Source organism: Sphingomonas sp. UNC305MFCol5.2, assembly GCF_000712135.1.
Taxonomy (GTDB): Bacteria; Pseudomonadota; Alphaproteobacteria; order Sphingomonadales; family Sphingomonadaceae; genus Sphingomonas.
In genome coordinates this window covers 56021-111537 of the sequence record NZ_JOOE01000003.1, presented here as the reverse complement: position 1 = coordinate 111537, position 55517 = coordinate 56021, and the positions used below count along the sequence as shown (strand labels likewise).

General features: G+C 66.2%; 53 protein-coding genes (2 of these 53 running past the window's edge). 27 read left to right on the top strand and 26 right to left on the bottom strand.

Annotated elements, in window-relative coordinates; translation table 11 throughout:
• The 3 genes in view from sdhA to sdhC are tightly spaced (each overlapping or abutting the next) and all read right to left on the bottom strand, a layout consistent with a single transcriptional unit that may run on beyond the window.
• A protein-coding gene (gene sdhA / locus BR78_RS0112250; protein WP_029936565.1) for a succinate dehydrogenase flavoprotein subunit crosses the window boundary here: on the bottom strand, positions 1-1697 show its 5' portion. The gene continues 106 nt to the left of window position 1, outside the view; only the first 1697 of its 1803 coding nucleotides appear in the window; it begins with the start codon at positions 1695-1697; its stop codon lies off the left edge, out of view.
• Entirely contained in the window at positions 1697-2092 is a 396-nt protein-coding gene (sdhD, locus tag BR78_RS0112245; protein ID WP_029936564.1) for a succinate dehydrogenase, hydrophobic membrane anchor protein, read from the bottom strand. Before sdhD ends, sdhA begins: the two co-directional genes overlap by 1 nt.
• The gene (gene sdhC / locus BR78_RS0112240) at positions 2085-2513 is read right to left on the bottom strand and encodes a succinate dehydrogenase, cytochrome b556 subunit (RefSeq protein WP_029936563.1); all 429 of its coding nucleotides are present in this window, start codon (positions 2511-2513) and stop codon (positions 2085-2087) included. Before sdhC ends, sdhD begins: the two co-directional genes overlap by 8 nt.
• A gap of 197 nt (positions 2514-2710) precedes the next feature.
• Here sdhC and BR78_RS0112235 point away from each other — a divergent pair, with 197 nt between their 5' ends.
• Genes BR78_RS0112235 through BR78_RS0112220 form a run of 4 tightly spaced genes read left to right on the top strand, consistent with a single transcriptional unit; the run spans position 2711 to position 7084 of the window.
• The gene (locus tag BR78_RS0112235) at positions 2711-4036 is read left to right on the top strand and encodes a methyl-accepting chemotaxis protein (protein WP_029936562.1); all 1326 of its coding nucleotides are present in this window, start codon (positions 2711-2713) and stop codon (positions 4034-4036) included.
• Positions 4037-4044: 8 nt separating this feature from the next.
• The gene (locus BR78_RS0112230; RefSeq protein ID WP_029936561.1) at positions 4045-5412 is read left to right on the top strand and encodes a methyl-accepting chemotaxis protein; all 1368 of its coding nucleotides are present in this window, start codon (positions 4045-4047) and stop codon (positions 5410-5412) included.
• A gap of 39 nt (positions 5413-5451) precedes the next feature.
• On the top strand, positions 5452-6150 hold the full coding sequence (locus BR78_RS0112225) for an SDR family NAD(P)-dependent oxidoreductase (protein WP_029936560.1): 699 nt from the start codon (positions 5452-5454) through the stop codon (positions 6148-6150).
• Positions 6140-7084, top strand: coding sequence for a 50S ribosomal protein L11 methyltransferase (locus tag BR78_RS0112220; protein ID WP_029936559.1), 945 nt, complete (start codon positions 6140-6142; stop codon positions 7082-7084). Before BR78_RS0112225 ends, BR78_RS0112220 begins: the two co-directional genes overlap by 11 nt.
• A gap of 42 nt (positions 7085-7126) precedes the next feature.
• Here BR78_RS0112220 and phhA read toward each other — a convergent pair whose 3' ends face one another.
• Positions 7127-7993: a phenylalanine 4-monooxygenase gene (phhA, locus tag BR78_RS0112215; RefSeq protein ID WP_029936558.1), complete on the bottom strand. Its 867-nt coding sequence runs from the start codon at positions 7991-7993 to the stop codon at positions 7127-7129.
• A 70-nt stretch (positions 7994-8063) separates the two neighbouring features.
• Between phhA and BR78_RS0112210 the strand changes: the two genes are divergently transcribed.
• Together BR78_RS0112210 and BR78_RS0112205 are read left to right on the top strand one after the other, a co-directional pair.
• On the top strand, positions 8064-8675 hold the full coding sequence (locus BR78_RS0112210; protein ID WP_029936557.1) for a TIGR02117 family protein: 612 nt from the start codon (positions 8064-8066) through the stop codon (positions 8673-8675).
• On the top strand, positions 8666-9412 hold the full coding sequence (locus tag BR78_RS0112205; RefSeq protein ID WP_081855758.1) for an esterase/lipase family protein: 747 nt from the start codon (positions 8666-8668) through the stop codon (positions 9410-9412). The genes BR78_RS0112210 and BR78_RS0112205 overlap by 10 nt, the downstream gene beginning before the upstream one ends.
• On the opposite strand, the gene BR78_RS0112200 is transcribed toward BR78_RS0112205, so the two are convergent.
• Together BR78_RS0112200 and BR78_RS0112195 are read right to left on the bottom strand one after the other, a co-directional pair.
• Positions 9388-9669, bottom strand: a complete 282-nt coding sequence (locus BR78_RS0112200) for a hypothetical protein (protein ID WP_029936555.1) — start codon at positions 9667-9669, stop codon at positions 9388-9390. The genes BR78_RS0112205 and BR78_RS0112200 overlap by 25 nt on opposite strands.
• Before the next feature lie 5 nt (positions 9670-9674).
• Positions 9675-10685, bottom strand: a complete 1011-nt coding sequence (locus BR78_RS0112195; protein WP_037566671.1) for a glycerophosphodiester phosphodiesterase — start codon at positions 10683-10685, stop codon at positions 9675-9677.
• A 125-nt stretch (positions 10686-10810) separates the two neighbouring features.
• Here BR78_RS0112195 and BR78_RS0112190 point away from each other — a divergent pair, with 125 nt between their 5' ends.
• Together BR78_RS0112190 and BR78_RS0112185 are read left to right on the top strand one after the other, a co-directional pair.
• A complete protein-coding gene (locus BR78_RS0112190) occupies positions 10811-11725 on the top strand; it encodes an XdhC family protein (protein ID WP_029936553.1) in 915 nt (304 codons plus the stop codon).
• The gene (locus BR78_RS0112185) at positions 11712-12305 is read left to right on the top strand and encodes a nucleotidyltransferase family protein (protein ID WP_029936552.1); all 594 of its coding nucleotides are present in this window, start codon (positions 11712-11714) and stop codon (positions 12303-12305) included. Before BR78_RS0112190 ends, BR78_RS0112185 begins: the two co-directional genes overlap by 14 nt.
• Positions 12306-12311: 6 nt before the next feature.
• Here BR78_RS0112185 and BR78_RS0112180 read toward each other — a convergent pair whose 3' ends face one another.
• Genes BR78_RS0112180 through BR78_RS0112165 form a run of 4 tightly spaced genes read right to left on the bottom strand, consistent with a single transcriptional unit; the run spans position 12312 to position 17130 of the window.
• Complete coding sequence (locus BR78_RS0112180; RefSeq protein WP_029936551.1) at positions 12312-13517, bottom strand: ABC transporter permease; 1206 nt, start codon at positions 13515-13517, stop codon at positions 12312-12314.
• Entirely contained in the window at positions 13517-14230 is a 714-nt protein-coding gene (locus tag BR78_RS0112175; RefSeq protein ID WP_037566668.1) for an ABC transporter ATP-binding protein, read from the bottom strand. The genes BR78_RS0112180 and BR78_RS0112175 overlap by 1 nt, the downstream gene beginning before the upstream one ends.
• Positions 14217-15650 (bottom strand): efflux RND transporter periplasmic adaptor subunit, encoded by a 1434-nt coding sequence (locus BR78_RS0112170; RefSeq protein ID WP_029936549.1) that lies wholly within the window; start codon positions 15648-15650, stop codon positions 14217-14219. The genes BR78_RS0112175 and BR78_RS0112170 overlap by 14 nt, the downstream gene beginning before the upstream one ends.
• Positions 15640-17130, bottom strand: coding sequence for an efflux transporter outer membrane subunit (locus BR78_RS0112165; RefSeq protein WP_051683315.1), 1491 nt, complete (start codon positions 17128-17130; stop codon positions 15640-15642). The genes BR78_RS0112170 and BR78_RS0112165 overlap by 11 nt, the downstream gene beginning before the upstream one ends.
• 169 nt (positions 17131-17299) lie before the next feature.
• Here BR78_RS0112165 and acs point away from each other — a divergent pair, with 169 nt between their 5' ends.
• Entirely contained in the window at positions 17300-19243 is a 1944-nt protein-coding gene (gene acs, locus BR78_RS0112160; RefSeq protein WP_029936547.1) for an acetate--CoA ligase, read from the top strand.
• Entirely contained in the window at positions 19240-19752 is a 513-nt protein-coding gene (locus tag BR78_RS0112155) for an O-acetyl-ADP-ribose deacetylase (protein WP_029936546.1), read from the top strand. Before acs ends, BR78_RS0112155 begins: the two co-directional genes overlap by 4 nt.
• 260 nt (positions 19753-20012) lie before the next feature.
• Here BR78_RS0112155 and BR78_RS0112150 read toward each other — a convergent pair whose 3' ends face one another.
• Entirely contained in the window at positions 20013-20414 is a 402-nt protein-coding gene (locus BR78_RS0112150; RefSeq protein WP_029936545.1) for a GFA family protein, read from the bottom strand.
• Position 20415: 1 nt separating this feature from the next.
• Complete coding sequence (locus BR78_RS0112145) at positions 20416-22209, bottom strand: peptide MFS transporter (RefSeq protein ID WP_029936544.1); 1794 nt, start codon at positions 22207-22209, stop codon at positions 20416-20418.
• Positions 22210-22591: 382 nt separating this feature from the next.
• Between BR78_RS0112145 and BR78_RS0112140 the strand changes: the two genes are divergently transcribed.
• Entirely contained in the window at positions 22592-23188 is a 597-nt protein-coding gene (locus BR78_RS0112140; protein ID WP_029936543.1) for a nitroreductase family protein, read from the top strand.
• Positions 23189-23206: 18 nt separating this feature from the next.
• Positions 23207-23563, top strand: a complete 357-nt coding sequence (locus BR78_RS0112135) for a GntR family transcriptional regulator (RefSeq protein WP_029936542.1) — start codon at positions 23207-23209, stop codon at positions 23561-23563.
• Positions 23564-23594: 31 nt separating this feature from the next.
• On the opposite strand, the gene BR78_RS0112130 is transcribed toward BR78_RS0112135, so the two are convergent.
• On the bottom strand, positions 23595-24803 hold the full coding sequence (locus BR78_RS0112130; RefSeq protein WP_029936541.1) for an LL-diaminopimelate aminotransferase: 1209 nt from the start codon (positions 24801-24803) through the stop codon (positions 23595-23597).
• Between the two features lie 131 nt (positions 24804-24934).
• On the opposite strand from BR78_RS0112130, the gene BR78_RS0112125 reads away from it, so the two are divergent.
• The 3 genes from BR78_RS0112125 to clpS all read left to right on the top strand — a co-directional run bounded on the left by BR78_RS0112125 (position 24935) and on the right by clpS (position 28055).
• Positions 24935-26668, top strand: coding sequence for a PHA/PHB synthase family protein (locus BR78_RS0112125; protein WP_029936540.1), 1734 nt, complete (start codon positions 24935-24937; stop codon positions 26666-26668).
• A gap of 116 nt (positions 26669-26784) precedes the next feature.
• Entirely contained in the window at positions 26785-27540 is a 756-nt protein-coding gene (locus BR78_RS0112120) for a phasin family protein (RefSeq protein ID WP_025561252.1), read from the top strand.
• Positions 27541-27719: 179 nt separating this feature from the next.
• Positions 27720-28055: an ATP-dependent Clp protease adapter ClpS gene (clpS, locus tag BR78_RS0112115; RefSeq protein WP_025561253.1), complete on the top strand. Its 336-nt coding sequence runs from the start codon at positions 27720-27722 to the stop codon at positions 28053-28055.
• 49 nt (positions 28056-28104) lie between these two features.
• Here clpS and BR78_RS0112110 read toward each other — a convergent pair whose 3' ends face one another.
• The gene (locus BR78_RS0112110) at positions 28105-28815 is read right to left on the bottom strand and encodes a Crp/Fnr family transcriptional regulator (protein ID WP_029727524.1); all 711 of its coding nucleotides are present in this window, start codon (positions 28813-28815) and stop codon (positions 28105-28107) included.
• A gap of 151 nt (positions 28816-28966) precedes the next feature.
• On the opposite strand from BR78_RS0112110, the gene murA reads away from it, so the two are divergent.
• On the top strand, positions 28967-30250 hold the full coding sequence (gene murA, locus BR78_RS0112105) for a UDP-N-acetylglucosamine 1-carboxyvinyltransferase (protein ID WP_025587757.1): 1284 nt from the start codon (positions 28967-28969) through the stop codon (positions 30248-30250).
• Positions 30251-30455: 205 nt separating this feature from the next.
• Positions 30456-30881: a hypothetical protein gene (locus tag BR78_RS0112100; protein WP_156022309.1), complete on the top strand. Its 426-nt coding sequence runs from the start codon at positions 30456-30458 to the stop codon at positions 30879-30881.
• Positions 30882-30933: 52 nt separating this feature from the next.
• Here BR78_RS0112100 and BR78_RS0112095 read toward each other — a convergent pair whose 3' ends face one another.
• Positions 30934-33258 (bottom strand): GH92 family glycosyl hydrolase, encoded by a 2325-nt coding sequence (locus tag BR78_RS0112095; protein ID WP_029936539.1) that lies wholly within the window; start codon positions 33256-33258, stop codon positions 30934-30936.
• A 167-nt stretch (positions 33259-33425) separates the two neighbouring features.
• Positions 33426-35948 carry a glycoside hydrolase family 9 protein gene (locus BR78_RS0112090; protein WP_025560122.1) on the bottom strand — a complete coding sequence of 841 codons (2523 nt, stop codon included), beginning with the start codon at positions 35946-35948 and terminating at the stop codon, positions 33426-33428.
• 113 nt (positions 35949-36061) lie between these two features.
• On the opposite strand from BR78_RS0112090, the gene BR78_RS0112085 reads away from it, so the two are divergent.
• Entirely contained in the window at positions 36062-37624 is a 1563-nt protein-coding gene (locus BR78_RS0112085) for an MFS transporter (RefSeq protein ID WP_029936538.1), read from the top strand.
• Positions 37625-37665: 41 nt separating this feature from the next.
• Here the strand turns inward: BR78_RS0112085 and BR78_RS0112080 are convergent, their stop codons facing one another.
• On the bottom strand, positions 37666-37866 hold the full coding sequence (locus tag BR78_RS0112080) for a hypothetical protein (protein WP_025560124.1): 201 nt from the start codon (positions 37864-37866) through the stop codon (positions 37666-37668).
• Positions 37867-37918: 52 nt separating this feature from the next.
• On the opposite strand from BR78_RS0112080, the gene BR78_RS0112075 reads away from it, so the two are divergent.
• A complete protein-coding gene (locus BR78_RS0112075) occupies positions 37919-38935 on the top strand; it encodes an SGNH/GDSL hydrolase family protein (RefSeq protein ID WP_025560125.1) in 1017 nt (338 codons plus the stop codon).
• Positions 38936-39089: 154 nt separating this feature from the next.
• On the opposite strand, the gene BR78_RS0112070 is transcribed toward BR78_RS0112075, so the two are convergent.
• Genes BR78_RS0112070 through lgt form a run of 5 tightly spaced genes read right to left on the bottom strand, consistent with a single transcriptional unit; the run spans position 39090 to position 43759 of the window.
• A complete protein-coding gene (locus tag BR78_RS0112070; protein WP_025560126.1) occupies positions 39090-40397 on the bottom strand; it encodes a cystathionine gamma-synthase family protein in 1308 nt (435 codons plus the stop codon).
• 51 nt (positions 40398-40448) lie between these two features.
• A complete protein-coding gene (gene pgeF, locus BR78_RS0112065; RefSeq protein WP_025560127.1) occupies positions 40449-41213 on the bottom strand; it encodes a peptidoglycan editing factor PgeF in 765 nt (254 codons plus the stop codon).
• A 10-nt stretch (positions 41214-41223) separates the two neighbouring features.
• Positions 41224-41754: a GNAT family N-acetyltransferase gene (locus tag BR78_RS0112060; RefSeq protein WP_231478251.1), complete on the bottom strand. Its 531-nt coding sequence runs from the start codon at positions 41752-41754 to the stop codon at positions 41224-41226.
• A complete protein-coding gene (locus BR78_RS0112055; RefSeq protein ID WP_025560129.1) occupies positions 41751-42857 on the bottom strand; it encodes a class I SAM-dependent methyltransferase in 1107 nt (368 codons plus the stop codon). Before BR78_RS0112055 ends, BR78_RS0112060 begins: the two co-directional genes overlap by 4 nt.
• Positions 42858-42874: 17 nt before the next feature.
• The gene (gene lgt, locus BR78_RS0112050) at positions 42875-43759 is read right to left on the bottom strand and encodes a prolipoprotein diacylglyceryl transferase (protein ID WP_025560130.1); all 885 of its coding nucleotides are present in this window, start codon (positions 43757-43759) and stop codon (positions 42875-42877) included.
• A gap of 266 nt (positions 43760-44025) precedes the next feature.
• Between lgt and BR78_RS0112045 the strand changes: the two genes are divergently transcribed.
• From BR78_RS0112045 to BR78_RS0112030, 4 genes are all read left to right on the top strand, one after another.
• The gene (locus tag BR78_RS0112045) at positions 44026-46266 is read left to right on the top strand and encodes a xanthine dehydrogenase family protein molybdopterin-binding subunit (RefSeq protein WP_029725098.1); all 2241 of its coding nucleotides are present in this window, start codon (positions 44026-44028) and stop codon (positions 46264-46266) included.
• On the top strand, positions 46263-47270 hold the full coding sequence (hemH, locus tag BR78_RS0112040) for a ferrochelatase (protein WP_025560133.1): 1008 nt from the start codon (positions 46263-46265) through the stop codon (positions 47268-47270). The genes BR78_RS0112045 and hemH overlap by 4 nt, the downstream gene beginning before the upstream one ends.
• A gap of 33 nt (positions 47271-47303) precedes the next feature.
• Positions 47304-48026 carry an acetoacetyl-CoA reductase gene (gene phbB / locus BR78_RS0112035; RefSeq protein ID WP_025560135.1) on the top strand — a complete coding sequence of 241 codons (723 nt, stop codon included), beginning with the start codon at positions 47304-47306 and terminating at the stop codon, positions 48024-48026.
• 295 nt (positions 48027-48321) lie between these two features.
• Positions 48322-49260, top strand: coding sequence for an esterase-like activity of phytase family protein (locus tag BR78_RS0112030; RefSeq protein WP_231478250.1), 939 nt, complete (start codon positions 48322-48324; stop codon positions 49258-49260).
• 336 nt (positions 49261-49596) lie between these two features.
• Here BR78_RS0112030 and rpmB read toward each other — a convergent pair whose 3' ends face one another.
• On the bottom strand, positions 49597-49899 hold the full coding sequence (gene rpmB, locus BR78_RS0112025; protein WP_025560137.1) for a 50S ribosomal protein L28: 303 nt from the start codon (positions 49897-49899) through the stop codon (positions 49597-49599).
• 163 nt (positions 49900-50062) lie between these two features.
• Here rpmB and BR78_RS0112020 point away from each other — a divergent pair, with 163 nt between their 5' ends.
• The 3 genes from BR78_RS0112020 to BR78_RS0112010 are packed head-to-tail and all read left to right on the top strand — an operon-like array spanning position 50063 to position 51030.
• Positions 50063-50356, top strand: a complete 294-nt coding sequence (locus BR78_RS0112020; protein ID WP_029936537.1) for a hypothetical protein — start codon at positions 50063-50065, stop codon at positions 50354-50356.
• Entirely contained in the window at positions 50356-50538 is a 183-nt protein-coding gene (locus tag BR78_RS0112015; RefSeq protein WP_025560139.1) for a YqaE/Pmp3 family membrane protein, read from the top strand. Before BR78_RS0112020 ends, BR78_RS0112015 begins: the two co-directional genes overlap by 1 nt.
• Before the next feature lie 60 nt (positions 50539-50598).
• Positions 50599-51030: a nucleoside deaminase gene (locus BR78_RS0112010; protein WP_025560140.1), complete on the top strand. Its 432-nt coding sequence runs from the start codon at positions 50599-50601 to the stop codon at positions 51028-51030.
• 105 nt (positions 51031-51135) lie between these two features.
• Here BR78_RS0112010 and BR78_RS0112005 read toward each other — a convergent pair whose 3' ends face one another.
• Positions 51136-51813 (bottom strand): OmpA family protein, encoded by a 678-nt coding sequence (locus tag BR78_RS0112005; protein WP_025560141.1) that lies wholly within the window; start codon positions 51811-51813, stop codon positions 51136-51138.
• 134 nt (positions 51814-51947) lie between these two features.
• Between BR78_RS0112005 and BR78_RS0112000 the strand changes: the two genes are divergently transcribed.
• A complete protein-coding gene (locus tag BR78_RS0112000) occupies positions 51948-53252 on the top strand; it encodes a hemolysin family protein (protein ID WP_029725101.1) in 1305 nt (434 codons plus the stop codon).
• A 13-nt stretch (positions 53253-53265) separates the two neighbouring features.
• Here the strand turns inward: BR78_RS0112000 and BR78_RS0111995 are convergent, their stop codons facing one another.
• Together BR78_RS0111995 and BR78_RS0111990 are read right to left on the bottom strand one after the other, a co-directional pair.
• On the bottom strand, positions 53266-53901 hold the full coding sequence (locus BR78_RS0111995; RefSeq protein ID WP_025560143.1) for a hypothetical protein: 636 nt from the start codon (positions 53899-53901) through the stop codon (positions 53266-53268).
• Between the two features lie 150 nt (positions 53902-54051).
• Positions 54052-55517, bottom strand: partial view of an amino acid permease gene (locus tag BR78_RS0111990; RefSeq protein ID WP_025560145.1) — the 3' portion only. The gene runs 61 nt beyond the window's last position; 1466 of the gene's 1527 nt are visible here — the last part of the coding sequence; its start codon lies beyond the right edge, outside the window; the stop codon is at positions 54052-54054.

Here is a 55517-nt window from a genome sequence, read left to right as displayed (position 1 = left end):
CCTTCGAACGTCGCGACGGTGTGCTTCATCCAGTTCGCGTCGTCGCGGTTGGGGAAGTCCTCGTGCATGTGGGCGCCGCGGCTTTCCTTGCGGTTGGCGGCGCATTGGATCGTCACCACCGCCTGGCCGATCAGATTGTCGAGCTCCAGCGTCTCGACCAGATCGGTGTTCCAGATCAGCGAGCGGTCCGAGATGCCGACGTCCTGGAAGCTCTGATAGACCGCACCCATGTGGGTGATGCCCTCGGCGAGCAACGCGCTGTCGCGGAACACCGCGCAGTGGCGCTGCATCGTCTTCTGCATGTCGGCGCGGACCTGCGCAGTGGGCTGCGCCCCCTTGGCATTGCGGAAATGGTCGAGCCGGGTGAGCGAGAACTCCTCCGAGCCCTTGGGCAGCTCGTCATGCTTCGTGTTGGGCTTGACGATCTCCTTGAGGCGCAGGCCGGTGGCGCGGCCGAACACGACGAGGTCGATCAGCGAGTTCGAGCCGAGGCGGTTGGCGCCGTGGACCGAGACGCAGGCCGCCTCGCCGACTGCGAACAGGCCGGGGACGACGCTGTCCGGGTTGCCGTCCTTATTGTGGACGACCTCGCCGTGATAATTGGTCGGGATGCCGCCCATATTATAGTGGACGGTCGGGACCACCGGCAGCGGCTGGCGAGTCAGGTCGACGCCGGCGAAGATCTTGCCGGTCTCGGTGATGCCCGGAAGCCGCTCGTGCAGGATCTTCGGGTCGATATGGTTGAGGTGAAGGAAGATGTGATCCTTCTCCTTGCCGACGCCGCGGCCCTCGCGGATTTCCATCGCCATCGAGCGGGCGACGACGTCGCGCGAGGCGAGGTCCTTCGCGGAGGGGGCATAGCGCTCCATGAAGCGCTCGCCCTCGGAGTTGGTGAGGTAGCCGCCTTCGCCGCGCGCGCCTTCGGTGATCAGCACGCCGGCGCCGTAGATGCCGGTCGGGTGGAACTGGACGAATTCCATGTCCTGCAGCGCGATGCCGGCGCGGAGCGCCATGCCGTTGCCGTCGCCGGTGCAGGTGTGGGCCGAGGTCGCCGACTGGTAGACGCGACCGCCGCCGCCGGTGGCGAGCACCACGGCGTGGCTGCGGAAGCGGTGGATGCTGCCGTCTTCCATGCACAAAGCGATGACGCCGCGGCAGGCGCCGTTCTCCATGATCAGGTCGAGCGCGAAATATTCGACGTAGAAGTCGGCGTCGTACTTCAGGCTCTGCTGGTAGAGCGCGTGGAGCATGGCGTGGCCGGTGCGGTCGGCCGCGGCGCAGGTGCGCTGGACCGGCGGGCCTTCGCCCATATTCTGCATGTGGCCCCCGAACGGGCGCTGGTAGATCGTGCCATTGTCGTTGCGGCTGAACGGCACGCCGGCATGCTCGAGCTCATAGACCGCGGCGGGCGCCTCGCGGACCATATATTCGATCGCGTCTTGGTCGCCGAGCCAGTCCGAGCCCTTGACGGTGTCGAACATGTGCCATTGCCAGTGATCGGGCGTGTTGTTGCCGAGGCTCGCCGCGATACCGCCCTGTGCGGCCACGGTGTGGCTGCGCGTCGGGAACACCTTGGTGATGCACGCCGTCTTCAGCCCCGCCTCGGCGCAGCCCATCGTCGCGCGCAGGCCCGAACCGCCGGCGCCGACCACGACGGCGTCATAGGTGTGATCGATGATCTTGTAGGCAGCAGGCATCAGAGCGCGGCTCCGGCAGTGGCAGTGAAGGCGACCTTGAGGATCGAGAAGATCGCGAGCGTGGCGGTGGCGATGGTGAAATATTTCAGCAGGACCAGCAGCACGAAGCGGGTGTGATCGTGCTGATAATCCTCGATCACCACGGTGAGGCCGTGATGGAAATGATAGAAGACGCTGACGACGAGCAGGATCAGCGGCACTGCGGCCAGGGGCTGGGCGAGCCAACCGGTGATCGTCGCGTAATCATAAGCCGGCAACAAGGCGAGCGAGATCAGGAACCACAGGACCAGGACCAGATTCGATCCCGCGCTGATCTTGTGATGCCACCACGCGTCGGCGCCCTCATGCGCGGAACCCAGCCCGCGGACGCGGCCGATTTCGGTGCCGTCACCCATTGCTCTTCTCCAGCAGGACCACCCAGAAAATGCCAGTGGCGACGATCGCGAAGGCGAAGGTCGCCAGCGCCGAACGCTTGTTGGCGCCGAGCTCGAAATTCGCGCCGGCATCGAGGAACAGGTGTCGCACGCCCGACGCCATGTGCTGGAAGAAGCTCAGGGTCAGCCCGATGCCGACGACATAGCCAGCCACGTTGAGCTTGCCCGAGCTGACCGTGAACAGGTCGAGGAACGCGGCATAGGCCGCTGCTCCCGAAGCCATTGCACTCAGCCACCAGACGAGCAGGATCGTCCCCACGGTCGCCATGCCGGAGCCGGTGACGCGATGGACGATCGAAACCGCCATGGACGGCCCCCATTTCCAGATCGATAGATGCGGCGAGAGCGGTCGCGCGGGGTTGCGGACGTTGGCCAAGAGCATTCCTTTCGGGTCGACGCCGCTTCCTTAGTACGCAGTGCAACGGATGCAAGCCGGATGCGCGAACCCGAGGCGGGTCCTAACCCCCCTTTAACCAATCTTGCGCCATAGCCGGTGCGAATGGCCGCCAGTTCCTCGCGGCCACGCAAGGGGACCCTGTGACTGTGGCATCGACCAAGGACCTGCCGGCACCCGGCACGATGAGCGCCAGGATCGACATTCGCGCACGCCTGCGCGTGTTCGACGTCGAGGGATCGCTCGCACGTTCGAGCCGCGAAGCGTGGGAAACGCTGGAGCCCGAAATCCATTCGGTGTCCGAAGCCTATTGGCAGCAATGGCTCCATTGCTTCGCGGACGAGCGCAGCTGGGCGACCGACGACACCGCCAAGATGATCGACGTCGGCGTGGTCTTCCTCAAGAACCGTTTCCTCGATCTGCAGGGCAGTGCCTGGGTCGAATCGATCGAGCGCTCGGTTGCCGCGGCTTATGACGCCGATGTGCCGCCGATGGCCTTGCTGTCGATGATCAGCGCCAGCGATCGCGCTGCACTGCAGGTGCTGATGCGCCGTCTCGGCGCGGACAATAGCCGGCTCGCCGCGTTGATCGATACGCTGATGCGGCTTTCCGCGCTCGAGGGCGACATCACCGTCGAGATCTACAACATGTATCGCGAGCACAGCTCGCAGCGGGCACGCGACCGGCTCGCCGCCGAATTCCGCGACTCGATCGGCATGACCGTCGAGCATGCTTCGCGTGAGGGCGATCAGCTTCGGGTTCAGGCCGTGCATACGTCGGCATCGGCGCGCGGCATGCTGGGCAAGGCAAGCGAAGTCGCCGCCGCGGCCGAGCAATCGGCAGTGGCGATGCGCGAGGCGGCGCAGACCGCCGCAGGCCTGATCCGTGCGATCGAGGACGCCCGTATGGAAGTCGAGGCCGCCGCGGACATCGCGACACGGGCTTCGAGCCAGGCGGGTGCCGCGGTCGGCATGTCCGAAATGCTCTCCGATCACGCCAAGTCGATCGAATCGATCCTCGGCCTGATCCGCGACATTGCCGGGCAGACCAATCTGCTCGCATTGAATGCGACGATCGAAGCCGCGCGTGCCGGCGATGCCGGACGTGGCTTCGCGGTGGTGGCGCAGGAAGTGAAGAGCCTCGCCAACCAGACGGCGCGCGCCACGGACGACATCGCCGCCAAGATCGCGTCGATCCAGTCGGCGACTCGCAGCACGGTCGAGACCAACGCCTCGATCCGCGAGACAGTGAGCGAAGTGCAGGAAAGCGCCAACCGCATCCGCACCGCGATGGAGGTCCAGGCGCAGACCGTGACGGCGATCACCGCCGCGGTCGACGAGACCGCGCTCGCTGCCGATTCGATGTCGGCGACGATCGGCGCGATCCGCGAGGATACCGAAGCTGTGGCTTCCGAAATCGACCGGGTGGGTCAGGGCTTCGCCGCCCTCGATAGCCAGCTCGGCAGCCTGAAGGGCAGTGCCAGCGACTTCGTATCGAAAGTCGCGGCATAGGAGAGAAGATGATGGTGGGACGGCGCGAACCGGGACGCTGGAGCGGGGGAACCCGCTCGGTCGAGGAGCATCGGCAGGTCTATGACTGGGACGGGGCGGTGCTGCCGGCCTGTGCCGAGATCAGCGAACTGCTCGAGGGGCATCACGAAGATGTCGCGCGCGCATTCTGGAAGCATTTCCTCGAAATGCCGGCCAGCGCGCCGATGCGCAGCGTCTTCGAGGAGCCGCGCGCCTTCGAGGAGCAGGTCCAGCTCGGCGCCCGTTACGCCCGGTTGAAGTTCGGCAACCCCTTCACCGAGGAATGGGTCGAAATGGCGTGCGGCTATGCCGCGCAAACCTATCAGGGCGGCGTGCCGCTTCCGGCCGTGCTGGCATCCTTCGCTTATGCGCACAGCGCGACCATGGCCGTGCTGCGCGACAAGGTCACCGATGCCGATCGGCTCGGCCGCTTCTGCGACGTGGTCCAGCGGCTGGCGATGGCCGAGGCCGATCTGATGGCCGGTCATCTCGGCGCGACCGATGCCGCCCAGGTCAGCGAGGAGCGGCGCGACAGTTCGGCACGCTTCCGTGCCAGCATCAGCGAATCGATCGAAGGGGCCACTGCGCTCGGCAACCGCATCCGCATTCAGGCGCAGGGCGCGTCGAGCTCGGCGCGCGGCATGCTGGGCAAGGCGAGCGAAGTCGCGGCCGCGGCCGAGCAGTCGGCCGTGGCGATGCGCGAGGCGGCGCAGACCGCCGCAGGCCTGATCCGTGCGATCGAGGATGCGCGCGTCGAAGTCGAGTCGGCGGCCGATATCGCCACCCGCGCTTCGGGCCAGGCGGGTGCCGCCGTCGGCATGTCCGAGACGCTCTCCGACCACGCCAAGTCGATCGAATCAATCCTCGGGCTGATCCGTGACATTGCCGGGCAGACCAATCTGCTCGCGCTCAACGCCACGATCGAAGCCGCGCGTGCCGGTGACGCCGGCCGCGGCTTTGCGGTCGTCGCGCAGGAAGTGAAGAGCCTCGCCAGCCAGACGGCGCGCGCCACCGACGACATCGCCGCCAAGATCGCGTCGATCCAGTCGGCGACCAGGTCGACCGTGGAAACCAACGCGTCGATCCGCTCGACGGTCAACGAAGTGCAGGAGAGCGCCAATCGCATCCGCACCGCGATGGAAGTCCAGGCGCAGACCGTGACCGCGATCACCGCCGCGGTCGACGAGACCGCTCTCGCCGCCGATTCGATGTCGGCGACGATCGGTGCGATCCGCGAGGACACCAAGACCGTGACCAGCGAGATCGACACGCTCCAGCACGATGTCGCCGAAGTGGACGACCGCCTCAACGAGCTCCGCGCCGCCGCCGAGACCTTCTCCAGCTCGGTCGCCGCCTAATATTGGCGCCGCCCCGGCCTTCGGGCTAGGGCGGAGGCCATGACCCATATCCTACTTACCGGCGCGAGCCGCGGAATAGGCGCGGCCATCGCGCAGTCGCTTTCGGGCGAGGGAACGCGCCTCGTCGGCCAGAGCAGGCGCGGCGGCATGTCCGCCGACTTCAACGATCCCGCCGCGCCGCAGGCTCTGTGGCGAAAGTCGCTCGATGCGCTCGATGGGCGGATCGACGTGCTGATCAACAATGCCGGGATCTTCGAAGCCACTCCGCTCGAACTCGACCATGACGATTGGGTCGCGGGCTGGGAGCGGACGATGCGCGTCAATCTCACTGCCTCGGCCGAATTGTGCCGCCTCGCGGTGCGTCACTGGCAGGCGGAGGGCCTGCCGGGACGCATCGTCAATATCGCCAGCCGGGCCGCGTATCGCGGCGATAGCCCGGCGCACTGGCACTATGCCGCGTCCAAGGCGGGCATGGTCGGCATGACCAAGAGCATCGCGCGGGGCTATGCGAGCCAGGGCATCCTCGCCTTCGCGATCTGCCCGGGCTTTACCATGACCGGCATGGCCGAGGACTATCTGGCGAGCCGCGGCGGCGACAAATTGCTCGCCGACATCCCGCTCGGCCGCGTTGCCGATCCTGAAGAGGTCGCGAAGCTCGCCCGTTTCTGTGCGCTCGAGGCGCCGCCCTCGATGACCGGCGCGGTTCTCGACATCAATGGAGCCAGCTATGTCCGTTGAATCGGTCGACAGCTGGAAGGTGACGCTGCCGTGCACCCGCGCGGAAGCCGAGGCGATCGACGCCGGCGAGTTCGCTCTCGATGCGGTGTTGATGACCACGGAAGAAGTGGAGGACGATGTCGAGCGCTGGCGGCTCGATGCCTATATGGAGAACGAGCCCGACGCGGCGATGCTCGACGCGCTGCGCGCGCTGGCGCCGAGCGCGGCGGGTGTCGCGCCGGTGATCGAGGCGCTCACCGCCGAGGATTGGGTGGCGATGAGCCAGGAAGGGCTGGAGCCGATCCACGAGGGTCGGTTCGTCGTCCATACCAGCGCGCATCCGGTCGAGGCGCCGGAGGGCGGTCGCGCATTCCTGATCGATGCGGGACGGGCGTTCGGGACCGGGCATCATGCCACCACGTCGGGGTGCCTCAGGATGCTCGACGCGATGGCGGACCGTGACTTCGCCAGCGTCATCGACGTGGGCACCGGCACCGGCCTGCTGGCCTTCGCGGCCGCGCACCTCTGGCCCGACGCCAAGATCGTCGCGACCGACATCGATCCCGCCGCGATCGACGTCACGCGTATCAACGCCGTCGACAACCATATCGAGGGACTGGAACTGATCGTCGCCGATGGCGCGCTCAGCGACGCGATCATTGCGCTCGCGCCGTACGATCTGGTGATAGCCAACATCCTCGCCGGGCCCTTGGTATCGATGGCGCCCGAACTCGCCGCGATCGCCGATGCGCGCGCGACGATCGTGCTCGCGGGGCTGCTCGAGACGCAGCGCGAGCAGGTGGTGGCCGCCTTTGCGGCGTGCGGCTGCACACTGGAGGAAGTCGACCGCCGCGGCGACTGGACGATCCTGCGGCTGACCGCCGGCGAGGTGCGCTATGTTCCCGCTTCACCGCCCGACCCCAAGGGCCGCGACGGCTGGGCGCTCGATATTTGACCTCTGTGCTCCGGCCTTTGTCGGAGCACCAGGAAGCTGGAATTAGCCCTTGGCGCGCGCATATTCCTGCGTGCCGCGCGTGATCACCTCGTCTTCCGGCAGGATCTCGGCGATGGGGATGTCGGGTAGCGGCAATATCTCTTCGTAGAGCGGGGCAAAGTCGGTCTCGATAGTGACGCGCAGCAGTTCGTCGAAGCTGGGGATGACGAAATAATTCTGCTGGAAATCGTCGATCCGATAGTCGGTGCGCATCACCCGGCGAAGATCGAAGCCGATGCGATTGGGGCTCGGATCGTCGAGAGCGAAGCGGCTCTCGGCCGAGCTCGAGACGATTCCCGCGCCATAGATGCGCAGCCCCTCGGCCTCCTGCACCAGCCCGAACTCGACCGTGTACCAATAAAGCCGGCCGAGTTGCTTGAGCGCGCCTAGCTCCATCGCCCGGACGCCGCCGCGACCATAGGCCGCGAGATAATCGGCGAAGACCGGGTCGGCGAGCATCGGCACATGGCCGAACACGTCGTGGAAGACGTCGGGCTCCTGAAGATAATCGAGCTGATCGGGGCGGCGGATGAAGTTGCCGGCGACGAAGCGGCGATTGGCCATGTGATCGAAGAACACTTCATCAGGGACGAGACCCGGCACTGCGACGACCTGCCAGCCCGTGAGCTTCATCAGTCGCTCGGACAATTCCTCGAAATTGGGAATGCCCGATTCCGAAAGGCGCAGCGCGTCGAGTCCCCTGAGATATGCCTGCGACGCACGGCCGGGAAGAAGCTTGGCCTGGCGCTCGAACAGCGTGTCCCAGGTCGCGTGTTCCTCGGCAGTGTACGCCTGCCAGTTCTGCGGTATCGTCCAGTCGGACGCGGCGCCTTCGGGGGGGCGCTCCAGCACGTGGGTGTCCTTTGTCATCGGAACCGGTCTAGCATTGTTACAAATGATACGAAATGGCCTCGTACGGGCGGCGCGCTGGACTCGGAGGGTGTTGTTCGCTTTGGGCGCGGTGATCCTATGCTACCTCGCCGCGGGACTGGTGGGAAGCGCCATCCCCGCCAATCGCGACTGGAAGCCGCCGACGCAGGGCGTGACGATCTATGTCGCCGACAATGGCATACATACCGATCTGGTGCTCCCGGCGCGGGACTTTGCCGATCTCGTACGTCCAGAGCATTTCGCCGATCCGGCGCAGGCCGCGCAGCCGATGCTGATGTTCGGCTGGGGCGATCGCGATTTCTATCTCAACACGCCGACCTGGTGGGACCTGAATCCGCTCCGTGTCGCGCTGGCGCTGGCGGGCATGGGGCCCACGGTGGTGCATGCCTCGGCGGTGCCCGAGCCGCGGCCGGGCGCGAAGATCCGGCGGCTGGTGTTGCGGGCGGAGGAATATGCTCGGCTCGTCGCCCATATACGCGGCACTTTCGCGGCGGGATCCCCGGTACGTGGCTATGGCGGGCATGACGCTTTCTATGCAGCCCGTGGCGGCTACAGTGCGTTGAGGACCTGTAATGAATGGAGCGCGGGCGGCCTGCGTACCGCCGGTGTGCGGATGGGGGCATGGACGCCCTTCGCCTTTGGAGTGATGCAATGGCTTTGAAGCTGGCGATACCGAGTTCGAATACCGTTCCGCCGCCGGCATTGGCACTGCTTTCCGAAGCGCCGCGCGCGGCATGGGGGCTGGGCAGGCTGATCCGCGAATGGAAGACGCTGGAGGAGGTGCCTCCCGGCGATGGCCGCCCGGTGATATTGCTGCCCGGGCTGACCAATTCGGATCGCTCGACCTTCGTGATGCGGCGCTATCTCAACCGGCTCGGCTATCGCGCCGAAGGCTGGGATCTCGGCCGCAACCTCGGCGTGCGTGCGATCGGGCCCGAGGGCGAGCGGCTGATGGAGCGGATCGCCGCGCTGCATGCGGAGACCGGCGACAAGATCACGCTGGTCGGCATATCGCTCGGCGGGATCATGGCGCGCGTCGCGGCGCATCGGCACCCTGAGCTGGTGCGCGAAGTGATCACGATCAGCTCGCCTTTCGCCGGGCCGCCGACCTGCACCAATGTCTGGCGTCCGTTCGAATGGCTGACCGGCGAGAAGATCGACGACCCGGCGCTGAACGCGCGGCTGGAGGAGGCGGCGCAGCCGTTGCCGGTGCCCGCGACTGCGATCTGGAGCCATAGCGACGGACTGGTGAACGGACTGATCTGCCGCGAGCCCGAGGGTTCGGAGGGACGTGCGATCGAAGTCAGCAGCAGTCACTTATGGGTGCAGATGAAGCCCGACGTGCTGCGCGCGGTGGCGCAGGTGCTCGGCGGTCAGTCAGGATCCGAGGCGCGATAGCCGTCATACTGGCAGGCGTCGGGGTTCTTCTGGCATTCCTTCTCGCGCTTGCGGCGCTCCTTGCCTTCCCGGGCTTCCTTCTCGCGCATCTTCTTGCCGTAGTTGCGGTCGGATTCTTCCTGGCTGGTCGTGGTCCAGTCGACTGCCTGGCTACCCGCCTTGACCGGCAGCGTGGCGACGTTCCACGCGGTCTTGGCGACACAGCCGCCCGAGAGAAGAGGCAGCAGGGCGATGATCGGAAAGAGCAACTTGCGCATGGGTCTTACCTTCGATGGGCGGGCGAAGCGGAAACCGACGCACGCGCTGATACAGCTATATATGGGTAATCGCTGAATAATCCGTCCACGCCAAGTCCGATGAAATACACGATTTCCTCGGCGAGCCGACCATGTTCGGCGGGGCCGCCAGGGGATCGGTATGCGGGGAGCAGGAAGAAATTCTCGGCGCGGAAGGTCCAGGGATGTACCTCGAGGCCAGCGGCGTGGGCATCGGCGACGAGGCTGGTGGCCGGGCCGGAAGCGGGCAGGATCATCGTCCGCTCGGGGCCGATGCCGGCGGCATATTCGGCAACGTGCTTCAGCCCTTTCGGAGTCGCCATCGCCGCATAACTCGGCTCGGCGCCATCGGCCGGGGCGCCGCTCGCGCTCATCAGCTGGATGAGCGGTACGCGCGTCATCGTCTTGAGTTTCTTCAGATTGGCGACTTCGAACGACTGGATGAAGACCGGCGCGTCGGCACGGTCCCAGCCGGCTTCGCGCAGTTTCGTCACCAGCCGTTCCTCGAGCGGCAAGCCGATCGACGCGAAATAGCTCGGATGCTTGGTTTCGGGATAGATGCCGATCGTGCGGCCGGACTCGCGCGATGCCTTTTTGGCGAGCGCGATGATCTCGTCGAATGTCGGGATCTCGGCCTGACCGTCATAGCGCGTGTTGCCGGGACGGAGCTGGGGCAGACGCTCCTTCGCGCGGAGCGTCTTGAGTTCGGCGAGTGTGAAATCCTCGGTGAACCAGCCGGTCACGGGTGCGCCGTCGATCGTCTTCGTCGTCTTGCGTGCCGCGAATTCGGGATGCGCGGCGACGTCGGTGGTGCCCGAAATCTCGTTCTCGTGGCGGGCGACGAGCACGCCGTCCTTCGTCGGCACCAGATCGGGTTCGATGAAATCGGCGCCCTGCTCGATCGCCAGCTCGTACGAAAGGAGCGTGTGCTCGGGGCGTTCGCCGCTGGCGCCGCGGTGCGCGATGACGATCGGTCGTGTGGCGGGCCCGGTTGCCATGCCTCTCTCCTGCACGCCGACGCATCCCTGCGCCAGCAGCAACGCGACAACTGCCAGCGATCTTGCCACGAAACTTTCCACGGGCCAGGCGTTAATGCGCGGATGTGACGGGAGCGAGGCGAAGCGTGGCGGAAAATGACAGCGTGCTGGCGGCCGCGCGCGCCTGGGCGGGGAGCAGGATGGCGATCGCCACCGTGGTCTCGACCTGGGGCTCGGCGCCGCGGCCGCGCGGCAGCCATATGCTGGTGCGTGAAGACGGCCGTTTCGAGGGCTCGGTCTCGGGGGGATGCGTCGAGAACGACATTCTCGCGACGGCGGAGGACGTCATCGCCGGCGCGCCCGCTGTCGTGAAGACCTATGGCGTGGCCGATTCCGCGGCGTGGGAAGTCGGGCTGCCGTGCGGCGGCGAAATCGCCGTGCTGGTGCAGCCCGTATCCGCCGAGGGATTCGATCCGCAATTGTTCGAGGCGATCGAGCGCGCGCGGGCTGACGGTGTCGGCTTTGACGTGGCGACTGATCTCGCCACGGGCCGCAGCACGCCCGGATCCCTGGGCGATTTCGTCAATCGCTACGATCCGCCGCGCCGCCTGGTGATCGTCGGCGCCGTCGAGATCGCGCAGCGGCTGGCCGGGCTGGCGCGCGAGCTGGGAATCTTCACGCATGTGATCGATCCGCGGGGGAGATTTTTGACGCCCGAGCGTTTTCCCGGCGTGACTCTCGACGACCGCTGGCCCGATGAGGCCGTGACCGCGCTGAAACCCGATCCCGCCACCGCGGTGGTGACGCTCAGCCATGATCCCAAGATCGACGATCCGGCATTGGTCGCCGCGCTCGCGCATCCGACCGGCTATGTCGCGGCGCTCGGCTCGCGCCGGAGCCACGCCGCGCGGCTGGAGCGGCTGGCGGCCGCGGGGGTGGCGGTGGCGGAGCTTGCCCGGATCGACGGCCCTGCGGGGATCGATATCGGCAGCATCGGACCCGCCGAGATCGCGCTTTCGATCGCCGCCGCGATGGTAAGGAGCTTCCATGCTGACGCCTGAACGGACCGCTCTGGTGCTGCTCGCCGCGGGGCGCTCGCGCCGCTTCGACGGCGACAAGCTCGCCGAGCCGTTCCTCGACAAGCCGCTGGCCTATCATGTCGTGACTGCGCTCGAGAACGTGCCCTTCCTCACGCGGATCGCAGTGGTCTCGGACACCAGCCTCGATTTCGCGGCGCTGGGCTATCGCGTCGAGGAGAATCCCGATCCGTCGCTCGGTCAGGCGCGTTCGCTATGCCACGGGGTGATGGCCGCGAAAGAAGCGGGTGCCGATGCGGTGCTGGTGGCGCTGGCGGACATGCCGCGCGTGACGGCCGCGCATATCTACCGGCTGTTCGATGCCGCAGACGGGCTCGATACGGTCGTAGCGTCGAGCAACGGTGCGCAACCCTGTCCGCCGGCATTGTTCGGGAGCCATTTGTTCGACCGGCTGCTCGATCTCGAGGGCGACGAGGGCGCGCGGCAATTGATTCGGCGCGGGCACCATGTCGTGACCAGCCCGGCGGAGCTGGCCGATGTCGATACCCGGGCGGATCTGGAGGAACTGCGCCAGCTCTACGGACTGAAGACCGACGGAAAGTAGCCGGACCTACTCGTGGCGCAGGGCGTCGATCGGGTTGAGGCTCGCGGCGCGGCGTGCGGGGAAATAGCCGAACACCACGCCGATCAGTGCCGATACCAGAAAGGCGATCACGTTGATCTGCGGCTCGAATATCCATTCGACCTGCATCAGCGGCGCGAGGCCGACCACCACGAGCTGGGCGACGACCAGCCCGACCAATCCGCCCAGGCACGAGAGCACCACGGCCTCCATCAGGAACTGCATCAGCACTTCGCTGGCGACGGCCCCGATCGCGAGGCGGATGCCGATCTCGCGGGTGCGCTCGGTGACCGAGACGAGCATGATGTTCATGATGCCGATGCCGCCGACGACGAGGCTGATCGCGGCCACCGCAGTGACGATCTGGGTGAGCAAAGTGGTGATGCCCGTCAGCGTCTGGCTGATCTGGGCGGTGTCGAAGATGTTGAAATCATCTTCCTTGCCGCCGGTGATGGCGCGTCGTTCGCGCAGCACCTGCTTGATCGATTCCTGGACTTGCGCGCCGTCATAAGCGGGATCGACACCGACCAGCATCAGCCGGATGTCACGATTGCCGGTGAAGCGGCGCTGGACCTGCTTGATCGGCATGATGATCACGTCGTCCTGATCGCCGAACCCACCCTGGCCGCGTGTCGACAGGATGCCGATCACGTCGCACGAAATGCCGTTGACGCGCAGCCGGTCGCCCACCGCCTCGCCGCCGCGGAACAGGTTGGTGCGGATGGTATTGCCGATGATGCACACGGCCTTGCCGGCCTGTTCCTCGGCGCGCGTGAAGATTCGTCCCGATACCAGCGGCCAGGGCTGGACCTGGAAGAAGGCATTGGTGGTGCCGTTGATCGTCGTCGACCAATTGGCGCCCTGATAGATCACCGTCGCGGTCGATTGCGCCTGCGGGGCGACTGCATTGACGCCGGCGACCTGCCGCGCGATCGCCTCGACGTCCGCTTCCTTGAAGTCGGGGGGACGCGGCCCGCCGCCGCCGCGGCCGAAGCCCTGGCCGGGGCGGATCTGGAGGACGTTGGTGCCCAGGCTCGCCACCTGTTGCTGCGCGGCCTTGGTGGTCGCCTTGCCGAGCGTGACCATCGCTACCACTGCGGCAACACCGATGATGATGCCGAGCGTCGTCAGGAACGAACGGAGCTTGTGGCGGAAGATCGAACGGATCGCGAGGATGAAGGTCGTGCCGAACATCAGGCGGGCTCGTGCGCATGGTTGTCGATGCGTTCGACCAGCCCGTCCTTGAAGTGGATGATCGTGCGCGCGAACGCAGCCATGTCGGGCTCATGCGTCACCATCAGCACGGTGATCCCGCTGGTCCGGTTGAGGTCGGCGAGGAGCTTCATGATCTCGATCGAGCGCTCCGAATCGAGATTGCCGGTAGGTTCGTCGGCGAGGAGGACGTCGGGATTGGTGACGATCGCGCGGGCGATCGCGACGCGCTGCTGCTGGCCGCCCGAAAGCTCGGCGGGGGTGTGATCCCACCACTCCTTGAGCCCCACCTTGTCGAGCGCGGCCATCGCCGCCTCGCGCCGCTCCTTCTTTGGATCGCCGCGATAGAGCAAAGGCAGCTCGACATTCTCGAGCGCCGAGGTGCGCGCAAGCAGGTTGAAGCCCTGGAATACGAAGCCGAAATATTTCCTGCGGAGCAGTGCGCGCTGGTCGCGATCCATCCGCTCGACGTGCACGTCCTTGAACAGGAACGCGCCACCGCTCGGCACGTCGAGGCAGCCGAGGATGTTCATCATCGTCGACTTGCCCGAGCCGGAAGGGCCCATCACCGCGACGAAATCGCCCGCCGCGATGTCGACATCGATACCTTTCAGTGCCCGGAACGCGCTCTGACCCTCGCCATAGATCTTGGTGACGCCGCGTAGCTGGATGATCGGTGAGTCACTGGCCGCCACTCTGGCCTCCCGCACTGCCTTGCGCGCGATTGCCGCCGCCCTGGCGCCGTTGCCCGGATCCCTGGCGGCGCTGGCTAGCGCCGCTCTCGGAAGCTAGCTGGCCGGTGATCACCTTCATGCCGGGCTTCAGGTCGCCGCCGGTGATTTCGGTGACGGTGCCGTCGGTGTCGCCGGTGGTGACCTGCACCGGCTGGGGCTGGCCATCCGCGCCGAGGATATAGACGGCCTGCTGCGCGCCGCGGCTCATCGTCGCGGATTTCTGCGCGCCGCCGCCGGCACCGCCACGCCGACCGCGCGGAACGAGCGCGCCGGCGATGCCGCCCTGGCCGCCGCTTGCGGCCTGGCCGCCCGCGCCCGGCCGGAAGCGCAGCGCCGCGTTGGGCACGAGCAGCACGTTGGGCTTTGCCTTCGTGATGATTTCGGCTGTCGCGGTCATGCCGGGCCGGAGCTGCTGGTCGGCATTGGCGACGCTCAACGTGGCCGCATAGGAGACGACCTGCGATTGGGTGGTCGCGCTGCTCGAGCTCGAACTTGTCGCCGACTGGGCCGAGAGGTTCGAGCCGAGGTCGACGCGCGTGATCGTCGCGGGGAAGGTCTTGCCCGGGAAGGCATCGACCGTGAAGCTCGCCAGCTGGCCCTGCTTGACCGAGCCGACATCGGCCTCGTCGATCGCGACCTGCAGCTCCATCGCCGAGAGATCCTCGGCGATCACGAACAAGGTCGGCGTGTTGAACGAGGCGGCGACGGTCTGGCCCGCGTCGATCTGGCGGGCGAGCACGACACCGTTCACCGGCGAGCGGATCACTGCCTTGAAGCGCTGCGTTTGGTTCGACGAGAGCGCCGCGCGGGCGGATACGACATTCGCTTCGGCTACCTTGACCGCGGCCACCGCGCGGGCGGCGGCGGCGCGCGCCTGTTCCATCTCGACTTTGGCGGGAACGCGCCCGCCCGACAGCCGGCTGACCTCTTCGAGTCGTTGGAGCTGCGCGCGCGATTCGGCGACGGTGGCCTGCGCCTGCGCCACTTGTGCGACATTGGCGTTCAGTGCCGCCTGGCTCTGGGCGATCGAATCGTCGAGGCGCGAAGTGTCGAGAACTGCGAGCGGCTGGCCCTTGATGACGCGATCGTTGACGTCGACGCTGACCGTCTCGACCAGGCCCGAAAGCTCGGAGCCGACCTGGACCTGATTGGTCGGGGCGAGCTTGCCGGTGGCGGAGACGGTGACGGTCAGATTGCCGCGTGCCGCTTCCTCGGTCGAATATTGCGTGGCGGTGGCGCCGCCGAAGAAGAAACGGGACAGCGCGAATACGGCGAGGAGGACGACTGCGCCGATGATGATCCACTTCAGCCAGCGCCGCCACCAGGGCCGGGCGGGCGTGCCGAGGAACTCGTCGAGATTCTTGTTGGGATCAGTTGCCATCCGCGGTGCCGCCTGTGGTCGCCGAGGTCCGCGCCGGAGCCTCGGGAGTGATGCTGCTGTCCCAGCCGCCGCCGAGCGACAGATAGAGCTGGATCAGCGCCGTCGATTGATCGGATTGTGCGCCCACCAGGCCGTTCTGCGCCGAGAGCAACGACGCCTCGGCCTGGTTGAGAGTCGTGAAATCGGTGAGGCCCGAGCGATATTGCATCCGCGCGAGGATCGCCTGGTTGTTCGCCGCCTCGAGTGCGATGCGGAACTCGGTCTCGCGGCGTTGCGCCGCCTGCAGTGCCACGATCGAATTCTCAATGTCCTCCAGCGCAGTGAGCACGGTCTGCTTGTACGAAAGGAACGCGCCATCCGCGGCGGCTTGCGCCGAACGCGTTTGGCTGCGCGTGCGGCCAGCGTCGAAGATCGTTTGCGCGATATTGGCGAAGAGCCGGCCGGTGATCACGTCGAAGATCGAGCTGAGCGCGCTCGATCCGGCATCGATGCTGCCGCCGATGCCGAGCGAGGGGTAGAGCTGCGCCGTCGCGACGCCGATCTGCGCGGTCGCCGAAGCGAGATTGCGCTCGGCCGAGCGGATGTCGGGACGCTGACGCAACGTCTCGGCGGGGATGCCGGCAGCGACGCTTGCGGGGCCGCGCGGGATCGGCTTCACGGCTTCGAGTTCGGCCTTGAGCGCGCCCGGCGCCTGGCCGGTGAGCACGCCGAGGCGCGAGACGAAGCCGTTATAGCTGGCTTCGAGATTGGGGATCGACGCGGCGGCCTGGGCCCGCGACGCGCGCGCCTGCTCCTGATCGATCGTCGAGACCAGTCCCGCCTGCACGCGCCACTGGGCGATCTGGAGATTGTCGTCCTGCAGCGCGAGCGACTGGCGCGCATTGGCCAATTGGGCCTGTGCGGCGCGCGCGAGGACATAGTTGCGCGCGGTTTCCGCCTCGATCGAGATCAGCACCGTCGCATAATCGAAGCCCGCCGCTTGATACCCGGCGCGGGCGGATTCGACGCCGCGGCGCACGCCGCCGAACAGATCGACCTGATAGTTCGCGTCCGCGCCCAGAGAGAAGCTGTTGCGCCCGCCGGTCGAGAAAGAAGTAACGCTGCCGTCGGGAAGCGTGGTGGTGGTCGTGCCGCCGCGAAGCGATTCGCTGCGCGATGCGCCGGCCGAGGCGCTGACGCTCGGGAACAGCGAGGCACGCCGCTGGATCAGCGATTCGCGCGCCTGACGAAGCCGGGTCACCGACTGGGCGATATCGAGGTTGGCGGCCTGCGCGCGCCGAACGATCGCGGCAAGCTGGGGATCGTCGAACTTCTCCCACCAGCGGGCCAGGTCCTCATGGGCGCGCTGATCGGCGGGCACCGAATAGGCTTCGGGCACGCCGAGCTCGGTTGCAGTGCGCGGGCGATAATCGGGACCCACCGCGCACGCGGCGAGCGGCAGCGCGAAGGCGAGCGTCAAGGCGATTGGGCGTCGTGCCATTGGGGCAAGATGGCTGGCAGCGACAATCGGTTCCACCGAAATTATGTCGCAGTTTGTCGCAGCCCCGGAAAAACTACGGCTCGGAGCGGTGTCGTAACGAAATCTGCGGCTTGCGCGGCGGGGTTGCTTGAGGACAAGGAGGGTCGAACAATCAGCCAGGAGCGGCCCCTTGACGAGCGACAGCCTGTACCCCGTAACCGAAGAATGGGCGCGCAAGGCGCGCGTCGATGCGGAGGGATATGCGAAGCTGTACGGCCGCAGCCTCGCCGATCCGGGAAGCTTCTGGCTCGAGCAGGCGAAGCGGCTCGATTGGGTGAAGCGCCCTGAGATCGCTGGCGACTGGTCGTTCGACGAGGAGGATTTCCACATCAGCTGGTTCGCCGACGGCAAGTTGAACGTTGCGGCGAACTGCGTCGACCGGCATCTCGCCAGCCGCGGCAATGCAGTGGCGATCCTTTGGGAACCCGACGATCCCTCGGAAGCGCCGCGGCGATACACGTATCTCCAGCTATACGAAGAGGTCTGCCGCTTCGCGAATGTGCTGAAGGCCGAGGGCGTCCAGAAGGGCGACCGTGTCACCATCTACATGCCGATGATTCCCGAAGCGGCGTTCGCATTGCTCGCCTGCGCGCGGATCGGCGCGATCCATTCGGTGGTGTTCGGCGGATTTTCTCCGGAAGCGCTGGCGGGGCGGATCACCGATTGCGACAGCAAGGTCGTGATCACGGCCGACGAAGGCCGCCGCGGCGGCAAGCGAGTGCCGCTCAAGGCCAATGTCGATGCGGCGCAGGCGCATGCCCGGTCGATGGAGAAAGTGATCGTCGTCAAGGCAACCGGCGGCGACGTGGCGATGCAGCCGGGCCGCGACGTCTGGTATCACGAGGCCGCGGCGCGGGTTTCCGCGGAATGCCCGGCCGAGCCGATGGGCGCCGAGGATCCGCTGTTCATCCTCTATACCTCGGGCTCGACCGGCAAGCCCAAGGGCGTGCTCCACAGCAGCGCGGGCTACCTGCTCTGGGCAAGTTACACGCACGAGCTCGTCTTCGATTACCGGCCGGGGCAGGTTTATTGGTGCGCTGCCGATATCGGCTGGGTCACAGGGCACAGCTATATCGTCTACGGGCCGCTCGCCAACGGCGCGACGACCCTGATGTTCGAAGGCGTGCCCAACTGGCCCGATGCCTCGCGCATCTGGCAGGTCGTGGACCGGCACCAGGTCGAGATTCTCTACACCGCGCCGACCGCGCTGCGCGCGCTGATGCGCGAGGGCGACGATTATGTGACGAAGACCTCGCGCAAATCGCTCACGCTGCTCGGCACGGTGGGCGAGCCGATCAATCCCGAGGCATGGCGTTGGTATCACGAGGTGGTCGGCGAAGGGCGCTGCCCCATCGTCGATACCTGGTGGCAGACCGAGACCGGCGGGCAGATGATCACGCCGCTGCCCGGCGCCACTGCGCTCAAACCTGGTTCGGCAACCTTGCCGCTGCCGGGGATCGATCCGCAGATCGTCGATGCGGAGGGCAATGTGCTACACGGGGCGACCGAAGGGAATCTCTGCATCGCGCGGAGCTGGCCGGGGCAGATGCGCACCGTGTGGGGCGATCAGGAGCGCTTCTTCCAGACCTATTTCACCACCTATCGCGGCAAATATTTCACCGGCGACGGCTGTCGCCGCGACGAGGACGGCTATTACTGGATCACCGGGCGGGTCGACGACGTGATCAACGTCTCTGGTCACCGCATGGGCACCGCCGAGGTGGAGAGCGCGCTGGTGCTGCACCCAAAGGTCGCCGAAGCGGCAGTGGTCGGCATGCCGCACGACATCAAGGGGCAGGGCATTTATGCCTATGTGACGCTCAATGCGGGCGAGACCGCGAGCGACGAGCTGCGGACCGAGCTGCGCAACTGGGTGCGCACGGAGATCGGGCCGATCGCGACGCCCGATGCGCTCCAGTTCGCGCCGGGGCTGCCCAAGACGCGCTCAGGCAAAATCATGCGGCGGATCCTGCGGAAGATTGCCGAGGGAGAGGTTTCCAGCCTGGGCGATACCAGCACGCTCGCCGATCCGGCGGTAGTCGACGATCTGGTGGCGAACCGGGTTTCGGCGTGAGCGACCGGCTGCGCGCGATTCAGGTGGACATCACGACGCTGGCGGTCGATGCGATCGTCAATGCGGCGAACAGCTCGCTGCTCGGCGGCGGTGGTGTCGATGGCGCGATCCATCGCGCCGCCGGTCCCCGTTTGCTCGAGGAATGCCGCAAGCTTCGCGCGCTTGGGGGTTGCAAAACCGGCGATGCCAAGCTGACGGGCGGTTATTGCTTGCCCGCGCGCCACGTGATCCACACGGTCGGTCCTGTCTGGCAAGGAGGTGATCGCGGCGAGCCGGAACTGCTGGCGAGTTGCTATCGCCGCTGCTTCACCATCGCCGCCGAGAACGGTATTCGCAGCATCGCCTTTCCTGCCATCAGCACGGGCGTCTACCGCTATCCGGTCGAGGCCGCGACCGAGATAGCCGTGCGTGAGGCTCGCGTCGCGACGGCGACGGATCTCGACCTGAAGGTCGTCTTCGCGACCTTCGGCCCGGATGTCACCGCCGTGTACGAACGCGCTCTGGGTTGATCGTCGAGTCCTCTCGCACGAGCGACTATTGCAACTATTGCAACTATTGCAACTCACTACCGGGAACATTGCATTTGCCGGAAACACCGCCGCAAACCAGAGCTGTCCTATGTTGCATTGCGGCACGGGCTTTCACAAAGGATCGCCCGACGTTCTCGCTGATCGCGCTCTTCATTGCGCAGCGCCGTAACGCTGCCTGAAAAACGGCATTCGACTGCCCGAAGAAACAGGGGGAGCGGTGACGTTCTCCCTTTTCGTATCTAGCTCGCCCCGGTCCTCGGGAAGTGCGGGACTTCGGGGTTCGAGCGGATCCATGACAGCCGCTCGCCGGTCCAGATCTCCTTTTGCGGCGGAAATAGTTCCGGATCGTCGAGCGTGGCGGTGGTCACGTCGTACAGCCCCGGGCGGCTCGCGCGGCGATAGGTGAGAGTGCTGCCGCAGCGCGCGCAGAAGCCCCATTCGACGCCGGACGACGTCTCGTGGATCGCCGGCTCGCCCGCGACGATCTCGACCTTGTCCTCGGGAAAGATCGCCCAGGCGAGCGTCGGCGCGCCGGTCATGCGGCGGCAGTCGCTGCAATGGCAGTGCGAAGTGGCGGCAGGCTCGCCGGTGACGCGGTATCGCACCGCGCCGCACCGGCAGCCGCCTTCAGCGGTCCCCATCCTATTTGACTCCGTGCATCCATTTCTTGAGCGGCCAGCTGAGCAGCAGCAGGAGCACGCCCAGCCCGATCGCCCAATACGATATCAGCGTGAACACGCCGACATAGGTGTCGAGGCTCACCTTGAGGTTGGTCACCTGCCCGCCGACGGTATCGACGCTGGCGATCTGCGCGATCATGCCCGCGAAATATTGCGCCACGGAGATCGACAGGAACCATACCCCCATCATCAGCCCGACCACGCGCGCGATCGACAGCTTGGTGACCATCGAGAGGCCCACTGGCGAGATGCAGAGCTCGGCGAAGCTGTGGACGAAATAAAGGCCCGCGAGCCACCATATCCCGACACGGAAACCCGCATCGGCATAAGTGGCGCCCCATACCAGCAGAAAGAAGCCGACCGCCACGCTGATCAGCGCGATCCCGAACTTGACCGGGATCGAAGGCTCGAGCCCGCGCTTCGCCAATGCGGTCCACATAATCGACATGAACGGCGCGAGCAGCACGATGAAAGCGGCGTTGAAGAACTGCGTCTGGCCCGCGGTGATGCTGAACAATCCGAATACCGATAGATCGGTGTTGCGATCGGCGAACAAGGTGAGCGACGAGCCAGCCTGCTCGAACAGAGTCCAGAACACGACGTTGAAGACGATCAGCGTCATCGCCGCGAGCATCATCTGGAATTCCTGGCGGCTGCCCGCGACGAACGACCAGATCAGGATGCCGGGGACCGAGAGCAGGAAGGTGCCGAACAGGAACTTGCCCATCAGCGGCAGCGAGGCGACATAGCCGACGATGCCGGAACCCGGCGCGGGCTCGGGCGAGTTCATCAGGTTGACATAGAGGAAGTAGAAAACCGGCACGATCAGCAGCGCGCCGGCATAGATGAACCATTGCTGCCGCTCGACCTCCGGCCGTGCGGGCGGCTCGCCATAGCCGGCCAGCGTGTTTCCGTTGAACTGGATCAGCGCCCACGAGATCATCATGCCGATCGCGGCGAGGCCGAAGCCCGCCCACCAGTCGAATGCCACGGCGAGCCACGGGCAGAGGATCTGCGAGAAGAGCGAGCCGATGTTGATGCCCATGTAGAAGATCGTGAAGCCGGCATCGCGTCGTCGGTCGCCGACTTCGTACAATTCGCCGACCATTGTCGAGATGTTGGGCTTGAAGAAGCCGTTGCCGCTGCAGACCATCGACAGGCCGATCAGCATGATCATCACGTAGAAGGGGCTGCGATCGGCGTCGGATTCGAAGCCGCCCTTGGCGACCTTGCGCACCGACGCGCCGTTTTCGAGCAGGTCGACCGAGCCGTCGTCATTGCCCTTGATCTCGAGTTTACGCGTGCCGTCGACGACGTAGCGGACCTCGCGGTCGCCCGATTTCCCGATCGACACTTCGTAGCGCTGGCCGTCGATCTGGGCATGCGGTCGCGCAGTCGGGCCGCCGAAGCACAGGATCAGATAGCCGAGCGACATGACGATCGCACCGAACTTCACTGCGCGTTTCGATCCGAGGAACTGGTCGGCGAGATAGCCGCCGACCAGCGGAGTCAGATAGACGAGGGCCGTGAAGCCGCCATAGATGCCCGTCGCCTCGCGGTCGCCGAACATGAAATGCTGGGTTAGATAGAGCGTCAGCAGCGCGCGCATGCCGTAGAAGCCGAAGCGCTCCCACATCTCGGTGCTGAACATGCGCGCCAGCTGGCGCGGGTGCCCGAACCACGTCTTCTCCGCGGCGGGATTTACGTGGCTGATATCGGGTTCTGCCGGACTATCGGCGGTGGGGGTTTCGACCATGCGGGAATTCGACCTTTTTATATCGGTTTCCGGGACTTGCCCGGCGCATGGGCGGCCAGACTAGAGCGAATGGCGCGGGTGTAAAGCGCGGCGCTCGGCGCAGCCGGTTCCGCCGCGGAAGACCGGGGCGCTTGCAATGTAGGATTTCGTCTGCTTGCCTCGGCGGGCCGATAACTCGGTCGCTCTTTGACTCTGTGGATGCCGCTCATAATCCGCGGCGCAAACGAAAGAAAGTTACGTGATTGATTGCGTTTCCACCAAATGAGTCAAATTAAGCCCTATCCATACTGCGTCATCCCCGCTTTCGCGGAGATGACGAAGAAGGTCGGGAATGATCCGAATCACCGTTGGCGCGCTGCGGATCGGTACCTAGATGCGCCCCATGTTCAACGACCTCTCGACCCCGCTTTCGCTTCTCCAGACCCGCCGTTCGGGCAAGCCGCGCGACATGGTGGCGCCGGGGCCGAGCCCCCAACAACTGCGCGAGATGGTGGCGATCGCGGCGCGGACCCCCGATCACGGCAAGCTCGCGCCGTGGCGGTTCGTGATCGTTCCCGACGCGGCCCGGCCGGCCCTGGTGGAACGGCTGATCGAGATCCAGCGCACGGAAAAGCCAGACTGCACGGTGCGCGACGAGGAAGCTACGGCGCAATTCGTGACGCAGGCGCCGGCCTTGGTCGTCGTGCTCTCCGCGCCGGTGCACGGACACAAGATTCCCTTATGGGAGCAGGAGCTGTCGGCGGGGGCGGCGTGCATGAACCTGCTGCACGCGGCGCATGCTTGCGGATTCGTCGGCGGGTGGCTGACCGGTTGGGCAGCCTATTCGGACAAGGTGCGCGATCTGTTCGGCGAAGCGCCGCAGCGAATCGTCGGATTCGTCTTCATCGGCACGCCGGGGCGCGATCTGGAGGAGCGGCCGCGCGGTGAACTGTCCGAAATCGTACACCAGTGGAATCCCGGGTATGGACCCGATCGCTAATTAGTGTATTATGCCAGCATGACAGCGCTCGAGCACGACGACTCACCCGTTTACCTCAAGCTCCGCGCCAGCATCGCCGCGGCGATCCTGCGCGGCGAATATCGCGCGGGGGATCAGCTTCCCTCGGTCCGCGCGCTCGCCGCCGAGCATGGCGCCAATCCACTGACCGTCGCCAAGGCCTATCAAAGCTTCCAGGACGACGACTATGTCGAGGTGCGCCGCGGCGTGGGTATGTTCGTGCTGCCCGGCGCAGTCGAGCGGCTCCGTGTCGCCGAGCGCGAGCGTTTCCTGAAGGGGCATTGGCCGCGGGTGCGCGATCACATCGCTTTGCTCGGGCTGGATGTGAACGAGTTGCTCGACCGCGAGATCGCCTGACGGGACGGGCGAACCCGCCCCGAGCGACGGATCAGCCCGCGTTGGCGCTGGGCGTGTTGACCCCCATCGACTGCAGATATTTCCGCACGTTGCGCGCCGCCTGACGCAGGCGCTGCTCGTTCTCGACCATCGCGATGCGGACGAAGCCCTCGCCATTCTCCCCGTAGCCGACGCCGGGCGCGACCGCGACCTTGGCGTGGCTGAGCAATTGCTTCGAGAATTCTAGGCTCCCCAGATGCGCGAGCGCCGGGGGCAGCGGCGCCCAGGCGAACATCGAGGCGCGTGGGCTCGGTATGTCCCAACCGGCGCGGCCGAAGCTCTCGACCAGCACGTCGCGACGCTTGTGATAGAGCTGGCGGTTCTTCTCGACGATGTCCTGCGGGCCGTTGAGCGCGGCGCAGGCCGCCGCCTGGACCGGGGTGAAGGCGCCGTAATCGAGATAGGATTTCACGCGCGTCATCGCCGCGATCAGTTCGCGGTTGCCGACTGCGAAGCCGATCCGCCAGCCGGCCATCGAATAGGTCTTGCTGAGCGAAGTGAACTCGATCGCGACGTCCTTGGCGCCCTTGACCTGCAGGATCGAGACGGTCGGATTGCCGTCATAATAGAGCTCGGAATAAGCGAGGTCGGAGATGATCCAGACCTTGTTCTCCCTCGCCCAGGCAACCAGCCTTTCGTAGAAAGCGAGGTCGACCGTCTCCGCGGTCGGGTTCGACGGATAATTCACCACGAGGATCGACGGACGCGGCACGGTGAAGTTCATCGCGCGCTCGAGGCTCTCGAAATAATGCTCGTCCGGCGTGGTCGGCACCGCGCGGATCGTCGCTCCGGCGATGATGAAGCCGAAGGTGTGGATCGGATAGGAGGGATTGGGCGCGAGGATCACGTCGCCCGGCGCGGTGATCGCGGTCGCGAGGCTTGCGAGTCCCTCTTTCGATCCCATCGTGACGACCACCTCGGTCTCGGGATCGACTTCGACGCCGAAGCGGCGGCCGTAATAATTCGCCTGGGCGCGGCGCAGCCCGGGAATGCCCTTGGACTGCGAATAACCGTGCGCATCGGGCTTGCGCGCGACTTCGCAGAGCTTTTCGATGACATGGTCGGGTGGCGGCAGATCGGGATTGCCCATGCCGAGATCGATGATGTCCTCGCCTGCCGCACGCGCCGCTGCCCGCATGCCGTTCACTTCGGCGATGACGTAGGGCGGCAGCCGCTTGATGCGGTAGAACTCTTCGGACATTTCCACTTCTCTCTCGAATTTGGGCGCTGCATTGCGCCGTGGAGCGTTCCTACGCCATTCCGTGCGATGCGGGAATGACGTCTTGGCTTGTCGGCGCTAAAGGGTCCGTACTCGCCGCTGGAGAGGAACGCATGGCCGATACCACGACTCCGCTTCCGAACCTCGAGGACCTCCAGCACTGGACGTGGGTGCTGGGCAAGGCGCAGCAGATGATGCTCGAACACGGCATCGACCTGATGGAGCAGGTGCCCGCCGCCCCGGCGATCGGCGCGATGTTCGATCCGGCTGCGCAGATGCGCGCGAGCGCCAATTTCTGGGCCGACACGATGCAATTGTGGCAGCGCTTCCTCGATCCCGAGCACGCAGCGCCGTTCGAGGAGACGCCCGAACAGGCGCGCGACAAGCGCTTCAAGGCGCCGCAATGGCGCGAAGAGCCGGTGTTCGATTTCCTGCGCCAGAGCTATTTCGTGATCGCCGATCACATGCTGAAGGGCGTCGATGCTCTGGAAGGCGTGGATCCGAAGCAAAAGGAGCAGATCCGCTTCGCGACCAGAGGCTTCATCGACGCGGTGAGCCCGACCAATTTCCCTGCGACCAATCCGCAGGTGCTCGAGAAGATCGTCGAGACCAAGGGTGAGAGCCTGCTCAAGGGCCTGCAGAACATGCTGTCGGACATCGCCAAAGGGCAGATGACGCAGACCGCCGAAGGCGCGTTCGAGCTGGGCAAGAACCTGGCGATGACGCCGGGCAAGGTGGTCAAGCGCACGCCGCTCTACGAGCTGATCCAGTACGCCCCGGTGACCAAACAGGTCCATGAGACGCCGCTGATCATCTTCCCGCCCTGGATCAACCGTTTCTACATCCTCGATCTGACGCCCGAGAAGAGCTTCATCCGCTGGGCAGTGGAGCAGGGGCTGACCGTTTTCGTCGTCTCGTGGAAGTCAGCGGACGCGAGCATGAAGGACGTGGTCTGGGACGACTATGTCGAGCGCGGTCAGATCGACGCGATCGATACGGTGCGCGATCTCCTTGGCGTCAAGGGCGTGCACGCGATCGGCTATTGCGTGGCGGGGACGACGCTGGCCGCGACGCTCGCGGTGCTGGCCGCGCGGGGCGAGGCGGAGAAGGTCAAGAGCGCGACCTTCTTCACGGCGCAGGTCGATTTTTCCGAAGCCGGCGATTTGACGATGTTCGTCGACGACGACCAGCTCGCCCTGATCAAGAGCCTGGGCGCGGAAGGGTTTCTCGACGGGCGCTATATGGCGGCGACCTTCAACCTGCTGCGCGGGCGCGACCTGATCTGGAACTATGTCACCAACAATTACCTGATGGGGCAGGACTATGTGCCGTTCGATCTGCTCCACTGGAATTCGGACGTCACCAACCTGCCCTCGGCCTGGCATCTGAGCTATCTCACGGATCTTTACCGCGACAACAAATTGGCGGTGCCGGGGCTGCTATCGATCGAGGGCACGCCGGTCGATCTGAACAAAGTAACGACGCCGACTTATGTCCAGGCCGGCCGCGAGGATCATATCGCGCCTGCGGCAAGCGTCTGGAAGATCACCCATCACTTCAAGGGCCCGCTCAAGTTCGTGCTGGCGGGATCGGGGCATATCGCCGGCGTGGTGAATCCGCCGGCGGCGGGCAAATACCAATATTGGATCAACGACCAAAAGGTCGAGACGCTCGCCGAATTCATGGCGGGCGCCCGGGAAACCAAGGGGAGCTGGTGGCCGGATTGGGTGGAATGGATCGAAAGCGTCGACGCCGCCAAGGTGGATGCAAAAGGCGCACGTGTGCCCGGAAAGGGCAAGCTCAAAGCGATCGAGAATGCGCCCGGGAGCTATGTCCGGACACGCTAAAAGCCTTCATTCCGTAACGTAAACGTCTTTATTGTGCAGTGCACAAAATCGCTATTGCATCGCACGCAACAAGCCCTTACATGCTGCATTGCAGCAATAGTCAGGGGACGATTCGCATGGCCACCAAGGGACCGAAAGCGCCGGCAAAGCCCGCCGCTCCGAAGCCCGCGGCGCGCGCCAACAAGCCGGCCGCGCCCAAGGCTCAAGCTGTCGCAGCCAAGGTTGAGAAGCCCGTGCCGGTCGTTGTTGCCGAGGCAATTGCCCCGGTGATCGCGCCCGAGCCGGTCCCGGCCGTGGAAGCAGCGTCGCAGGAAGTAGTCGAGACCGTCGAAATCGCGGCAGAGCAGGCTGAAGCCGCCGCCGCGGAAACCGTCAACGAAGCCGAGATCGTCACCGAGACGGTCGCGGAACCCATCTTCAAGGAAACCATCACCATGGCTACCAATTTCGAAACCAACACCGCCAAGGCCCAGGCCTTGTTCGCCGACTTCAACGATCGCACCAAGGCTGCCGTCGAGAAGTCGACCAAGCTCGTCGAGGAGGCCAATGAGTTCGCCAAGGGCAACCTCGAAGCCGTCGTCGAGTCGGGCCGCATCGCAGCCAAGGGCCTCGAGACCCTCGGTCAGGACGCCGCCGAATATGGCCGCAAGTCGTTCGAGAGCGCGACCGCCGCGCTGAAGTCGTTCGCGAGCGTCAAGTCGCCGACCGAATTCTTCAAGCTGCAGAGCGACTTCGTTCGTGGCGCGTTCGACTCGTATGTCGCCGAAGCCTCGAAGAACACCGAAGCCGTGCTCAAGCTCGCCGGCGACGCCGCGCAGCCGATTTCGAGCCGCTTCGCGGTTGCGGCCGAGAAGGTCAAGACTGCTGCCTGAGCGCTTCGCGCTCCAGTAAACGCGTAGATGGGGCGGCTGCCGAAAGGCGGTCGCCCCTTTCTTTTGCGCCGAGCGCCGGATTTTTTGAAGATTAACGGCGCAGCACCGGCCTTGCCTCTGCTGCGGCTAACCCATATTTTCACTGCAACATGGCCGACCCCGAAAAATTCATGATCCAGATGGCCGAGAACGGCGACGACGACGACACGAGCACGCGCGATCCGTCGGTCGGGCTCGCGACGCGCACGCGCACGCGGACCAAGAAGCCGACGCCGTACCGCGTGCTGATGCTCAACGACGATTACACGCCGATGGAGTTCGTCGTGCTGTGCCTGCAGCGCTTCTTCCGGATGAACATGGAGGAGGCGACGCGCGTGATGCTCCACGTCCATCAGCGCGGCGTCGGCGTATGCGGCGTGTTCAGCTACGAAGTCGCCGAAACCAAGGTCAGCCAGGTTATCGACTTCGCCCGGCAGAACCAGCACCCGCTCCAGTGCACGCTGGAGAAAGCGTGACCGGAGCATTCTCGAGTTAGATGCACCTACGTTCTCCGGCGCAGCGGGCTCAGCTGCGCGGCGCGGGCAGCCAGCTCAAATCCAGCCCCTGATAACGATCGACGTAATTGGCGGCGCGTGCGAGCGCGCGCTCATCGATCAGCGTGACGCGTCCGGCTTCGCGACTGATCAGGCCATCCTCCTCGATCTGGCGGAGCATGCGGTTGACGTGGACTGCGGTGAGCCCGGTGGCGTCGCCGATTTCCTCCTGCGTCAGCCCGAGCGCGAAGACATTGGCGATGCTCGTGTCGGTCGCGCGCAGGCGGTTGCGCAGCTCGAGCAGCAACGCGGCGACGCGCACCTTGGCGCTGGTCCGGCCGAGAGCGGCGAGCCGGTCGGTCAGCGCGACGCGTTCGATCTGGCAATAAACGAGGATCAACGCCGAGAGCCGTGGGTGATCGCGCATGATCCCGGACAAGGCGGCGCGGTCGAACGGCGAGACGACGCAATCGGAAAGCGCCGCCAATGTCTCGGATGCCTCCTGATAGACCGCGCTCGAAACGCCGAGCATGTCACCGGGGAACAGGAAGCGCAGGATCTGCCTGCTGCCGTCGGCGAGCAGCACATAGCTCATCATCAGCCCCTTGCGGAGGATGAAGAGCTCGTTGCTCGCCTCTTTCTCACGCAGCAGCACCGCCCCGCGGCGCACATTCCGCTGGCGATCCTCCAGTTTGTCGAGCGCCTCCCGTTCGCCTTCGGTGAGGTCGACGAGTCCACTCAGCACATCCGCGAAACAACTACCCGACACGCTTTTGAATTCCCCCCACCCGATGTCCAAAGCAGTGCCGTGAAATCAACGCATTAAAGTCGATCAATCGGTTTCACGGACTGCCGCGCTTGCGCGTGCGCCATGAGCGACTAGAAGCTCGGACATGGACCGTATTCTCATCCGCGGCGGGAACCGCCTTTCCGGCAAAATCGCCATTTCGGGCGCGAAAAACGCCGCGCTCACGCTGATGCCCTGCGCATTGCTGACCGATGAGCCCCTCACGCTGCGAAACCTGCCACGCCTCGCGGACGTCGACAGCTTCGGACATCTACTGAATGAGCTGGGCGCCTCTACGGCGATCGAGGGGACCCGTCCCAACGATTTCGGCCGGGTGATGACCGCGCGTGCCGGACGGCTGACCTCGACGGTCGCGCCCTACGACATCGTCCGGAAGATGCGCGCGTCGATCCTCGTGCTGGGACCGTTGCTCGGCCGCGCGGGCGAAGCGACGGTGTCGCTGCCCGGCGGCTGCGCGATCGGCAACCGTCCGATCGATCTGCACCTCAAGGCGCTGCAGGCGATGGGCGCCGAGATCGAAGTCGCGGCGGGCTATGTGAAGGCCAGCGCGCCGGGTGGACGGATCGCGGGCGGGCGCTTCCGCTTCCCGGTGGTGTCGGTGGGTGCGACCGAGAACGCGCTGATGGCGGCGGCGACGGCGCGGGGCACTACCGTGCTCGAAAATGCCGCGCGCGAGCCCGAGATCGTCGATCTGTGCAACCTGCTCGTCGCGATGGGCGCGCGGATCGACGGGATCCATAGCGAGACGCTGACGATCGAAGGTGTCGACCGCCTGCACGGCGCGACCTATGCCGTGATGCCCGATCGCATCGAGGCGGGAAGCTATGCCTGCGCCGCGGCGATCACCGGCGGCGATCTCGAACTGGTGGGCGCGGCCGCGGGCGACATGCGCGCGACGCTCGACGCGCTGGTCGAGGCCGGTGTGACCGTCGAGGAGAAGCGCGATTCGATCCGCGTGGCGGCGCCTACGGGCATCAAGCCGCTGACCCTGTCGACCGCGCCGTTCCCGGGCTTCGCCACCGACATGCAGGCGCAGTTCATGGCGATGCTGTGCAAGGCCGACGGCGCCAGCGTGCTCACCGAGACGATCTTCGAGAATCGCTACATGCACGTGCCGGAGCTGGCGCGGATGGGGGCGAATATCGAAGTGCGCGGACGCACCGCCGTCGTTCGCGGCGTCGACAGGCTGGTCGGCGCGCAAGTGATGGCGACCGATCTGCGCGCATCGATGAGCTTGATCCTCGCCGGCCTCGCCGCCGAGGGCGAGACTCAGGTCAACCGCGTCTATCACCTCGATCGCGGTTACGAGCGGCTCGAGGAGAAGCTTCAGGCCGTCGGCGCCGATATCGAGCGCGCCGGCGACGGCTGAGTCGTTCCGCTTAATTTGACTCTTTTCACGGAAACGTCGCGCATCTCGCAACATTGTTTCGCGAGAAGGAGGCAAGTTGCGGACGAGTCAAAGAGCGGCCGGGCATAAGTCGGACACCGCGGACCAAGCAGACGAAATCCTACATTGCAAGCAGGCGGTTGTTAGCGATACCATGCCTCGAAAAGAAGAGGGGGCTGAAATGCGCATGCTCGAATTGGCAGCGATAGCTGCCGCGTTGACACTTGCGGGTGCAGCGCATGCCCAGGTGTCCGGTAATCCCGCCCCGCCGCCGCCCCCGCCGCCGCCCGAAATGCACGGCCCGGACGATCGCGTCACCGACTTCAACCGGATGCAAAACGACGTCGCCGGCCGCGCCGCGGGTCCGACCAGATCGCTACGCCCCGTCCCCGTAAGCCCGGAGGATGTCACGCCGGGCAGCGAAGTGCGCGATTCGAAGGGCGTCGTGATCGGCTCGATCGAGAGAGTCGGCATGGGCTTCGCGGTAGTTGCCAGCCCGGGCGGCAGGATCGAAGTCGAATTCGCGTCGCTCGCCAAGAACAACAAGGGGCTGCTGATCAACATGCCCAAGGCCAAATTCGACGCGATCGTGTCGGGCAAGCCGGCGCACTGACGGCGCGGGACGGCCGCCAACCACATTGGCGGACATTCTCGCGTCCTCCAGCCTAACGCGTGGTGCTCGTCGAGAAGGGGCGTGCCGCGCGAGAAGTAGCCCGGCTCTTGTTGGGCCGGGCCTGCATCGTGAAGCGCAACTCGCCGCCGGCGGTGAGTTCATCGTGCGTGATATAGCTGCGGTCCAGCGTTTTGCCGTTGAGCATGACCTTGCCGACATAGCGATTGGCGTCCGACAGACCTTCCGCGAGCACCGTGAAGCGCTTGCCGTTGGGCAGGGTCAGCGCGGCGCGGTTCACGAAGGGGCGGCCGAGCACATATTGGTTCGATCCGGGCGCGACGGGATAGAAGCCGAGCGACGTGAAGACGAGCCACGATGACATCTGGCCGAGATCGTCATTGCCCGAAAGGCCTTCGGGGCCGGTCTTGTACTGGCTCTCGACGATCTGCTGCAGCCGCTCCTGTGTCCGCCAGGGCTGGCCGGTGAAATTGTAGAGATAGGCGACGTGGTGGCTGGGCTCGTTGCCGTGGATGTACTGGCCGATCAGCCCGGCAATGTCCTCGGCATGACTGTAGTCGATCTTCGAATTGTCGAAGTCGAACATCGCGTCGAGCTTCTTGACTGCAGCCTTGTCGCCGCCGAGCAGGGCGAACATCGCCGCCTGGTCGTGGGGGACGAACCACGAATATTGCCAGGCGTTGCCCTCGGTATAATCCGATCCGTAGTTGATCGCGGTGGGATCGAAGGGGGTGCGGAAGCTGCCATCGGCCTTGCGGGCGCGGAGAAAGCCGGTCTTCGCGTCGAAGCTGTTGCGCCAGTTGGCCGAACGCTTCTCGAAGGCGGCGGCGACGTCGTCCTTGCCGAGCGCGCGGGCCATGCGGGCGATGGTCCAGTCGTCATAGGCATATTCGACGGTCTTGGAGGCGGCTTCGGGCTCCTTGTCGATGGGGACGTAGCCGAGCTTCATATAGTGATCGAGTCCGCCATAGGGGCCATAGCTCGCGCTCTTGACCATCGCGTCGAGCGCGGCGTTCGCATCGAAGCCGCGCACGCCCTTGAGATACGCGTCGGCGATCACCGGCACGGCATGATAGCCGATCATCGTCCACGTCTCGCGGCCATGGAATTGCCAGACCGGGAGGATGCCGAACGGACTCTCCTTCTGGCTGGCGAGCAGCGACTGGACGAAGTCGGCATTGCGGCGCTCGGGCTGGACGAGCAGCAGCAGGGGATGCTCGGCGCGGAACGTATCCCAGAGCGAGAAGGTCGAGTGGAAAGTGAAGCCGTCGGCCTTGTGGACCCGATCGTCGGGACCGCGATAACGGCCGTCGGCATCCGAGAAGATGCTCGGCGCCATCAGCGCGTGATAGAGCGCGGTCGATACCATCGTCTTCGTCGCGGCGGGCGCCTCGATCTCGATCGCGCCGAGCGCCTGCTCCCATGCGGTCCGGGTCTTGGCGCGGACGGCATCGAAATCGCCGCGCTCGGTGTCGAGATTGGCGATCGCATTGTCTTCGTCGACGCTGGAGATCGCGACCTTCAATTCGAGCGGCTTGTCGAGCTTGCCGAAATCGAGCCGGGCGACCAGCGCGCGGCCCGCTAGCTGATCGACATCGTCGCGCCCGCGGCCCGGCCCCTGGAAGCCCTTATACTCGATCTTCTCCTCCCGGTTGAGGAAGGCGTGGCCGGCCAGCGGCGCCGAGGGGCGCATCGCGAAGAACAGTTTCCGGGCCGGCGCCCAGCCGCGGGTCTCGCGCATGCCCGTGATGGTGCCGTCGGGGCGGATGCGGATCGACGACCAGAGCGTCTTGCCCGGATAATTGTAGAGCGCGCTGCGCAGATCGAGGATCAGATGCGCGGGGGCGCCGGCCGGAAAGGCGTAGCGATGGACGCCGACGCGAATGCCCGCGGTCATCTCGGCGCGGATGCCCGAATCGGCGAGGGTGACGCCGTAATAGCCCGGCTGCGCGGTCTCGGTGTCGTGGCTGAAGCGCGAGCGATAGCCCGAGCCGGGGGTCTTCGGGTCGCCCGGTTCGAGCGGCACGCTCTCGCCGGCGGCGGGCATGACGAGGAAATCGCCGAGATCCGAATGGCCGGCGCCCGAGAAATGGGTGTGCGAGAAGCCCTGGATCGTCGGGTCGTCATGGCGATAGCCCGCGGCGTGGCCGTAGCATTCGCGGATGACGCAGCCGGTGTCGGTGTCGGGGCTCAGCTGGACCATCCCGAACGGCGCGACGGCGCCGGGGAAGGTATGGCCTTCGCCGCCGGTGCCGATGAACGGATCGACGCTTTCGTACGTGGTCTGGGCGATGAGGGGAGACGTCGTGAGCGACAAAGCGGCGAGCGCGGCAAAGGCGCGACGAAAGCTACTGGGCATGGCGCGGGGTTAAAGCATGGCCCGATGACAGTGCCAACCGTTTACGAGGCCGTCACCCCGGCCTTGTGCCGGGGTCCACTGCGCCCCTTGCGGAGAAGCTGGAGCCGCTTGTCCAGCCGCCGCCGCACGGTGGACCCCGGCACAAGGCCGGGGTGACGTTTTGGTTTTCAGTTCCTGCCCGACAAGTCGATCGCGGCCTGCACCAGCGCGATATAGCTGGGGCTCATGTTCACGACATATTCGTTCTCGCCCCAAAAGAACGGCCAATTCTCGCTGTTCTCGGGGAAATCGGGCTTGAGGATCAAGGCGCCGGGAACGACGCCGCCGGCGATGAACGAGAAGTCGGCGCGGTTGTTGCCGTAGGCGACTTCCTTCGATCGGGTGCCGACGCCCGACACGAACGAGATGTCCGATCCCGGATGCGTGCCGTGGAGATAATCGAGCGCGCGGAACACGCCCTGGCCGTCGCTCAGCGCGGGAAAGGCCTTGTGGATCGCATAATCGGTGAGGCCGGTCTGGATCACCGCGCCATTGCCCGCCCAGCCGCCGGTGGTGATCGGCACGCCATAGGGATTGGCGCCGGTAAAGGGCGTGCTGCTCGCCTTGAGCTTGCGCACCGCGGCCTCGACATTGCCGCGATAGGCCGCGTCCATGAACGGGAGCGCCTGCAACGCCGTCTCGGCATATAGGCCGAAGCGCGGCGTGATCTCGGGCCAGAGCGCCGCGATCCGCGCGGCATATTGCGGGTCCTTCGTCGTCGCAAGCAGCTCGACCGCGGCAGTGAACTCCTCGCCGGGCAGCCAGCCGCCGGTGGTGTTGCCGTGGCTGAACGTGTTGGGGGCGCGGCCATGCTCCTCGGCCCAGACTTGGCGCGCGATCTTCAGCGCCTTGTCGGCGAGCGCGTCATCGTACCCGCGCAGCGCGCGGCTCGATGCGGCCAATGCCGCCGCAGAGCCGTAATTGAGTGCGCTCGACTTGCTGGTGAATACCCAGCGATCGTCGGGGGTGCCGCTGCGATCGCCCTTGCGCTCGCCGAATTTGAGACTGGCATCGTAGACCAGCCCGTCGGTCTTCGAGGCGGCGTCGCCGAGATGGGTATATTGCGCGACATCGGGCTCCACCACGCCGTGCACCGCATAGCCGACCGCGTCGTACATCGAGGCGAGATAGCGCACGCCGTGCTCGATCTGCTGGAGGATGTCGGGTTTGCCATCGGGAACGTGCATCTCGACGCGGCGGAGGTCCTGATCGACGAGGGTCTGGTCGCGGCTGGGCTTATGGTCCTCCCAGATGCCGACGAGCGTGCGGACGACGGCATATTGGGTCTGGGTGCGGATGTCGAAATCGCCCGCGTCGAGCCAGCCGCCGACATTGAGGCCGGGGATGTGCTCGCCGGGCTTATACTTCGTGTCGGTGGTGGGACCTTGGGCGTAGAGATCGACATGCTCGTGGTCGGTCGGGGCTTGCCGCGCATCGTCGCGGTGGCTGTCGCCGTGCCAGACGCGATAGGCCTCGTTGACCAGCATGTGATCCATCTGGACGGGCAGATAGACGTCGAGGCTCGGATGCCACGCGTCGGCGTAGATGGCGGGATCGATGCGGAAGCTGGCGGTGCGCTTGCCGGCATATTCGAGGCTGTAGAGGCCGGGCTGGCGAACGCTGCTGAAATCGAAGGTCAGGTAATTGTAGCGCAGATATTTACCCCAGACTTTGGGCGTGGCGGACAGCGCGACCGTGGTGTTGCCGGTCGCGTCGATGCGGAGCAGCCGCGCCGGGCCCGCGGACTTCGCATTGGCGTCGAGCTCGATCACCGCGGTCTTGGCCTGCGCGGGCGTGTAGCCGAGCTGCGAATGGCCGATCACCGGATCGCGCAGCCAGCCGGGAACGCTGTTGGGGCTGAGCGTCCATTCGACGACGCGGCCGGTCTTGCCTGCCGGCAGCAGGCTGCGCAGCACGAACCAGCCGTTCTGCGCCTGGTTGCGGCCGTCGAACAGTTCGAGGCTGCCGGTGTCGGCGCGGACCGTGACGCGGCGTGCGGGATCCTCGGGGGCGAATACCAAGGTCTTGCCTGAGGCCATCGGCAGCGGTTCGGCGCCGGGGCCGATGTCGCGTCCGCTCGCGGCGTTGCGTTCGCCGCCGGCGATCATGTCGCCTGCAGGGTAGAGCGGGAAGGCGCCGGGCCTGCCGTCGGCGAGGAAGCTCTTGTGGAAATAGGCCGGGGGCAGGAATTCGAGGTTGAACCCCGCCTTGCCGGCGAGCGCGGCGGGCAAGGGCTGGTCGAGGATCACCGCGACATGCACGCCGTCCGCCCTACGCTCGGCGCGGATGCGGTACTGGAACTTGTATTCGGGATATTCGAGCAGCGCCTCGATCGTGCCGGTCTTCGTATCGACGTCGCGTTTCACCATCCGGCCGATCGGGTCCCATTGGCCGGGGGTGGCGGAGAGGCGGACATCGCCGTTGGTCGCGGTGCGCTCGCCCTGCTGGACGATCTCGACGCCGCTGATCTTCGAATCGGCGAACAGGCCGTCATACCAGTTGGAGAAAACGAGGACGTTGACGCCGCGCTCCTCGAAATAGCCGGCCTCGTCGAGGCGGATATTCTCTTGTGCGGCAATCGGGGGCGCCAGCGCCGCCGCGCTCGCCAGAAGAAACACACTTAACAGCCGGCGCCCGATTTTGCCCTTCACGTCGCTCTCCTCTATGCCCGGATTTGCCCGGGCGCTTGGTGAAGTTAGCGTTAACACAGACAAAAGGGGCGGGGGAAGACTTCGGGGGTGCGGTGGTGCAGTTGAGCAGTGTCTTGTCCGATCGGCGCGGTGCCTGGATCTTCGTGCTCGGCTGCGCGGCGGTCACCGCGGGGGTGCTGATGCACGTGCCCATGTTCATGATGGGCCGCGACATGCACTTCATGCTCGCCGGCATGGCGATGGGCTGGGACATGGTCGCCGGCATGGGGCTGATCATCATCGGCTGCCTCGTCGCCGCGTACGGCCTGCTTCCGCGTGACGTCGCCGCGCACCGCGCGGCGAGCGAAAGCTTCGAGATCGCGGCGCCCGAGGACGCGCATCTGAGCCCGGCGCATTGGGGGCTGATGGCGGTGCTGGTCGTCGCATTGATCATCGACATCATGAAGCCCGCGGCATTGGGGTTCACCGTGCCGGGCATGATCATGGAATATGGCGTGCCCAAAGCGACCGTGTCGCTTGTGCCCTTCTTCGCATTGCTGGGCACGGTGACCGGATCGGTGGTGTGGGGCGTGCTCGCCGACATCTATGGGCGGAAAGCCTCGATCCTGCTTTCGGCGGTGATGTTCGTCGGCACGTCGATCTGCGGCGCGATGCCCAGCCTCGCGTGGAATATCGGCATGTGCTTCATGATGGGCGCGGCCGCCGGCGGCATGCTGCCGGTCACCTACGCGCTGCTCGCCGAGATGATGCCGAGCAAGCATCGCGGCTGGAGCCTCGTGCTGGTCGGCGGGCTCGGCGCGGTCGGCGGTTATTTCGCGGCGAGCGGCGCATCGGCATTGCTCCAGCCGATCTTCGGATGGCGGATATTGTGGCTGCTCAACCTGCCGACCGGGCTGCTGCTGGTCCTGCTTGGGGTGTTCATTCCCGAATCGGCCAAGTTCCTGCTCGCGCGCGGTCGTCGCGCCGAGGCCGCGGCGGTGATGGCGCGGTTCGGCTCGACCGTGAAGAAAGTGGCGGCGCCCAAGGCGGCGGAGTCGGGCGCGAAGGCGCATGTGCCGCTCACCGGCGCCAAGCTGATCGGCAAGCTTACCGCGCTGTCGATTGCCGCTCTCGCCTGGGGGCTGATCAATTTCGGGCTATTGCTCTGGCTTCCCGCCGATCTGGTGAGCAAGGGCTATTCGGTCGCGGTGTCGAGCAAGCTACTCGCCGCATCGGCGTTGATCGCCTTCCCCACGGTGTTCGTCTGCGCCTTCATCTACAGCCGATGGAGCACCAAATGGTCGCTCGTCACGGTGATCGGCATCACCTTGCTCGGGCTGGTGGGTGTGATGTGGCTAGAGCTGAGCGGCAGCGGATCGCCCGTGCTGCCGGTGGCGCTGCTGATCGTCGGATCAAACGGGATCATCGCGATCCTGTTGCCTTATACCGCCGAGAGCTTCCCGATGCGCGTGCGCGGCCGGGCGACCGGCTGGGTGGCGGCATGCACCAAGGCGGGCGGGGTCCTTGCGCAATTGCTGTCGATCACGGCGCTGGTGCCGGCGATGGGCTGGGCCGCGATCGCGATCATGGTGCCGACGCTGATCGCGCTGGGGCTGGTGGCGTGGTTCGGCCGCGAGACGCGGGGCAGCGATCTGCGCCGGCTCGACGAGGCGATGGACGAACCGCTGATTGCTTGATTGGTTTGGATTAAATTCCAGTATGTTGTGGGGCTCAGGCGTCAGATCGCCTTTGCCAGCTCGGCGCAGACCAATTTGCCCTCGGCCGCCTTGATCAATGCCGCCTTGAGCTGGGTGCGCTCCTTGCTCACGATCGGCGCGAACCAGGCTTTGCCTGCCTTGACCTGGGGATCCCAGGTCGCCTGCTCGAGCGGCGTCGACGGGCGGCCACGGACTTCGAGAAGGGCGTCCCCGATGCCCATCGCACGCGGTTCCGGGGCTGACGAGCCGTATTCCACGCCCTAGGGTGGCAAGATGAAGACTGCCGCGCTTGCACTGTTCGCCCCTCTCTCTTTGTCCGCCGCGCAGGCACCCGAAGGGGTAATGTTGCCGGTTCATGTGGGTGGGCGCGTCACCGTCGAGGGGCGTGAAATGCGTGCCGGGTGGCCTGGCGTCTATTTCGAGGGGCGCTTTCAGGGCACCGCCGTGACCGTCCGTGTGGATCCACGGGGCGATTTCATGCGGGTGCAGATCGACGGCAAGCCCTTCCGGACATTGACCAGCCGCGGCCTTACCGAGGTGAAGATCGCCGGACTTGCGCCAGGCGCGCATGTCGTTCGCCTCGAGAAGCTGACCGAAAGCCAGTCGGGGAGCAGCAGCTTCTACGGCTTTTTCACCAATGGCACGGCGTTGCCGCCACTCGCGCGAAAGCGCCGGATCGAGTTCATCGGCGATTCGCACAGCGTCGGCTATGGCGACACCTCGACCAAGCACGAATGTCCGGGCACACAGGTCCATGACACTACCGATACGCAGCAGGCGTTCGGGCCGCTGCTGGCGCGGCGGCTGGATGCCGAGTATCGCGTGATCGCCTATTCGGGCTATGGGATCGTGCGCAACTATGCCGGCCACAAGCCGGGCGAGAGCCTGCCCTTCCTGTACGATCGCGCGATCCCGGGCGATCCCGCGCCTGCCGCCGCCGATCCCGCATGGCGGCCGCAGACCATCGTCATCAACCTCGGCACCAACGACTTCTCGACGCCGCTCAAGCCCGGCGAGGCCTGGGCCGACGCGGCGGCGCTGCGCGCGGATTATCGGGCGAAGTACGTCGCCTTTGTCCGTGCCCGGAAGGGGCAACAACCGCAGGCGCGCATCTTCCTGATGGCCGCGGATAATTTCTTCACCGATGTCGAGGCGGTCGCCGCCGCGACCGGCGCAAAGGCCGTGCGGGTCCCAGCGCTGGAACTGACCGGATGCGACTGGCATCCGTCGCTTACCGACCATCGCACGATGGCCGAGTTGCTGGCGAGAGCGATCGCGCGGCCCGACTAGAAATTTATCCCGCTGCATTGAAGCGTTTGTGTTCCCCGGCGAAGGCCGGGGCCCAGTCGCGAGTCGCCATCGAGGACGGGATGTCTTCTCAAGTCCATCGAAACTGGGCCCCGGCCTTCGCCGGGGAACAGATTCAAGCGCGCTGAATCCGACGCTAGACTGCCTTCAGCGCTTCCTCGAAGTCCGAGATCAGATCGTCGGCATCCTCGACGCCGATCGAGATGCGGACGAGATTGTCGGTGATCCCCAGCGCCTGTTTGCGTGCCTCGGGCACCGAGAGATGCGTCATGCCGGCGGGGTGGCTGGCCAGCGTCTCGGTACCGCCGAGGCTGACTGCGAGCTTGGCGATCTTGAGCGCGTCGAGGAACGCGAACGCCTCCTTCTCGCCGCCCTTCAGATAGAGCGAGAAGGTCGAGCCGGCGCCGGTGCAGTGGCGCTTGTAGATGTCGGCCTGGCGCGATCCTTCCTCGAGGAAGCCGAGATAGCCGACATGTTCGACCTTGGGGTGCGTGCGCAGGAATTCGCAGACCTTCACGGCGTTCTCGCCGGCGCGGCTCATGCGGAGCTCGAGCGTTTCGAGGCTGCGCAGCAGCATCCACGCAGTGTTGGGATCGCAGATCGTGCCGATCGTGTTGCGCATCAGCCGGATCGTGTTGATGTGCTCCTTCGAGCCGAGCACGCCGCCCGCGACAAGGTCCGAATGGCCGCCTGCATATTTGGTGAGCGAATAGACGACGATGTCGGCGCCTTGCCTGAGCGGCTGGGCCCACAAGGGTCCGAGGAAGGTATTGTCGATCGCGATCGGCGGCTTCGCGCCCTTGAAGATCGCGTCGCGGCTGGCGGCGACCGCCTCGACGTCGACCAGAGCGTTGGTCGGGTTGGCGGGGCTTTCGAGATAGATCAAAGCGACATTGCCCGAGGCGGCTTTGGAGAGCACCGCGTCGATTTCCTCACGGGTCGCGCCCGCCGGGAAATCGAGCCAATGAACGCCGAAACGACCGAGGATCCGCGCGATCAGCGTCTCGGTCGCGGCGTAGAGCGGGCCTGAATGGACGATCGTGTCCCCAGGCTTGACCATCGACAGGAACAGAGTGGCGATCGCCGACATGCCCGAGGAGAAAGCGAGCGCATCTTCCGCGCCTTCCCAGATGCCGAGGCGATCCTCGAGGATTTCCTGGTTGGGGCCGTTGAAGCGCGAATAGACGAGCCCGTCGGCCCCGCCCGGCCGCTTGCCGGTGACACCCTCGAAGTGGCGCTTGCCCGCGGCGGCACTGGGGAAGACGAAGGTCGAGGTGAGGAAGATCGGCGGCTTGAGCGAGCCTTCCGACAGCACCGGATCATAGCCATGGCCCATCATCATCGTCGATGGCTTGAGCTTGCGGTCGCCGACCTTGTCGACGCTCGCCTTGGGACGGCGGCGCGAGGTGGCGCCGGTCAGCTCGGCTTCGGTTTCGTCGGTCATCGGGCTCTCCAAATCGGTATCGTTTGATCGTTCCCTAGCCGAAGAGCCGTTTCAATTGATACCAATTATCGCGATCTGTCGGCCATAATCGGGTTCGCCGCGGTGAGTCGCCCGACGGAAGCTGTAGAAACGATTCTCGTCCGAATAAGTGTCGAGCCCGAGCGTCTCGACGGTGCGGATGCCGGCCGAGGCGAGGCGGTGCGCGACATAGGCTTCGAGGTCGAACTGGTAGTGGCCCGGTCTGCCGTCGGCGAAGAAACGTTCGTTGGCGGGATTCTCTTCGGCGAAGCGGCGGAAGAAGCCGGCATCGACTTCGTAGCTGGCGCGAGCGATGCACGGGCCGACCGCGGCGGCGATCCGTTCGCGCCGGGCGCCGAGAGTCTCCATCAATGCGATCGTCGAATCGGTGACGCCTCCGATCGCGCCCTTCCAGCCGGCATGCGCGGCGCCGACGACGCCGGCTTCGCGATCGGCGAGGAGCACGGGCGCGCAATCGGCGGTGAGGATGCCGAGCGCGAGCCCGGGGCGATCGGTGACGAGCGCGTCCGCCCGCGGGCGGAGGCGATCCTCGAACGGCTCGATCACCGCGACGGCGTCGGGCGAGTGGACCTGATAGACGGTGACAAGCCGGCCGCCGGGCAGCACCGCCTCCCCGGCGCGGCGGCGGTTTTCGGCGATTGCGTCGGGATCATCGGCCGATCCGGTGCCGACGTTGAGCCCGGCTACCAGGCCGGTCGAGACGCCGCCCCGCCGGCCGAGAAAGCCGTGCGAAACGCCATCGAGCGCGCGGGCGCGAATGACATCGATCTCATTCATAAATCTGGGCTCACAGATCGAGGCTCATCAGTCGATCCTCGTCCTCATGGTCGCCGACCATGAACACATAGCGGCCGCGATCGACGAAGCCGTAGCGCTCGTAGAACCGCTTGGCCCGGTAATTCTCGATATAGACCGACAGCCACAGGGTCGCGGCATCGCGGGCCCGCGCCGTCTGAAGCGCCCAGTCCATCAGCGCCTGCGCCGCGCCGGTGCCCTTGCCGCGCTCGCGCAGATAGAGCTGGCGCAACTCGATCGGCGCGGGGCCGGGTTCCACGGGGAGAGTGACCGGGCCGAGCTTGCAATAACCGGTCAGCCCTTCGGCGTCCTCGGCGAGGCGCAAGGCGAGCCCGGGGGTGGCGAATTCCTCCGCCCACGCTTCGGGCGTGAATTTGGCGAGGAAAGTCGCGAGATTTTCCGGGCTGTAGAGATGGCCGAAGGTCGCGGTGAAGCTCTCGCGGAACAGCGCGTCGATCGCGGGGAGATCGGCCGGGGTGGCGTCGCGGTAGGATATCGGGTGATCAGGCATCTTGTCGGTCATGCAAACCCCGCAGGAATGGGCCAGCCCGGGGCAGTGAGGGCAAGGACCTTGAACAAATCGCCCATCGCCTCGTCGCCGGTCAGCCGGTCGCGGTCGATGGCGAGCGCTTCGGCACGATCGGGCGAGGCCTTGGCAAGCGTCTCGGTGCGGGCTTCGATGCCGAGAGCCTTGAGAAATGCGCCCTGCGTGACCGGGCCGTGGACGGTCAGCCCCTCGGTCTCGGCGGCTTCCTTGAGCGTCGCGAAATCGACATGCGCAGTGAGATCGGCTTCGCCCGGCTCGTCGAACGGGTTGGCATAAGCGTGCCCGCGCACGGCCTGGAGCGTGTCGCCGATCGCCGGGCCTTCATAGCCATAGTCGATGATCAGCGCGGCGCCGCCCTGCGTGGTGAGTCGCTGGGCGAGGCCGCGCAATACCGCGACACTGGCGGGCGAGGTCTCGAGGATCGACCCCGGCGCGGCTTGCAGCAAGTCGCGCGGGATGATCATGTCGAAGCTGCGGTCGCCGGCGATCGGCAGGAACAGAGTGTCCTGACAGGCGACCAGCCGCTCGCGCCAGCCTTCGTTCGTAGCGACGAGCTGGCGGATCGGCAGCGCGTCGAAGAATTCGTTCGCGACGATCAGCAGCGGGCCCTCTTCGGCGAGCCCGGTGAAGCCCAGATGCCATTCGGCGCCCGGCACGCGCTCGGCCTGCGCGGCACGCAGTGTCGGACTGGTCTCGATGAAGTCGACCGGCGGCGTCAGCCCGGCCTTTGCCATCGCGCGCAGCGCATCGGCGGCGAGCGTGCCGCGGCCCGGCCCGAGCTCGACATAGCGCGCGGCGGGGCGCCCGGCGCGGTCCCACAGATCGGCCAGCCAAAGGCCGATCAACTCACCGAACATCTGGCTGATCTCGGGCGCGGTGGTGAAGTCGCCGCGCGCGCCCAGCGGATCGCGGGTGGCGTAATAATGCGCGTTGGCGGATCCCATGAATTGCGAGAGCGGGATCGGCCCGGCGAGCGTGATCGCGCGGGCCAGCCGCTCGGCAAGCGCCGGCTCGGCGGCGTTGTCGCTGCGCTGGCCGGGCGTGGCGGCGAGAGGATGATCGGGATCGGTCACGTTCATTCCGGTGAGGCGATGGCTCAGGCCACGCTTTCGGAGCCCGCGATCGGCTCGACGCGCCTGCGGCGGCGATTGGCGGTGGCGATCAGATAGATGCCCCCGACGATCATCGGAATGCACAGCCACTGGCCCATGTGCAGGCCGGTCGCGTCGACCAGCCAGACGAGTTGCGCGTCGGGCTCGCGGAAGAATTCGACGAAGAAGCGGCACAGGCCATAACCGAGCACGAAGATGCCGACGAGCTTGCCGGGCTGGTAGCGCGAGTCGGTGCGCCAGAAGAAGAACCACAGGATGACGAAGAGCAGGATGCCCTCCAGTCCCGCCTCGTAGAGCTGGCTCGGATGGCGCGCAGGCTCGGGCAGGCCGGTCTGTACCGTGTTGCGGAAGACGATCGCCCAGGGAACATCGGTGGGCTTGCCCCAGAGTTCGCCGTTCACGAAATTGGCGAGGCGGCCGAAGAACAGTCCGAACGGCGCGACGCAGGCGACATAATCGTGAATGCGCAGCCAATCGAGCCCCTGGCGGCGGGCGAGCAGGATGATCGCGATCGTCGTCCCGATCACGCCGCCGTGGAAGGACATGCCGCCGTCCCACAGCCGGAAGACCTGGAGCGGCGATTCCACGATCATGTCAGGCGCGTAGAACAGGACATAGCCGATCCGCCCGCCGAGGATGATGCCGAGCGTGGCGTAGAAGACGAGATCGTCGGCGTGGCGCCGTGCCATCGGCGCTCCCGGCTGGGCGAGCAGCCGGAGCAGGTACCACCAGCCGATCAGGATGCCGGCGATATAGGCCAGCGAATACCATTTGATCTGGAAGAAGCCGAGATTGACCGCGACCGGATCGAGCCCGAGATCCTTGAAGTGGAGATGGTCGCTCGCGGCGGCGAGAAGGTGGAGCAGCACGTCGATCAATCCCCGGCTTGGTGTGCCTGTGCGATAGAACAGGCGGGCGGCAAACCCAAGCGGGGATGTTCGGCCCCTGCTGTCACCCCGGCCTTGTGCCGGGGTCCACCGTGCAACGACGGCAAGCAAGTCGATGCTTCGCGGCACCCGTCACCCAACCGCCGCCGGGTTCGCCTTCCTGGCCTGGTGGACCCCGGCACAGGGCCGGGGTGACGATGTGGTTCGCGCTACTGGCGTCGCGCGGAGCTGCGCGATACAGCGTCGCGATGGCGGTGGACACCAGCACGCGCAGCAAGCTCGACCGGCGGACGCTGCTGATCGGCGGCGGCGTCGGGGTCGGGCTCGTCGTCGCCTGGGCGGCATGGCCGCGCACCTATCTCCCCAACCTCACCGCCGCGTCCGGCGAGAGCCTGTTCGGCGCATGGCTCAAGATCGGCACCGACGGCCATGTCACTGTCGCCGTCCCGCAATGCGAGGAGGGGCAGGGGGTCTATACCGCCATGCCGCAGATCATCGCGGACGAGCTCGGCGCGGACTGGAAGATGGTCGGGGTGGAGCCCGCGCCGCTCAATCCGCTCTATGCCAATCCATTGGCGGCGGAGGAGTTGTTCGAGGCCGCATTGGGCCCGCTCCCGGAAGCGCTGCGCCGCGCACACATTCGGCGTTCGGGGCTGATGCTCACCGGCGCCTCGACTTCGATCCGCAATTTCGAAGGCGAGCTTCGTCATGCCGGTGCGGCCGCCCGGGTGCTGCTGGCCAAGGCTGCGGCGAAACGCTGGGGCGTCGACTGGAAGAGTGTCGGCACCTTCAACGGCATCGTCTATCAGGGCAATCAGAAGCTCGGCTTCGGTGCGCTCGCGGCCGAGGCGGCGGATCAGAGCCTGCCCGACGACGTGCCGCTCCAGACGGCGGAGGGGCCGCGGCTCCACGGCCAGCCCTTGCCTCGGCTCGATGCGCCGCCCAAGGTGGACGGCAGCGCCAATTTTGCCGCCGACATCCGTCTGCCCGACATGGTCTTTGCCTCGATCCGGCAGGGGCCGGTCGGCGAGGCCGGGCTGGTCAAGGTCGATCGCGCCGCGGCGAACAGGATTCCGGGGATGCTCGCGGTGGTGACCACCGATGCCTGGGTCGCTGCGGTCGCCGATAACTGGTGGGCGGCCGACCGTGCGATCGATGCGATGCGGCCCCGCTTCAGGACGCCCGAGCCGGTCGTCAACAGCGACACGATCGAGCAGGCGCTGAGCGCGGCGTTCGACGCAAAGGGCAGTCGCCTGGCCGAGGCGGGGGATCTTTCGGCGCAGTTCCGCGGCGCGCAACTGGTCTCGGCCGAATATCGCGTCGGGCTCGCGCTCCACGCACCGCTCGAGCCGATGACCGCGACTGCGGTGCACCGCGAGGGCCGGCTGACCCTGTGGCTGCCGACGCAGGCGCCGGGGCTTGCACGGGCCGCGGCGGCGCGCGCGGCCGGGCTCGACGAGGGATCCGTGATCCTCCACCCGACGATGGCGGGCGGCTCGTTCGGGGCGAAGCTCGAAAGCGACGCTGCGGCGCAGGCGGCGTTGCTCGCGATGCGGATCGGGCGCCCGGTGCAACTCACCTGGTCGCGTGGCGAGGATTTCCGGCGCGATCGCTTCCGCCCCGCCGCTGCGGGACGGATCAGCGCGCGGCTCAATCCGCAGAAGCAACTCACCGGCTGGCTCGCCAAGATCGCCGCGCCGTCCACCGGGCGCGAGCTTGCCGGGCGGCTGCTTCACGGCGCCGCGCTTCCGGGCATCGGGCTGGCGCTGAGCGGCAGCGATCCCGGCGCCGTCGCAGGTGCCGTGCCGCCTTATGCCATTCCCAATTTCGCGGTCGATCACCATCCCGCAGAGATCGGCGTGCCGACCGGCTATTGGCGCTCCGGCGCCCACAGCTATACCTGCTTCTTCACCGAGAGCTTCCTCGACGAACTCGCGCACGTTGCCGAGCAGGACGCATTGTCGTTCCGCATGGCGATGCTTGGGGCACAGCCGCGGCTGGCGCGCTGCCTGCAGACCGTGGCGCAATTGGGCGGCTGGCAGGGCGGGCAGCCGGGAAGCGGGCAGGGGATCGCGTGCCACAGTTTCCGCGGCTCGCATATCGCCGTGCTCGCCGAGGCGCAGCTCACCACCGATCGCCGCGTCAAGGTCGAGCGGCTGGTGGCGGCGGTCGATTGCGGACGGATGGTCAATCCCGATCTCGTCACGCAGCAGATCGAGGGCGGGCTGCTGTTCGGGCTGGCCGGCGCCGTAGGCAGTTCGACCGGGTTCACCGAGAATGTCGCCGACGTTCGCGACATCACCGAGCTTCGCCTGCCGGCGCTCGCCGATTGCCCCGACATCACCGTCGAATTGATCCGCAACAACGAGGAGCCAGGGGGCGCGAGCGAACTCGCGGTGCCGCCGGTCGCGCCGGCGATCGCCAATGCGCTGCAGGCCGCGACCGGCGTGCGCTTCCGGCGGCTGCCTTTGCTATCGGATATCGAATGATTCTCCCATCCGATCATCCGAAGGTCCCGCCGGCCCGGGTGGGGGTGTTGCTCGTCAACCTCGGCACGCCCGACGCGCCCGAGGCCGGGGCGGTGCGGCGCTATCTCGCCGAGTTCCTCTCCGATCCCCGCGTCATCGAGATCCCGAAGCTCGTCTGGAAGCCGATCCTTCACGGAGTCATCCTGCGCACGCGTCCCGCCAAATCGGCGCACGCCTACAAGCAGGTCTGGCAGGAAGGCGGCTCGCCGCTCGCCGCGATCACGCGGGCACAAGCCGAAGCGCTGCAAGGTGCGTTCGGGCCCGACGTGATCGTCGATCATGCGATGCGCTATGGCCGGCCCGCGCTCGGTGAGCGGCTGCATGCGCTCAAGGAAGCGGGCTGCGAACGCATCCTGATCGCGCCGCTCTACCCGCAATATTGCGCGGCGACGACCGCGACCGCCAACGACGCGGCCTTTGCCGAGCTGGCGAAGATGCGCTGGCAGCCGGCGCTCAGGACGCTGCCGCCTTATCATGACGACCCGGCGCATATCGCGGCCTTGAAGGAATCGATCGAAGCCTCGCTCGCCGCGCTCGATTTCGAGCCGCAGGCGGTGCTGGCGAGCTTTCACGGCATGCCGGAGCGGACGCTGCACCTTGGCGATCCCTATCATTGCCACTGCCAGAAGACCGCGCGGCTGCTGAGCGAGGCGCTGGGACGCGAGTTGATCGTCACGTTCCAATCGCGCTTCGGCCGCGCGAAATGGCTCGAGCCCGCCACCGACGCGGTGCTGGCGGGGCTCCCGGGCAAGGGGATCACCCGGATCGCGCTGGTCGCGCCCGGCTTCTCCGCCGATTGCGTCGAGACGCTCGAGGAACTGGCGATCCGCGGGCGCGAAACCTTCATCGCGGCGGGTGGCACGCATTTCGCGGTGCTGCCCTGCCTCAATGCAAGCAATCCCGGGATCCTTATGCTCAAGAAGATATTGGGACGGGAACTTGCGGGTTGGACAGACGCTGCCTAGCGTGAGCGTAATGAAAACGGAGAGGATGCGAGAATGGCACGCGTAGCGATCGTGACGGGTGGAACGCGCGGTATCGGCGAGGCTATCAGCCTCGCGCTCAAGGACGCGGGCATGACGGTCGCCGCGAACTATGCCGGCAATGAGGAGAAGGCGCAGGCCTTCACCGAACGCACCGGCATCAAGGCGTACAAATGGGATGTCGGCGATTTCGACGCGTGCGCGACGGGCGTGGCGCAGGTCGAGGCGGAACTGGGCCCGGTCGACGTCGTGGTCAACAATGCCGGCGTGACGCGCGACGGCACGATCCTCAAGATGAGCCGCGACATGTGGGAGGATGTGATCCGCATCAATCTGGGCGGATGCTTCAACATGGCGCACGCCACCTTCCCCGGCATGCGCAGCCGCAAATGGGGACGGATCGTCAATATCGGCTCGATCAACGGACAGGCCGGGCAATATGGCCAGGTGAACTATGCCGCGGCCAAATCGGGCATCCACGGCTTCACCAAGGCGCTGGCGCAGGAAGGCGCGCGCGCAGGCGTGACCGTGAACGCGATTGCGCCGGGCTATATCGATACCGACATGGTCGCCGCGGTTCCGCCCGACGTGCTCGAGAAGATCGTCGCGAAGATCCCGGTCGGCCGGCTCGGCCAGGCGAGCGAGATCGCGCGCGGCGTGGCATTCCTGTGCTCGGACGAGGCGGGCTTCGTCACCGGATCGACGCTGTCGATCAATGGCGGGCAACATATGTACTGACGGGCGCAGGCGCGGCCGAACCCGTCGGACGGCGGCTTTGCCGCCGTCGTGCCGAGCGATTTTTTGAGATGCCCTGAACGAAAACGGGCCGGCCCCGAAGGAGCCGGCCCTCGGTCCTCGATACGCTACGCGAGGACCTCGATACGCAAACTACGGCGCCTGCTATAGCCGAGATCCCTTTGCGCCAGCTGAACGCGCCGGTTATCTGGCGTTCATCTTTCTCCGCTGGTTCCACCGCGACGAGCGGCTATGACCGCAGGCAATGCGCCTCGCTCTCTTACTTTCCGTACTTCTGATGCTGACCCCCACCGCCTCGGGCATCGAGCCGCGGCCGGTGCTGGGCGATCGGCCCGAGATCCGGGCAGAGCCAGTGCTGCTCGATGCGTCGGATCCGGGCCGGGTGCGGGTGGGGGCACTCACGTATCTGGGAGGGCTGGCGCTGACGAGCCGCGATCCCGCGTTCGGCGGCTTCTCGGCGATGCGCGTGATGGGCGATCGCTTCACGCTGCTGAGCGATGGCGGCAATATCGTCGATTTCCGCATGGGACCGGACTGGCAGCCGCGCGACATACGCTTCGCCGATCTGCCCGGCCCAGGCACCGGCGCGATCAAGCGCCATCGCGATTCCGAATCGCTGACCTGGGATCCCCGCACGGGCCGGGCGTGGGTCGGCTTCGAGAATCGCAACGCGATTTGGCGCTACGACGCCACGCTTGCGCGGCCGGAGCGCAACGTGCAGCCGGTCGCTATGGCCGACTGGTCGATCGCCGGCGGCGCGGAAGCGATGGTGCGGTTGCGGGATGGCGCGTTCATCGTGTTCAGCGAAACCGCGCGTCCAAAGGGATTGCGCGATGCGCGTATCGTACTGCGCTTCGCGGGCGATCCCACCGAGACCAAAGGCGCTCCGTTGAGCTTCGCTTACGTGCCCCCTGAGGGCTATGATCCCACCGACGCCGCGGAACTGCCCGACGGCCGGCTGCTGGTGCTCAATCGCCGCCTGTCGCTGTCCGGCCTGTTCACTGCAAAGCTCAGCGTGATCGATATCCGCGGAGTTCGATCGGGCGGCGTTGTCCGCGGTCCCGAGATTGCCAGCTTCGAGCGGCCGCTGCTGCACGACAATTTCGAAGCGCTGGCGATCACGCAGGAGGGCGCGGACACGATCGTGTGGATCGCATCGGACGATAACGGCGAATTCTGGGAGCAGTCGCTGCTCCTCAAGTTCCGGCTGGATTAAGGGTCCGCACCCCCTCCCCGCAATGGCCATGACGGAGCGGATTTTGGCGCACAGGGAGGAATGAGGAGGGAGCGATGCGGTGTTCATCGTGACCGACGAATGACGTGGCTGTGCGCCAAAATCCGCCCGCCGCTTCGCGGTCGCCCGGAGACGAACGCTGGACTGCGTCAGCCCGCTTGCACGGGCCACCAGCCCGCGCTGCGCGATCTTCCTTGCCATCGCCCGTCTCCGGGCGATCCTGGCCATTGCGGGGAGGGGGTGCGGACCCTCTTGGGCAAGCGAAAAGCCCGCTCCCCGCGAAGGGAACGGGCTGACGCTTGATCCACCGAAGGATTGTTAGGCTGCGGCCTTCTCGGCCGGCGCCGACGCCTTGCGCACTTCGCGCTTGAGGCGGCGCGCACGCAGCGACAGATCGTCGTCGCTGGCCTTGAGCAGCCAGTTGTCGAGACCGCCGACATGCTCGACCGAACGCAGGCCGTGCGTCGAGACGCGCAGGCGGATGCTGCGGCCGAGCGTATCCGACATCAGCGTGACGTTCTGCAGATTGGGCAGGAACGTACGCTTGGTCTTGTTGTTGGCGTGGGAGACATTGTGTCCCACCTGCCGGCCCTTGCCGGTCAGCTCGCAAATGCGCGACATCGCTTTAAATCCTGGTTCTTGGCATAAGCCGGAAAGGCCGCGCCGATAGCGGGAATGGGGGAGTGCGTCAACCGATTCGCCGATGAAAACGCTCGACTGCACGCAACCCACATGGCTGGTTGGGCGTTATTACGCAAACGATTCGATCCGGGAGATGAAGACGATGCGCGCAATTCTGGTCCTTATCGGGCTCATCGCCCTCGGAGTCGTGGTATTGATGTCGTTCGGCATGCTGCGGATCAACCAGAAGCAGGGCGCGAGCCTGCCTACCGTGACTCTGCACGCGGAGGGCGGCCAATTGCCCAAATACAGCGCCGAGACAGGCAGCGTCGGGATCGGCAACACGGCGAAGACGGTCGAAGTGCCGACGGTGGAAATGAAGAACGCGACGGTGGTTCTGCCGACGATCGAAGTGAAGCAGGCTCCGGGCGCATCGCCCACGCCCGCAGCAAAATAATGCATGTAGGGCGGATCGTCGCGGCAGTGCTGCTGCCGCCGCTCGGCGCCTATCTTGCGCGCGGACCCGGACGGGACTTCCTGATCACGTGCGGGCTGACCGTGCTGGGCTTCCTGCCGGGCGTCGCGTTTGCGCTCTGGACGGTGCTGCGGGACGAGCGGCGGGAGCCAGCTGCGGCATAGGGCTTTCGCCGAAGGAGACGGGGCACTAGTCACGTGCCTGTGTTCCCGCTCCCCGAACAGATGCGCGCAGCGCTGGATGCAGCGGCAAAGGCCGGCGCGGTGGGAGAGGTGCCTGTGGGGGCAGTGATCGTTCGTGACGGCAGGATCCTCGCCGTCGCCGCCAATGCGCCGCGCACGCTGCACGATCCCACCGCGCATGCCGAGATGCTGGCGATCCGCGAGGCGGCGCGCATCCTCGGCCGCGAGCGGCTCGAGGATTGCGACCTGTGGGTGACGCTGGAGCCCTGCGCGATGTGCGCGGGCGCGATCGCCCATTCCCGAATCGCCCGGCTCTATTACGGCGCGAGCGATCCCAAGGGCGGCGCGGTAGAGCATGGCCCGCGCTTCTTCGCGCAACCCACCTGCCATCACCGCCCCGAAATCTATGCGGGCATCGGTGAGACCGAAGCCGGCGCGCTGTTGCGTGATTTTTTCAGGGAGCGGCGGGCGTAGCCTCAACCCCTCCGTTCGTGCTGAGCTTGTCGAAGTACGACTCTCCTCAAGCGAAGCGCTTGCGGCAAGACGCCCTTCGACAGGCTCAGGGCGAACGGTGAAAGTTTAGCCGCCGTCCTGCCGGGTGATCGGCACCAGCTTGATCTCGACGCGGCGATTGGCCGCCTTGCCTTCCTCGGTGTCGTTGCTCGCGATCGGCTGGCTCTCGCCGAAGCCGCGCGTGCCCAGCCGGGCGCTCTGCACGCCACGCATCGTCAGGTAGTCGGCGACCGCGCTCGCGCGGCGCTGCGACAGATCGAGATTGTAGGAGTCGCTGCCGGTCGAATCGGTGTGGCCGTACACGTCGACATAGGTCTGGTTGTACTGCCGGAGCACGTCGGCGACCTGATCCAGCGTCGTGCGGAACTGCGGCTGGATGCTCGATTCGTTGGTGGCGAAGGTGATGCCGGAGGGCATGTTGAGGATGAGGTCGTCGCCCTGGCGGATCACGCGGACGTCGGTGCCCGCGGTGCGGCGGCGCAGCTCCTGCTCCTGCCGGTCCATATACGCGCCGATTCCCGCACCGGCGAGACCGCCGATGCCCGCGCCGATGATCTTCTCGGTGCGATCGTGGCGCCCGCCGACGAGGTCGCCGAGCAGGTAGCCGCCCACTGCGCCGCCGACGCCGCCTATCGCGGCCTTCGATACGCGGCGCTCGCCGGTCACCGGATCAGTGACGCATGCGGCGGTGAGCATGGTTGCGGCGAGTGCGGCCGCGATCAGGGTCTTGTTGGCGATGCCCATAATTTCCTCCCGATTGGAACAGCTTCGGGCGAGGAAACCCGTTACATGGCCGAGTTGTTCCGCCTGCGCATCGAGTTGTGCAACTGCAAGCGGTTGTGAAGCGGCGCCTAGTGCGGATATGGAGGGGGCGCATCATGCCAGCCCCCTTCCCCTGGACAGACGTTGCGATCATCCTCGTGCTGATCGCCGTGAACGGCATCTTCTCGATGTCGGAGCTGGCGATCGTCTCCGCCCGCACCGCCCGCCTCGAGGCGCTTGCGCGTACCAATCGCGGCGCCGCGACGGCGATCCGTCTGGCCGCGGACCCGGGCAAGTTCCTCTCGACCGTGCAGATCGGCATCACGCTGATCGGCATCGTCGCCGGCGCCTATTCAGGCGCGAGCCTGGGTACTCCGGTCGCCGAGCGGCTGCAGGGCCTGGGGCTCTCCGCCGAGACTGCGCATACCGCGGGTATCGCGCTGGTGATCGCGCTCACCACTTATGCCTCGCTGGTGGTCGGCGAGCTGGTTCCCAAGCAATTCGCATTGCGCTCGCCCGAGCCGATCGCCGCAGTGATGGCGATTCCGATGCTGTGGCTCAGCCGGATCACCGCGCCGGTGGTGTGGCTGCTCGATCAGTCGAGCGCCCTGATCTTCCGCCTTGTCGGCCTGAATCGCGAATCGGAGAACCGCGTAACGGCGGAGGAGCTCCATCTGATCGTCGCCGAGGCGAGCAAATCGGGCGTGATCGAGGAGCATGAGCGCTCGATCATCTCGGGCGTCGTCCGCCTCGCCGATCGGCCGGTGCGCGAAGTGATGACGCCGCGCACCGATGTCGACTGGCTCGACGTCGATCTCGACGCGGACGGGATCCGCGATGCGCTGCTGGCGACGCCGCACACCCGGCTGCCGGTGGCCGAAGGGTCGGTCGATTCGGTGATCGGCGTGGTGCAGGCGCGCGACATCGCCGCGGCCCTGTTCCGGGGCGAGCCGCTCGAATTGAGGCGGCTGATGCGCCCCGCGCCCGTCCTTCCCGATCAGGTCGATGCGATGGACGCGCTGGGCGCACTGCGCCGCGCCGAAGTGCCGATGGGTCTCGTCCACGACGAATACGGCCATTTCGAAGGTATCGTCACGCCGGCCAACCTGCTCGCGGCGATCGCCGGGGATTTCGCTTCGGACGCCGAGCCGGGCGACAGCCCGAGCCTGATCGTGCGCGAAGACGGATCGTTGCTCGTCTCGGGCCAGATGCCCGCCGACGCGCTTGCGGAGCGGCTGGGCATCGAATTGCCCGAGGACCGCGACTACGCCACCGTCGCCGGCTTGGCGCTGGCCGTGCTCAAGCATTTGCCCGACGAAGGCGAAGTGTTCGCCGAGCAGGGATGGCGCTTCGAGATCGTCGATATGGACGGCCGGAAGATCGACAAACTGCTGGTGCGCGAGGCGCGCAAGAACGCCTGATTTCCAGGCGGGGTCAGAGCTTCCCGAACACCGCTTCGTAGCCCGCGGTATCGCCGCGGGCGAGGAAGCCGGCCTGCTCGATCCAGCGATCGCGGTGGATGCGGCCCTGGAAGGTGCCGAGCTCGGCGTCGAGCGCGGCGGCCTGTTCGGGAGTCAGCGCGGCGATCTGCGCGAAGCTGGTGACGCCGAGCGCGTTGAGGCGTTCGGCCAGCTTGGGCCCAACGCCCTTCATCCGCGTGAAATCGTCGGCACCGGCCGGTGCGGATTCGGGCTCCGAGGCCGCGAGCGAGGCGGGCGAGGCATCGAGCGGCGCAGCAGCGGCGATCGGCTCGTCGACCAGCGGCGCGGGCTCGGGAGCCGGTTCGGCAGGCGGCGGTGCCGCGATTACCGGCGCGTCGGCGATCGGCGGAGGCGCGGGTGCCGCCGGCGGCGCGACCGGTTGCCGCACCGAAGTCTCCGACTCGCGGAGTTCGCCGCGCGCGTCCAGCGCCTCGCGCGCCTGCTGCCGACGCTTCGCCAGCCTCGTGCCCCAGGCGAGGATGAACAGCGCGAACAACACGCCGAGGCCGATCAGCACGAAGGATGCCGTGAGCCATACCGGGCCGCCGTCGATGATCGGGCCCCCCGTCTGCCAAGCCGTATCGTTCATTCAACTCGCTCCCGACATCACGCAGTCACTCGCATCCCAATTGCATAGCGCCGGATTCCCCAGCGTCCAGCGAGGCAATCGTCAGGCGCCCCAACGAAAAGGGCCGGAGGATCGCTCCTCCGGCCCTTTCTTGTGCCTGGCGCGGAAGCCTCAGTGCGTTCCGGGCACTTCGGGCTTGAGTTCCTCATAAGCCTCGTGCTCGGCGACCTCGATGATCCCGCGGCCGACATGGCTCTTGCGGCGGCTATAGGCGAAATAGACCACCAGCCCGACCACTGCCCAGCCGAAGAAGAGCGTGATGGTCGTCGTCGACAGGCTGAAGAACAAATAGATGCAGCCGATGATCGCCACCGGCGCCGTCAGCATGATCGCCGGAGTGCGGAACGGCCGGACGCGCGTCGGATCCGTACGGCGCAGCACCAGCACCGCGATCGAGACCGCCGCAAACGCGAACAATGTTCCCGAATTCGAAACGTCTGCGAGCAGCCCGACCGGGAAGAAAGCGGCGAACAAAGTAACGAAGATGCCGGTGATGATGGTGATGACGTGGGGCGTGTGGAACTTCGGATGGACCCTGGAGAAGAATTCCGGGAGCAGCCCGTCGCGGCTCATCACGAAGAACACGCGGGTCTGGCCGAACATCATCATCAGGATGACCGAAGGCAGCGCGATGATCGCCGCAGCGCCGACCAGCCAGCCGATAAAGGGGTAGCCGATCGACTTGAGCGTCCAGGCCAGCGCTTCCTTCGAGCAGACCACGGCGGAATCCTGAACCGCCGCGCAGGCCTGCGACAAAGCAGGGGTACCCGGCGAAAGCACTTCGCCGGCCGGGCCGAACATCGGCTGCGCGCCGACCGTGCCGATGACGCCCGCTGCGACGAGCAGATAGAAGATCGTGCAGACCGCGAGGCTGCCGATCAGGCCGATCGGCATGTTGCGCTGCGGGTTCTTGGTTTCCTCGGCCGCGGTCGAGACTGCGTCGAAGCCGACATAGGCAAAGAAGATCGACGCCGCGGCGCCCGAGATGCCGGCAAAGCCGAGCGGCGCGAAGGGCGTGAACTGACCGGTCTTGATCACGGGGATGGTCAAGATGACGAACATCCCCAGTGCCAGGATCTTGACCCCGACCAGCACGGCATTGACCGTCGCGCTCTCCTTGGTGCCCTTGACCAGGAGCGCCGTGACCAGCGCCGCGATGACCATCGCCGGCACGTTGATCATCCCGCCGTCGAAAGGTCCGCGGACCAGATCGAGCGGCACGGATATGTTGAAACTGGTATTGAGCCAGCCGATGAAATAGCCCGACCAGCCGACCGAGACGGCGCCCGCGGCGATCGCATATTCGAGGATCAGCGCCCAGCCGACCATCCACGCCACCAGCTCGCCCATCACGGCGTAGCTATAGGTATAGGCGGAGCCCGAGACCGGCACCATCGCCGCCATTTCCGCATAGCACAAAGCGGCGACGGCGCAGACCGCGCCGGCGATCACGAACGAGAGCATCATGCCGGGGCCGGCCTTCTGCGTCGCCTCAGCGGTGAGAACGAAGATGCCGGTGCCGATCACCGCGCCGATGCCGAGCATCGTGAGCTGGAAGGCGCCGAGCGATCTATGGA

Bases quoted from the DNA above. Each gene is read 5' to 3' on its own strand.
- sdhD (WP_029936564.1), bottom strand. From the start codon at position 2,092: ATGGGTGACGGCACCGAAATCGGCCGCGTCCGCGGGCTGGGTTCCGCG.
- sdhC (WP_029936563.1), bottom strand. From the start codon at position 2,513: ATGCTCTTGGCCAACGTCCGCAACCCCGCGCGACCGCTCTCGCCGCAT.
- BR78_RS0112235 (WP_029936562.1), top strand. From the start codon at position 2,711: ATGAGCGCCAGGATCGACATTCGCGCACGCCTGCGCGTGTTCGACGTC.
- BR78_RS0112230 (WP_029936561.1), top strand. From the start codon at position 4,045: ATGATGGTGGGACGGCGCGAACCGGGACGCTGGAGCGGGGGAACCCGC.
- BR78_RS0112225 (WP_029936560.1), top strand. From the start codon at position 5,452: ATGACCCATATCCTACTTACCGGCGCGAGCCGCGGAATAGGCGCGGCC.
- BR78_RS0112220 (WP_029936559.1), top strand. From the start codon at position 6,140: ATGTCCGTTGAATCGGTCGACAGCTGGAAGGTGACGCTGCCGTGCACC.
- phhA (WP_029936558.1), bottom strand. From the start codon at position 7,993: ATGACAAAGGACACCCACGTGCTGGAGCGCCCCCCCGAAGGCGCCGCG.
- BR78_RS0112205 (WP_081855758.1), top strand. From the start codon at position 8,666: ATGGCTTTGAAGCTGGCGATACCGAGTTCGAATACCGTTCCGCCGCCG.
- BR78_RS0112200 (WP_029936555.1), bottom strand. From the start codon at position 9,669: ATGCGCAAGTTGCTCTTTCCGATCATCGCCCTGCTGCCTCTTCTCTCG.
- BR78_RS0112195 (WP_037566671.1), bottom strand. From the start codon at position 10,685: ATGGCAACCGGGCCCGCCACACGACCGATCGTCATCGCGCACCGCGGC.
- BR78_RS0112185 (WP_029936552.1), top strand. From the start codon at position 11,712: ATGCTGACGCCTGAACGGACCGCTCTGGTGCTGCTCGCCGCGGGGCGC.
- BR78_RS0112180 (WP_029936551.1), bottom strand. From the start codon at position 13,517: ATGTTCGGCACGACCTTCATCCTCGCGATCCGTTCGATCTTCCGCCAC.
- BR78_RS0112170 (WP_029936549.1), bottom strand. From the start codon at position 15,650: ATGGCAACTGATCCCAACAAGAATCTCGACGAGTTCCTCGGCACGCCC.
- BR78_RS0112165 (WP_051683315.1), bottom strand. From the start codon at position 17,130: ATGGCACGACGCCCAATCGCCTTGACGCTCGCCTTCGCGCTGCCGCTC.
- BR78_RS0112150 (WP_029936545.1), bottom strand. From the start codon at position 20,414: ATGGGGACCGCTGAAGGCGGCTGCCGGTGCGGCGCGGTGCGATACCGC.
- BR78_RS0112145 (WP_029936544.1), bottom strand. From the start codon at position 22,209: ATGGTCGAAACCCCCACCGCCGATAGTCCGGCAGAACCCGATATCAGC.
- BR78_RS0112140 (WP_029936543.1), top strand. From the start codon at position 22,592: ATGTTCAACGACCTCTCGACCCCGCTTTCGCTTCTCCAGACCCGCCGT.
- BR78_RS0112135 (WP_029936542.1), top strand. From the start codon at position 23,207: ATGACAGCGCTCGAGCACGACGACTCACCCGTTTACCTCAAGCTCCGC.
- BR78_RS0112130 (WP_029936541.1), bottom strand. From the start codon at position 24,803: ATGTCCGAAGAGTTCTACCGCATCAAGCGGCTGCCGCCCTACGTCATC.
- BR78_RS0112125 (WP_029936540.1), top strand. From the start codon at position 24,935: ATGGCCGATACCACGACTCCGCTTCCGAACCTCGAGGACCTCCAGCAC.
- BR78_RS0112120 (WP_025561252.1), top strand. From the start codon at position 26,785: ATGGCCACCAAGGGACCGAAAGCGCCGGCAAAGCCCGCCGCTCCGAAG.
- clpS (WP_025561253.1), top strand. From the start codon at position 27,720: ATGGCCGAGAACGGCGACGACGACGACACGAGCACGCGCGATCCGTCG.
- murA (WP_025587757.1), top strand. From the start codon at position 28,967: ATGGACCGTATTCTCATCCGCGGCGGGAACCGCCTTTCCGGCAAAATC.
- BR78_RS0112100 (WP_156022309.1), top strand. From the start codon at position 30,456: ATGCTCGAATTGGCAGCGATAGCTGCCGCGTTGACACTTGCGGGTGCA.
- BR78_RS0112095 (WP_029936539.1), bottom strand. From the start codon at position 33,258: ATGCCCAGTAGCTTTCGTCGCGCCTTTGCCGCGCTCGCCGCTTTGTCG.
- BR78_RS0112080 (WP_025560124.1), bottom strand. From the start codon at position 37,866: ATGGGCATCGGGGACGCCCTTCTCGAAGTCCGTGGCCGCCCGTCGACG.
- BR78_RS0112075 (WP_025560125.1), top strand. From the start codon at position 37,919: ATGAAGACTGCCGCGCTTGCACTGTTCGCCCCTCTCTCTTTGTCCGCC.
- BR78_RS0112070 (WP_025560126.1), bottom strand. From the start codon at position 40,397: ATGACCGACGAAACCGAAGCCGAGCTGACCGGCGCCACCTCGCGCCGC.
- pgeF (WP_025560127.1), bottom strand. From the start codon at position 41,213: ATGAATGAGATCGATGTCATTCGCGCCCGCGCGCTCGATGGCGTTTCG.
- BR78_RS0112060 (WP_231478251.1), bottom strand. From the start codon at position 41,754: ATGACCGACAAGATGCCTGATCACCCGATATCCTACCGCGACGCCACC.
- BR78_RS0112055 (WP_025560129.1), bottom strand. From the start codon at position 42,857: ATGAACGTGACCGATCCCGATCATCCTCTCGCCGCCACGCCCGGCCAG.
- BR78_RS0112045 (WP_029725098.1), top strand. From the start codon at position 44,026: ATGGCGGTGGACACCAGCACGCGCAGCAAGCTCGACCGGCGGACGCTG.
- hemH (WP_025560133.1), top strand. From the start codon at position 46,263: ATGATTCTCCCATCCGATCATCCGAAGGTCCCGCCGGCCCGGGTGGGG.
- phbB (WP_025560135.1), top strand. From the start codon at position 47,304: ATGGCACGCGTAGCGATCGTGACGGGTGGAACGCGCGGTATCGGCGAG.
- BR78_RS0112030 (WP_231478250.1), top strand. From the start codon at position 48,322: ATGCTGACCCCCACCGCCTCGGGCATCGAGCCGCGGCCGGTGCTGGGC.
- rpmB (WP_025560137.1), bottom strand. From the start codon at position 49,899: ATGTCGCGCATTTGCGAGCTGACCGGCAAGGGCCGGCAGGTGGGACAC.
- BR78_RS0112020 (WP_029936537.1), top strand. From the start codon at position 50,063: ATGCGCGCAATTCTGGTCCTTATCGGGCTCATCGCCCTCGGAGTCGTG.
- BR78_RS0112015 (WP_025560139.1), top strand. From the start codon at position 50,356: ATGCATGTAGGGCGGATCGTCGCGGCAGTGCTGCTGCCGCCGCTCGGC.
- BR78_RS0112010 (WP_025560140.1), top strand. From the start codon at position 50,599: ATGCGCGCAGCGCTGGATGCAGCGGCAAAGGCCGGCGCGGTGGGAGAG.
- BR78_RS0112005 (WP_025560141.1), bottom strand. From the start codon at position 51,813: ATGGGCATCGCCAACAAGACCCTGATCGCGGCCGCACTCGCCGCAACC.
- BR78_RS0112000 (WP_029725101.1), top strand. From the start codon at position 51,948: ATGCCAGCCCCCTTCCCCTGGACAGACGTTGCGATCATCCTCGTGCTG.
- BR78_RS0111995 (WP_025560143.1), bottom strand. From the start codon at position 53,901: ATGAACGATACGGCTTGGCAGACGGGGGGCCCGATCATCGACGGCGGC.